This window comes from Tsukamurella ocularis, assembly GCF_965138335.1.
GTDB lineage: Bacteria > Actinomycetota > Actinomycetes > Mycobacteriales > Mycobacteriaceae > Tsukamurella > Tsukamurella ocularis_A.
The window spans coordinates 55,077-109,021 of sequence record NZ_CBCSDV010000004.1; the positions used below are offsets into that span (position 1 = coordinate 55,077).

Sequence of the window (53,945 nt, forward strand, 5' to 3'; positions counted from 1 at the left end):
GTAGAGCACGAGGATGCCCAGGACGATCAGGATCTTCCGCCGCAACTCCGGGGTCCGGAAGATCGGGACTAGGGCCGAAAGCACACATCCTCCTGGCAGCCGGGNGGCCCGGACGGGCCGCCCCACGCTCGTGGACACGTGCTCCGCGCGCGGCGGAGCACGACGTCCTCATGGGTAATCCTGCAAACGTATGAACTCTAACAGCCGCAGTCATAGCGGCTGTTCACGGCGGGTACCGACCGGCAGGAGACAGGCGGGAAGCCGTGGGGGCGGCGAAACGAGAGCCGCGGTAGGCNCCGGTGACCGGCGCCTACCGCGGCGTCCACGTTGCGCAGCGCGAGGACTAGGCCTCGGCCGACGGCTTCAGCTCGGTGGTCGAACCACCGGCGGCCTCGATCTTCGCCTTGGCGGCGCCGGTGACCTTGGTCGCCGTCACGTCCACCTTGACGTTGATCTCGCCGTCGCCCAGCACCTTGACGACCCGGTTCTTGCGAACCGCACCGGCGGCGACGAGCTCGTCGATGCCGATGGTGCCGCCCTGCGGGAACAGGCGGGCGATGTCGCCCACGTTCACCACCTGGTACTCGACGCGGTTGCGGTTCTTGAAGCCCTTGAGCTTCGGCAGCCGCATGTGCAGCGGCATCTGACCGCCCTCGAACGCCACGGGAACGTTCTTGCGCGCCTTGGTGCCCTTGGTGCCGCGACCGGCGGTCTTACCCTTCGAGCCCTCGCCGCGACCCACACGGGTCTTGGCCGTCTTCGCGCCCTTGGCGGGACGGAGATCGTGCAGCTTGATAGCCATTGCTTACACCTCCTCCACTTCCACGAGATGCGAAACGACCTGGATCAGGCCGCGATTGACGGGGGTGTCCTCACGGACGACCGACTTGCGGATGCCCTTGAGGCCCAGGGTGCGCAGGCTGTCGCGCTGGTTCTGCTTGAGCCCGACGAGGCCCCGCACCTGGGTGATCTTCAGCTCTGCCATGACTTACGCTCCCTGACCTGCACGGGCGCGGAGCATGCCGGCCGGGGCCACGTCCTCGATGGGCAGGCCGCGACGAGCCGCGACCTCCTCGGGACGCTGCAGCTCCTTGAGAGCGGCCACGGTCGCGTGCACCACGTTGATGGCGTTGTCCGAGCCGAGGCTCTTGGCGATGACGTCGTGGACGCCGGCCGCCTCGAGCACGGGACGCACGGCGCCACCGGCGATGACACCGGTACCCGGGCTGGCGGGACGCAGCAGCACGACGCCGGCCGCGGCCTCACCCTGGACCGGGTGCACGATGGTGTTGCCGATCATGGGGACGCGGAAGAAGTTCTTCCGGGCCTCCTCGACACCCTTCTGGATGGCCGCAGGAACTTCCTTGGCCTTGCCGTAACCGACGCCGACCATGCCCTGGCCGTCGCCGACGATCACGAGGGCGGTGAAGCTGAAGCGACGACCACCCTTCACGACCTTCGAGACACGGTTGATGGTGACAACCTTCTCGATGTAGTTGCTCTTCTCGGCCTCGTTGCGGCCACCGCGCTGATCGCGGTCGCGGCCACCACGACCGCCGCGGCGGTCGTTCGAGTTCTCGTTGTTCCCGGCGGGGCCGTTGTTGCCGCCGTCACGACGCTGACGTCCGGGCATCAGGCTGCCTCTCCTTCGATGGAAAACATGGTGGTGTAGGTCATCAGAACGTCAACCCGCCTTCGCGAGCGGCGTCCGCGAGCGCGGCGATCCGGCCGTGGTACTTGTTGCCACCACGGTCGAAGACGACGGCCTCCACACCGGCTGCCTTGGCGCGGGCGGCGATGAGCTCGCCGACCTTCTTGGCCTGGGCCGACTTGTCGCCGCCCGCGGCCTTGACGTCCGCCTCCAGCGTCGACGCCGCGGCCAGCGTGTGGCCCTTGAGGTCGTCGATCAGCTGGACGTGGATGTGCCGGCTCGAGCGCTTGACCGCGAGCCGCGGACGGACCGCGGTGCCCTCGATCTTCTTGCGCAGGCGGAAGTGACGACGAGCCTTCGACGTGCGACGACGAGTCGAGACGTCCTTGCCCGCCGGGATGCGCTTCTTGTTCTCAGTCTGAGTTGCCATGAGTTACTTACCCGTCTTTCCGACCTTGCGACGGATCTGCTCACCCTCGTACCGCACGCCCTTGCCCTTGTAGGGATCGGGGCGACGGAGCTTGCGGATGACCGCCGAGACCTGGCCGACCTGCTGCTTGTCGATGCCGGACACGGAGAACTTGGTGGGGCTCTCCACCGCGAAGGTGATGCCCTCGGGCGCCTCGATCGGGACCGGGTGGCTGAAGCCCAGGGAGAACTCGAGGTCCTTGCCCTTGAGCGCCACGCGGTAGCCCACGCCGTAGATCTCCATCTTCTTGGTGTAACCCTCGGTCACACCCGTCACCATGTTGGCGACCAGCGTCCGCGACAGACCGTGCAGCGCCTTGTTGCGCCGCTCGTCGTCGGGACGGGCGACCACGATGGCGCCCTCATCGTTCTTCGACACCGAGATCGGCTCGGAGACGGTCAGCGCCAGCTGGCCCTTGGGGCCCTTGACGGTGACGTCCTGGCCGGCGATCTGCACGTCGACGCCCGCGGGAACGACCACGGGGTGCTTACCAATTCGCGACATAAGTTTCTGTCCCCTTACCAGACGTAAGCGAGGACTTCGCCGCCCACGCCCTGCTTGGCTGCCTGGCGATCCGTGAGGAGGCCCGAGGACGTGGAGATGATCGCCACGCCCAGGCCACCGAGGACCTTCGGCAGGTTGGTGGACTTCGCGTACACGCGCAGACCGGGCTTCGACACGCGGCGCAGGCCGGCGATCGAGCGCTCACGGCTGGGGCCGTACTTCAGCGACACGACGAGGTTCTTGCCCACCTCGGCGTCCTCGGTACGGAAGTCGGTGATGTAGCCCTCGGCCTTGAGGATCTCGGCGATGTTCGCCTTGATCTTCGAGTGCGGGAGCGTCACCTCGTCGTGGTACGCCGAGTTGGCGTTGCGCAGACGGGTCAAGAAGTCTGCGATCGGATCAGTCATGGTCATGACAGATTCGTCTACCTTTCTCGCAGCGGTTCCCATGCATCGCCGGCGGTCTGGTGCCCTGACGAATCAGGGCCTGGAACGTCCGACGGTGGGCCTACTACGAAGCAAACCGTCCTGCAATACCGTTGCACTGCAGGGATTCCGGACCGGCGAACCGGTTCGGGGAAGTGCGCCGGCCGTGCTCGAAGCACGACAGGCAACCTCACTAGTGTAGAGAAAGTGCCGGTCAGAGTCGAATCGGCGGCTCTTGTCCCCCGGCGCCGGGCGGCCTAGCGTGAGGATCATGTCCTCGGTGAACGATCTCGTCCGCGATCCCCGGCTCTATCAGGCGGCCGCCGCCGGGCAGGCGACGGACGCCGCGCTGTGCATCCGACCCATCCCCTACATCGCCGCATGCCTCGACGACGTCGGCTGGCCCGACGGTGGCCGTTGGTTCTTCCCCGTGGTCAAGGGCGCGTCGGCGCTCGGGCTGGCGGCGGCGCCGCGGTGGCCCGGCCTGGCCCGGTTCACCGCGATCATGCTCACACTGTACTTCTGCACGGCGGTCGGGATGCACGTGCGGGCCCGCGACCTGCGGCTGAACTTCGCCGCGGCCTCGTCGCTGCTGCTGTTCTACGGCGCGCTCGCCGCGACCGGCCCCCGGGTCAGTTCACCCGCAGCGTCGTCGTGACCGGCGTGGGGTTCTGCGTCAGGTCCAGGACCGGGCAGTGCGCGTCGACCGTCTCGGTGAGCTCGCGGTAGCGCTCCTCGGTGTCCGGCCCGGTGATGTCGACGGTGACCCGCACCGCGGTGAAGCCGGGGCGCACGGTCTCGTCGAGGCCGAAGAAGCCGCGCACGTCGAGGTCGCCCTCGGCGCTGAGCTTCAGCTCGTCGATCGTGACGCCCAGCTTGTCGGCGTAGAAGCGGTAGGTCACCACCTGGCACGACAGCAGCGCCCCGAGGTAGGCCTCGACGGGATTGATCGCGGTGTCGTCGCCGCCGAGCGTCGGCGGCTCGTCGACGACGAGGGTGTGCCGGCGCGNGNGACGGACATATGTTCCGCGAAGGAATCGACCGCCCGAGCCAGGAGTGACCCATGACCGCATCCGCCACCGGANNCGTCGCCGCGAACACCACGTGCGCGTTGGCGGTGTTGCGGGTGACGGCCTGGTCGGTCGCGTCGATGATGGCGGCGAGGGTTCCGGTGGCGGATGCGGTCATGGGTCACTCCTGGCTCGGGCGGTCGATTCCTTCGCGGAACATATGTCCGTTCCCGCGGCGGCACAGCGGTTGCGTTCAGCGTGATTCGCTGCCGATACGCTGACCGCTGTGTCCACCTTCCTCACGGTCGCCCTGCTCGGGGTGCTCACCACGGTCGGCCTGGTCGGGGCCGTCGTCTCCGACGGTGCCGTCGCCCTCGTCTGGGCGATCGGGACCGTCGTCGTCGCGGCGGTGCTCGCCCGACGGCTGCGGACCGCGCCGCCGGGGATGGGCCTGGTCGCCGCGTTCGTGACCGGCATCCTCGTCGTCTCCGCCGGCCTACCCGCCGCGCTCGCGCTCACGGAGACCGGCGGGCGCGGGCAGGCACCGTCGAACCGGGCCGGAGCGGGCGTCGCGCCCGGCTCCGCGAGCCCGGTGGCGGACCCGTCCACCGAGCTCCGCCGCGCCGTCGCCAAGGCCGGCGAGATCCAGCCCGGCGGGGCCGACTCCCTCCTCGAGATCGACATCGACGAGAACACCACGCGGGTGACGACGCTGGACCTGTCCGCCGGCCAGCGCGTCTCCGCGTACTACTCCCACAGCAGCGAGGAGTGGTACGAGCCGACCCGGAATTCCACGAACGACCGCGCCGACGCCGCCTTCCGCGCGTCCGACATCGCGGCGCTCGACCTCACCGCGACGGCCGAGAGAGTGACGGCGGCCGCCGACCGGATCGGCATCGACCGGAGCTCGCCCCATGCATCCGACGGCATCGAGATCGAGCGGCGGAGCGGCGACAAACGCCTGGTCGCGACCTTCGGGCTGTCGGGCGTGGACGTCGAGACGGACGCCGCGGGGAACCTGCCCGACAACCTCGCGCTCGCGAAGGTCGACGGGCTCCTTCCCATCGCCGAGCGGTTGCTGCGCGCCAACGGCCTCGATCCCGCGCAGCCGGTGATCGACGAGCTGCAGTACCGCGTCTTCGCCTCGAACGTCGGCTCGGTGGGCAGCGGGAAGGGCACCGTCGAGATGCGGATCTCGGGCGGGGGTCGCTCCGGCACCCTCAAGGAGACCGTCGGCAGGTTCCCCGAGGTGAGCCTCACCCCGTCGCGGTCGACGAGCAGTTCGGCGTTCGCTCTGCGCGCCGTGTCGCCCGCCGGGATCGAGCGGGCGCGGGCCGACCTCGTCCAGCGGTTCTCCGTGCTCCCGATCGACGCGCACGCCCTCGGCATCGAGGTCGACGAGGACAGCCGGGCCCGCGCGTCCGACCGGACCGCGCCGCCCGTGATGGAGGTCGGCCTCGGTCCGGGCTCGAAGGCGAGCGCCTACTACCGCCTCGACGGCACCTTCCTGCGCACCGAGTAGGCGCCCGTCGGCTAGGTCCGCGCGGCGGTGAGGCGGCGGACCGTCGCGACCTCGGCGTCCCGATAGGGGCGGCCGTCGGGCCAGAGCAGGTCGTGGAACCACTGCTGCGGTTGCCGCGCCCCGACGTAGGGCTGCTTCCACGAGTCCCACGGGTAGTAGGTCTGGCTGCGGCCGGCGACGAAGCCCCACTGGTAGGCGTCGATGCCGAGTTCCTTGCAGATCGGCAGGATCGTCTCGATGGTGCTGCCCTGCGGCCGGGCCATGTACTCGGTGAGGAGCATCGGGCGGCCCTGCTTGGCGAGGTCGGCGGCCATGGCGCGGAACTTCTCCGGCGGGTCGTAGCTGTGGAAGCTGATGACGTCGGACTGCTCCAGCTGGATCGCGCGGATCTCCGGGCGGGTGTCGGCCCACACGCCCGAGGTCAGCGGCTGCGTCGGGTTGCCGGCGCGGGCCCACGCGAAGGCCTGGGGCAGCAGCTTCGCGACGCGGGCGACCTTGTCGGGCGGGTTCAGCGGGTACGAGTCGGCGAGGTTCTCCGGCTCGTTCCAGACGTCCCACGCGACCACGCGGGGGTCGTTGGCGAACGCCTTGACCACGCCGGTCGCGTAGGCCTGCAGGGCCGCGGTGTCGGCGCCGGTGAGGCCCGCGGCGCCGGGGCTCTGCACCCACGTCGAGTTGTGCACGCCGGGCGTGGGCTCGCGCTGCACGCCGGGCTTCGGGTTCGGATCCCAGCACGAATCGAACAGCACGAACATGATCTTGATGCCGTTGTTGTGCGCGATCGTGAGGAACTGGTCGAGGCGCTGCACGAGGCCGGTCGGATCGGCGGTCCACAGCTGGTCCTGCAGGAAGACCCGCATGGTGGTCATGCCGAGGCCGCGGGCCCAGCCGAGCTCGAGGTTCATCCGGTTCGGGTCGAAGGTCTGCGCCTGGAACATCTCGAACTGGTTCCCGGCGTTGGCGTTGATGTAGTTGGCGCCGACCATCCAGGGGTTCTGGGTGCGCCACTGCTGCGCACGCTCGGGCGTCCACCGCGCGGCCGGCCCGACCGGTGTCGTCGCGCCGGGGGTCGTCGCGCCGGGGGTCGTCGCGCCGGGGGTCGTCGGCCCTACGGTGCCACCCGCCCCCGTCCCGGAGCCGGGGTCGGCGGCAGCGCGGGCCGCCACCATCACGGCCGGCAGCGCGGCGGCAGTCCCCAGCAGAACCCGTCGAGTCACAACAGTCACATCATCACCATACGCAACAATGGTCACAGGACGGTGAAGGCGGGGTGAGGGCGCGCGTCGCGAAACCCGCCGTCTCCGAGCGCGCGACGACGTATTCGCGGCGTCACGCAGAATTCGGTCGGTTTCTGAACGGGTCTCAGCTCTCGATGGCCTTGCGGGCCTCGGCCTCCAGCTCGGCGCGGAAGCGGGGCGGCGCGGGGAGCACCCCGCGGTCGACGAGCTTGTCGACGGTGCTCACCACCTGGTTGAGGTACGCCGCCCGCTCGGCCGCGACGCTCGACGACGCATGCCGGTACAGCTTGAGGCCGCGGTCGAGGTCGCGCACGTCCTCGTCGGCGAGCCCGGCGGAACCGGTGCTGCGGGCGTGCCGGTCGGCGGCGTACCAGCTGGTCCGCAGATCGGTGACGGCGTCGACGTACTCGGCGCCGGCCGGCTCGCCGGGGTACTCGTCCGTGCGCAGGGCGCTCGCGTGCTCCAGCGCGTCGTGGAAGGCGATCACCTTCGGTGAGCTGAGGTCCCACATCGCCGGGAAGCGCAGCAGCATCTCCGGATCGAGTTCGTACGCCGCGTATTCGCCGAGCACGGTGTCGTGCCGGCCGGCGGCGCGCTCCCATAGCGCGCGGCCCGACGGCGCCGCCGGCTTCGCCCGCGGGCGCTCTGCGCGGGGCCGCTCGGGGGCGGGCTGCACGTCGACGAATCGCAGCGGATCGTCCCGCCGCACCGCCGACGGGTCGCCGTGGCCCGCGAGCAGCACGACCATGCCGACGATGAGCGCACCGGCCAGGAACAACAGCCCGATCGGGCCGACGAACCGGGTGCCGATCAGAGCGACCGCGGCGACGCCGAGCGCACCCGCGATGACCGTATTACGCATCGGAATCACCCACGCCCTCAGCGTAGCCGTCAGGCCGCGAGCGCCCGCTCCCCCACCGGCGGGACGGCGACGACACCGCCGGGCGACGGGGGCCGCGCGATCCGCGCGTAGGCGGCGGCCATCACCGCCACGGTGCCGAGGAGCGCGACGGCGGCGAAGTAGCCGCTCTGCGCCATCGACACACTGAGGTAGCGGATGGCGAGGAGGATCGCGACGAAGGCGAGAGACCCGCCCACGACGGTCGCGATGCGGCGCGGGTGCCAGCCGTCCTCGGGGCGGACCAGCGCGGCCTCGAGGGTCAGCGCGAAGACCAGGCCGGCGACCAGGTCGACCCCGTAGTGGGCGCCGAGGCCCAGCGTCGCGGAGATCGTGAACACCCACCAGAGGACGCCGAACGCCTTGAGCAGCCGCGGCCCCCGCAGCGCGTGCAGCAGGATCGCGGTGGCCCAGGCCGTGTGCAGGCTGGGCATGCAGTTGCGGGGCGCCGCCTGGCTGAAGTAGGCGGAGACCGGCTCGAGCGAGGTCGGCACGACGTGCGGCCAGATGTTCATCCAGCCCGCGCCGGCGACCTCGTTGCCGAAGGCGTACGCCGGGCCGACGACGGGGAACAGGAAGTAGACGACGGGGCCGATCGCGCCGATGAGGATGAAGGACCGCACGATGTGGTGCCGCGGGAAGCCCTCGGTGGAGCTGCGGCGCAGCTGGAAGAACGCCACGACGGCCGCGCCCACCGGCAGGTACGTGTAGACCTTGGTGATCAGCCACAGGTACCAGCCGTGCTCGTGCACGAACCGGCCCATCACCCACGACGGGCTGCCGAGCGCGCGGTCCGCGACCTCGACGAAGTGATCGGCGACGTACGGCAGCGCCTCCATCGTGAGGCCGAGCCACACGGCCGAGCACGCATTGGCGACGATGAGGATCCCGGCGACGCCGGCGGCCTTGTACGCGGCGACCCGCTCGCGGCCGGTGAGCCGCAGGCCCGCGTAGGCGGCGAGGGCGACGAGTCCCCACATGACGCCGTTGCCGAAGTGCAGGGACGTGCCGGCGGCGAACCGCTCCGCGTTGAACAGGATCTCCGTGCCGACGACCACGCCGATGAAGGGCAGCCGCAGCCGGGCGGGCATGCACATCAGCGCGAGCGCGAGGGCCGCGACCTTGACCTCGCCGGTGACGGGGCGGCCGACGAAATCCTTGGCCAGGCCCTCGACGGGGCCGGCCAGGCCGTAGACGGTCGCTGCCGCCTGGATCGCGGCGACGAAGACGACGACGGCCAGGACCGCCCACATCCACGGGCTGTTCCGGAACCCGCTGCGGGTGTGCTCACCGCGCGGACCTCGCGGGAGCGCGAAGTCTGCACGCACCAACATGAGATGACAGCATAGTTAACGAGCGGGTAACTCTGTGAATCCGTTGGGCGTTTCGTGACGAGAATCGCCCGCGCACAGCGCCGCGGGGCGGCGCCGCCCGCCGGGACGGCCGGGCCGCACCACGCCGCGGGGCCGCCGTGGCCGCCCCGCGGAGACGGCGAAGGGCGCGCACCCCGTCGAGACGGGATGCGCGCCCTCGCGCGACATCTGCTCCCGGGTCAGGCCCGGGATTCACTCACCAGCTGCTCTTGTGCACACCGGGGAGCTCGCCGGCGTGCGCCATGTTGCGCAGGCACACGCGGCAGAGGCCGAACTTGCGGAACACCGAGTGCGGGCGACCGCACTTGTTGCAGCGGGTGTACGCGCGGACGGCGAACTTCGGCTTCTTGTTGGCCTTGTTGACCAGCGCCTTCTTTGCCATGGCTCAATTCTCCTTGAAGGGGAAGCCGAGGTGCTTGAGCAGCGCGCGGCCTTCCTCATTGTTGGTGGCAGTGGTGACGACGGTGATGTCCATACCGCGCGGGCGGTCGATGGAGTCCACATCGATCTCGTGGAACATCGACTGCTCGTTCAGGCCGAACGTGTAGTTGCCGTTGCCATCGAACTGGTTGCCGTTCAGGCCGCGGAAGTCGCGGATACGGGGCAGCGCGATCGAGGTGAGGCGATCGAGGAACTCCCACATGCGGTCGCCGCGCAGCGTGACGCGCGCGCCGATCGGCATGCCCTCACGCAGCTTGAACTGCGCGATGGACTTGCGGGCCTTGCGGATCTCCGGCTTCTGGCCGGTGATCAGCTCGAGGTCCTTGACGGCGCCGTTGATGAGCTTGGCGTCGCGGGCGGCGTCGCCGACACCCATGTTGACGACCACCTTGACGACGCCGGGGATCTGCATCACGTTGGCGTAGTCGAACTCGCTGTTCAGCGCGTCCTTGATCTCGGCGCGGTAGCGCGCCTTCAGGCGCGGCTGGGTCTTCTCAGAGGTGGTCATCTCAGATGTCCTTCCCGTTCTTGCGGGAGATCCGCACGCGCTTGCCGGTCTCCTCGTCGGTCCGGTACCCCACGCGGGTGGGGTTGCCGTCCGAGTCGACGACCATCACGTTGGAGACGTGGATCGGGGCCTCGCGGACCTCGATCCCGCCCTGCGCGGTGGCGGACGTGCTGGTGTGCTTCTTGATCCGGTTGACGCCCTCGACGAGGACCTTGTCAGCCTTCGGGAAGGACTCGACGACCTTGCCCTTGGCACCCTTGTCGGGGCCCGAGATCACGATGACGGTGTCGCCCTTGTGCACCTTCATGTCAGAGCACCTCCGGAGCCAGCGAAACGATCTTCATGAACTTCTTGTCGCGCAGCTCACGGCCGACCGGGCCGAAGATGCGGGTGCCACGAGGGTCGTTGTCGTTCTTGATGATGACAGCGGCGTTCTCGTCGAACTTGATGTACGAACCGTCCGGACGGCGGCGCTCCTTGGCGGTCCGCACGATGACGGCCTTGACGACCTCGCCGCGCTTGACGTTGCCGCCGGGGATGGCGTCCTTGACGGTGGCGACGATGATGTCACCGATGCCGGCATAGCGGCGCGAGCTTCCACCGAGCACGCGGATGCAGAGGATTTCCTTAGCACCCGTGTTGTCGGCGACCCGCACTCGCGATTCCTGCTGAATCACTAGAGAGTCTCCTCAGACCTGGATCTTCATGCGCGCCGGATTACCGACCCGGACACGCGCGGTCCGTCACATGCGGCACAGGGCCGCAGGCAACCCGTCCATGATAGGGGAAGCCGCAGGTCGCTGTCGAATCGTGCCCGGTCAGCCCCTCGGCCGCCGCTCGCGGTGGCCCGACGGTGCCGCCCGACCGGCCGGTAGCTACACGGCGCGTTCGCGATGCCGTAACTTCATTCTGTGCAGCTCTCCGATCTGCCCGTGGGCGGCGTCGCGCGACTGCGGGGGACCTCCGCCCTCGCGCTCGCGTCCGCCGCGGAGCGCCGCGGCCCACAGGACCCGGTGGTGCTCTTCCCCGGCCTCACGCAGCCGCTGCCCTCCTCCCCCGGCGCGATCATCGACGACGTGCTGACCCGCGAGGTCGCCGTCGCCTTCGAGGTCTTCCCCGCCTGGCTGCCCGAACCCGCGCACGCCCCCGAATCCGCCGGGATCCTCGACCGGTGCGCCGCCCGCGAGCTCGCGCACCGGCACGACGGCGGGCCCGGGATCGGCACGGCGCTGGGCGCGCTCGCCACCGCGGCGCTGCGGCCCGAATCGTCCCGCGGCTTCGCCGACCTCCCCGCCGCCGACCGGCGCGACGCCCTCGAGTACGCCCTCACCCGCAGCTATCACGCCCCGTCGTTGGCGCTCGCGATCGACGTCGACCGGCCGGTGGCACCGCACTCCGGCGAGGCCCTGTCCGCGGCGGCGCAGTGGCTCGCGCGGGGCGAGAGCACCGTCTGGCTGCTCGGGCCGGGCGCGGCGCCCCTGGACCGGTTCCCCGTCGTCGACGGTCCGCCCGTCGCCGACGAGCCGTGCCGCGGGCCGTCGGAGTTCACCGCCGGCCTCGAACCGCTCCCCGCGTTCCCACCGGTCGCGGGCCGGCCCCACCCGGCCAGCGCCGCGGAGCAGCGACTCGAGCGCGGGCTCGCGGACCAGGCGTGGGCGGCCGCGCGGCACTGGAACTACGCGGTCGACCTGGGGCCGCTCGCCCGGCCGGTCCGCGTGGACCTGCTGTTCCCGCAGCCCCGCCTCGTGGTGGAGGTCGACGGCCCGGACCACCGCGGACACGAGAAGTACGAGGCCGACCGGCGCCGCGACGCGGATCTCATGCTGGCCGGCTTCCGGGTGCTGCGGCTCACCAACGCGCGGATCCTGGGCGACCTCGCGGAATCCGTGTCGATCATCCGTACATTGGTGACTGCAACGGGATCGGGCCACGGGAGGGGTGCGGTATGAGCGAGTCGATCGCGGGCCTCACGGGCACGGAATCCGCTGTGCTGCTGGTGCTCGCGTCCGCCGTCGAGCCCGTGCGCAACCCGGACCTCCGGCTGCTCGGCCCCGCCCTGGAGGCGCCGTCGCGGCGCAAGCTCGTCGCCCGGGGCCTGCTCGACGTGGAGGTCGGGGAGCGCCGCGCGCTGCTGCTCTCGCTCACCGATCGCGGCTGGGCAGCCGCCGCCGAGCTCCTCGAATCGCCGCCCCCGCCCCGCGCGACGCCGCAGTTGCGCGCCCTGTTCACCTTCGCCGCCGGGATCGGCCGGTACCTGCGCCGCGAGTCGCTCGCGCTGGGCGAGGTGGTCACGCCCGCCGAGGCTCCGGCACCGTCGGCCCCCGTCGCCCCGACCGACGGTCCGCCCGTCGCCCCGACCGACGGTCCGCCGTCCGCGCGGGTCCGCGCCGCGTACCGCGCGGTCGCGGCGCTCGGCGCCTGGGTGGCCCTGCGCGACCTGCGCGCCGCGCTGCCCGGCGTGCCGCGCGCCGTCGTCGACGAGGGCCTGCGGGCCCTCTACCCCGAACCCGGCGTGCACATCGTCGCCGAGGACAACCTCAAGGCCCTCACCCCGGACGACCACGCCGCCGCGCTGCAGCTGGGCGGCCGTCCCCTGCACGCGATACGGATCACCCGATGACCCTCTCCGATGTGCAGCGCGCCGCGCTGCGTTCCGTCCGCCTGAGCTGGGCGCCCACGTACGAGGAGGTGTGGGACTCGGCGGTCGAGACGCAGAACACGCACGTCGACGGCCTGCACACCGACGTGTGGGAGGACCTCGAGGACGCCCTCGGCGACGCCGTCGCGTCGACCGGCGCCTCCCCCACCGGCCTGGTGATCACCGGCAACGCCGGCACCGGCAAGACGCACCTGCTCACCCGGTTCCGCTCCGAGGTGCAGGCCGCGGGCCACTACTTCGTACTGCTGGAGCTGTTGGACGCCTCCGACTTCTGGCGGGCGGCACTGACCTCGCTGCGCAGCTCCCTGCTGCGCCCCGCCCGCGACCACGAGACCCAGCTGGCGCAGCTGCTGTGGCTGCTCTCCGACGAGGCCGGGCTGTCGCGGGCCCACCGTCGCGAGTTCTCGGGCGACGCGGTGCCGACGCCGGAGGGCCTCGACGCGCTGGTCGCGGCCATGAGCAAGCGCCGCCCGCAGGTGCGGCAGTACCACGGCGTGCTCCGCGCACTGGTGCTGCTGGCCTCCCCCGACACCCGCCTCGCCGACCTCGGCTCCGCCTTCCTCGACGACATCGAGGTCGAGGAGACGGCGGCCGAGCGGCTGCACTGGGGCCTGCCCGCGCACGGATTCCCCGCGGTCGAGACCGTGCGCGCGGTCTCGGCGTTCATGGCGGAGACCGCCGCGACGGTCTTCGCGGTCGACCAGATCGACACGCTGCTCGCGCAGTCCGCGGCCACCCTCACGGCCCCCGACGCCGCCGAGAGCGAGGTCATCGAGCAGGTCGGCCACGGCCTCATGTCGCTGCGGCAGGGCCTGTACCGCACCGTGACCGTCGCCTGCATGCTGCCGACGGCGTGGGAGACGCTCTCGAGCCGGGCGACCGCCTCGGTCGCGGCCCGGTTCCGCGTGGTGGGCCCGCTCAAATCGCTGCCCGACGGTGCCATCGCCCGCGCCATCGTCGAGCGGCGGCTGAGCGCGGCGTACCGGTCGAAGGACTTCGCGCCGCCGCACCCCACCTGGCCGGTCGCGCCGGAGGCCTTCGCCTCCGCGGTGCACCACACCCCGCGCGACCTGCTCACCAAGGTCGACGCGCACATCCGGGCGTGCGTCACCACCCGCACGGACTTCGAGCTCGCCTCCTTCGACGACGGTGCGCCGCGCACCGTCGCGACGCCCCCGGCGACGCCCGCGGCGGTCCGGGACGCGCCCGCGCAGCCCGCCCTCCCCGAGACCACGCCCGAGGAGCTGCTGGCCCGCCTCGACGAGCAGTTCGACGCGCTGCGGATCCGGGCCCGCGTCGGCGACGTGGCGACCGACCAGGCCGTCGCCGACAAGCGGATGGGCGGCCTCATCGAGGCCGGCCTGCGGGCCTGGACCCGCGAGGACGGGGGCGACGGCTTCCAGATCGAGCGCGGCAACAAGCAGCTCGACGGCCGGCTGCGGCGGCGCCTCCCCGGCCGCGTCGAGGACGAGCAGCACTGGGCCTTCCGCGCGATCCCCGCGGCCAACGCCGTCGCGACCACCAACCGGGTGCAGAGCGCCGCGACGGCGGCGGGCGTCGCCGCCGGAATGGACCGGCGCAAGCTCTTCCTGCTCCGGTCCACGCCCTGGCCCACCAGCCCGAAGGCCTCGTCGGTGATCGCGGACGCCGTGGAGCGCGGGGCCGAGCTGCTGCCCCTCGACGAGGCCGACCTCGCGACCCTGGACGCGCTGGGCCGGATCATCGCGAACGCGCCCGAGGGCCTCGACGAGTGGCTGGCGGCGCGCCGTCCCGCGCACGGGCTGCGGATGTTCGCGGGCCTGGACCGGAAGCCGGCCGCCGAGCGCCCCGCCGCCCGCCGCGCTCGCGGCCTGATCCCGGGCGACGCGGTGGGCCGCGTCGGCGGGCTGTCGAGTTCCGTCGCCGACGTCATGTTCGGCGGCCCGCCCGCGCCGCGCCCCGAACCGGCGCCCGAACCGGCGCCGGAGCCCGCTGCCCGAGCCACTGCCCGGCCCGCGGCGGCGGCACCGTCGGACCCCGCGGGCATCGCGGTCGGCCTCGGCCCGGACCACGGGCCCGTCGCCCTGGACCCCGCCGACCTGCGCAAGCACACCGCGATCTTCGCGGGCTCCGGCTCGGGCAAGACGGTGCTGATCCGCCGGCTCATCGAGGAGTGCGCGCTGCGCGGGGTCTCGGCGATCGTGCTCGACCCGAACAACGACCTCTCGCGGCTCGGCGAGGCGTGGCCGCAGGAGCCGTCGGGCTGGTGGGAGGGCGACGCCGAGCGGGCGCGCACCTACCTCGCCGATACCGACGTGGTGGTGTGGACGCCGAACCGGCCGTCCGCGCGACCGCTCGTGCTGCAGCCGATCCCGGACTTCACGGCCCTGCGCGCCGGGATGGACGGGGACGACGGCCCGGGCGGCACGGAGGCGCAGGAGGCCCGCGAGGGCTTCGCGATGGCGGTCGAGGCGTGCGCGAGCGCGCTGGAGCAGCACGTCGGCGTGGGCGGGGCGCGCCGCGAGCAGCAGCGCGCGATCCTGCGCGAGGCCCTCGACGCCTACGGCCGCGAGATCGGCCGCGCCGACATCCGGGCGTTCGCCGAGTACCTCGGCGCGTGGGACTCGACCCGCAGCACGCTCGGCAGCGCCGACAAGCTGGCGCCCGAGCTCGCCGCGAACCTGCAGGCGGCGCTCATCAACAACCCGCTGCTCGGCGGCCGCGGCGAGGCCGTCGACCCGGCGACGCTGCTCACCCCGCCGGACGGCAAACGCGCCCGGGTCTCGGTGATCAGCCTCATCGGCCTGCCCGACGAGACGCAGCGGCAGACCTTCGTCGCGCAGCTGCAGCTGGCGCTGTTCTCCTGGATCAAGCGCCACCCCGCGGGCGAGAAGCCGCTCGGGTGGCTGCTGGTGATGGACGAGGCGCAGCAGATCGCGCCGTCGGGGGCCGTGAAGCCGTCCACGGAGTCGACGCTGCTGCTCGCCTCGCAGGCCCGCAAGTACGGGCTCGGGCTGGTGTTCGCGACGCAGGCGCCGAAGGGCCTGCACGACAAGATCGTCGGCAACAGCGCGACCCACTTCTACGGCAAGCTCAACGCGCCGGTGCAGATCCAGGCCGCCAAGGACGTGGCGGCGGCCCGCGGCGGGCGGCTCGACGGCATCGGCGCCCTGGGCGCGGGCGACTTCTACCTCGGCGCCGCGGCCACGACGGTGCGCCTGCACGCGCCGATGTGCCTGAGCCATCACGCCGCGAGCCCGCCCACCGAGGACGAGGTGCTGCGCATCGCGCGGGGCTCGTGACGGTGGGCTCCTAACCGGCTCGGCTCCCCGCCGGCCGCTGCACGTGCGTCCACGACGGCAGGCCCACCAGCGCCCACAGGTCGGCCGCGGGCTCGGCGCCGAGTTCGCGGCGCGTCACCTGCGCGTACCGCTGCACCGCGGCGCGCGCCTGGCACAGGTCCCCGGCGGCGAGGTGCGCCCGCGCCAGCGCGCGGTGCGCGTCCGCACAGAGCGGGTCGCGCCGCACCGCGGCGGTCGCCGCCGCGACGGCACCGCGCCCGTCGTCCGTTCCGTCCATCGCGCACCTCCGATTCCCCGGATCCATTGGACCCCGGTGCGCGGCGCGGCGAACGAGTAGCCGACTACGTGTTTTCGCGGCGTGGCCGCACCCGCCGAGGCGTCAGCCCGCGGGGCGGGTGGCGCGGCGGCGCGGCTGCTGGGCGCGACCCTGCCCCTGCGGACGCCCCTGGCCGGACGGGGCCTGGCGCGCGCCGGAGCGCTGCTGGCCGCCCTGGCCCTGGCGACGCTGCTGGCCGGCCTGGCCGCCCTGGCCGCGGCCCGCACCGTCGGACCGCTGACCGGTGCCCTTGCCGCGCCCGGCGCGACCGCGGCCCGGGGCGTGACCGCCACCGGCACGGCGCTGCTGCTGCGGCGGAGCGACGGGCTCGGGCTTGACGTACGGGGCGACGTCGCCGACCAGGTCGACGACGACCGGCGACGTGGCCGTCACCGCGACGGGCCGGGCGGTGATCGCGGCCTTCTTGAGCAGGGTCTGGGTGTCCTTGCGCTGCTCGGGCGTCATCACGGTGACGACGGTGCCCTCGTTGCCGGCGCGGGCGGTGCGGCCGCTGCGGTGCAGGTAGGCCTTGTGCTCGGCGGGCGGATCGACGTGCACGACGAGCTCGATGTCGTCGACGTGCACGCCGCGCGCCGCGATGTCGGTCGCGACCAGCACGCGGGCCGTGCCCGTGCTGAACGCCTCGAGGTTGCGGTCGCGCTGCGGCTGGCTGAGGTTGCCGTGCAGATCGCGCGCGGGGATCCCCTGCTCGGTGAGCTGCTTGGCCAGCTTCTTGGCCTGGTGCTTGGTGCGGGTGAACAGGATCCGGCGGCCGGTGCCCGACGCGAGGGTGCGCACCAGCGCGGACTTGTCGTCCTTGCCGCTGACCTCGAAGACGTGGTGGGTCATGGCGACGACCGGCGAGTTCTCGGGATCGACCGAGTGCGAGACCGGATCGGTCAGGAACCTGCGCACCAGCTTGTCGACGCCGTTGTCGAGCGTCGCGGAGAACAGCATGCGCTGGCCACCGGCCGGGGTGGCGGCCAGGATCCGGGTGACGACGGGCAGGAAGCCGAGGTCGGCCATGTGATCGGCCTCGTCGAGCACGGTGACCTCGACTCGGGACAGGTCGACGAGGCGCTGCCGCATGAGGTCCTCGAGGCGGCCGGGGCAGGCCACCACGATGTCGACGCCCTGGCTGAGCGCCTGCTCCTGGCGGCCCTGCTTGACGCCGCCGAAGATGGTGGTCACCCGGAGGCCGGCGGCGCGGGCCAGCGGCTCGACGGTGGCCGTGATCTGGGTGGCCAGCTCACGGGTCGGCGCGAGGACGAGGCCGGACGGCTTGCCCGCGGGGGCGCGGTGCCCGGCGATGCGCGCGACCAGCGGGATCGCGAACGCCAGGGTCTTGCCCGAGCCCGTCTTGCCGCGGCCCAGCACGTCGCGGCCGGCGAGCGTGTCGGGCAGGGTGTCGGCCTGGATGGGGAACGGCGTGCTGCGGTCCATGTCGTGGAGGGCGGCGACGAGGTTCGAGGGGACGCCGAGGTCGGCGAAGGAACGAGTGGACACAGGGGTGCTCACGGTGTGGCGATACCTAACGGTGGTGGGTGGCGAAGGCGGCGGTGGCCGCATCCGTTCGCCGCAAGAAAAGAACCGGGAAGTGGTCTCGAGCCGAAGTCGGCGAGTCGGGGCCCGGGTGCCCTACGACGGCGCGGGACGTGATCGTCCCGCATACTGCACAGCATAGCAAACCTGTTCGCACCGGGGCGCATACTCGATGGTGGACGTGCCGACGCTCACATGCTGTGCGTTGACACCCTCGTGGACCACGGAGGCCGTTCATGAGCGACAATGCAGTCATACGGCGTGCACGTCGACGCACGCCACGGGGAGGCAGAGACATGACCGCACGTACGACGATCCATCCGTTCCGCGGCCGCGCGGGCGCGACCCTGGCCGTGGGAGCCTCGCTCCTCGCCCTCGCGGGGTGCGGCTCGGTCGCGGGGACCGGTACCGCCGATTCGCAGGACGTGGCGGCCTACCAGAGCACGATCGCGTCCTCCCGGGCGGCGGCCGCCNCCGCGGCCGGCAAGTCGGCCTGCGCCTCCTGGCAGTCGGGGTACGACACCCGCGTCGTCGCCACGCGCGCGACCGCCGCGTTCACCAAGGACCCCAAGTGGAACTGGGACTCCATCAGCGGGGTGCTCAACGCCGAGTTCGCGGCGCTCGAGACGGAGACGGGCAAGCTGCCCTCGATCATCTCGACCGCGCAGCCGTCGGCGACCGTCCACACCGCGATCGTCGAGTACAAGTCCAAGCTGGACGCCTACACCGCCGCCATGCGCTCGGATCAGGCGGCGCGCGCCACCGGCGAGGCGACGTGGGAGAAGACCAACCCCGCCGCCAAGGTCCTCGACACCGCGGTCAGCGGCGTGCGCCGGGCCTGCGTCTGACGGAAGTCCGCACCAGACGCCGGCGGCCGGCGTCGGACGGCAGCCCCGGACGGCCCCGCCGGACGACGAGAAGGCCCCCGTCCCTCCTCGCGGAGTGGACGGGGGCCTTCGTCGTCTGTGCGGTGCGGGGGGCCTACTTGGCCTTCTCCAGCACCTCCACCAGGCGCCAGTGCTTGCTGGCGCTCAGCGGACGGGTCTCCATGATCCGGACGCGGTCGCCGACACCGGCGACGCCCTCTTCGTCATGCGCCTTCACCTTGGAGGTGGTGCGAATGATCTTGCCGTACAGGGAGTGCTTCACGCGGTCCTCGAGCTCGACGACGATGGTCTTCTCCATCTTGTCGGACACGACGTACCCGATCCGGACCTTGCGGCTGTTCCGCTCCTCGGTGCTCACATTGCTTCCGTTCTCACTCATGCGGCGTCACCCTCCGGGCCCGAGGCCAGGCCGAGCTCCCGCTCGCGCAGGATCGTGTAGATCCGGGCGATGTCGGTACGCACGGTGCGCAGGCGACGGTTGTTGCTCATCTGCCCGGTGGCCATCTGGAACCGCAGGTTGAACAGCTCCTCCTTGGCCTCGCGCAGCTTCTCCACCAGCTCGTCCGCGGTGAGACCGCGGAGATCAGCGGCGACGGTGTTCGACATCAGAACTGCTCCTCTCGGGTCACGATGCGGGTCTTGCAGGGGAGCTTGTGCTGGGCGCGGCGCAGGGCCTCGCGAGCGGTCTCCTCATTGGGGTAGGTCATCTCGAACAGCACGCGACCGGGCTTGACGTTCGCGACCCACCACTCGACCGAACCCTTACCGGAACCCATGCGGGTCTCGGCCGGCTTCTTCGTGAGGGGGCGGTCCGGGAAGATGTTGATCCAGACCTTGCCGCCACGCTTGATGTGCCGGTTGATGGCGATACGAGCGGACTCGATCTGACGGTTGGTGATGTAGGCGGGCTCGAGAGCCTGGATGCCGTAATCACCGAACGTCACCTGGTTGCCGCCCTTGGACTGGCCGGAACGGCCGGGGTGGTGCTGCTTACGGTGCTTGACGCGACGGGGGATCAACATGGCGTCAGCCCTCCTGGTTCGTTGCAGCCGGAGCAGCCGCCACCGGAGTCTCCTCCGTTGCGGCGCGACCGGCCTCGGTGCTGGTGGCGGTCGTGCCCGACGCGCCGCTGCGACGCGGGCGCTGCGGGCGCTCACGACGCGGGCCGCGACGGTCGTCGTTCGACGGTGCCGCCAGCTCGCGCCGGCCGCCCACGACGTCGCCCTTGTAGATCCACACCTTGACGCCGATCCGCCCGAAGGTGGTCTTCGCCTCGTGCAGGCCGTAGTCGATGTCGGCGCGCAGCGTGTGCAGGGGCACGCGGCCCTCGCGGTAGAACTCGCTGCGGCTCATCTCCGCGCCGCCCAGACGACCCGAGCACTGGACCCGGATCCCCTTGACGTTCGGCTGACGCATCGCCGACTGGATCGCCTTGCGCATCGCGCGGCGGAACGCCACGCGGTTGCTCAGCTGCTCCGCGATGCCCTGTGCGACGAGCTGGGCGTCGGCCTCGGAGTTCTTCACCTCGAGGATGTTGAGCTGCACCTGCTTCTTGGTGAGCTTCTCCAGCTCCGAGCGGATGCGATCGGCCTCGGCGCCGCGGCGGCCGATGACGATGCCCGGACGCGCGGTGTGGATGTCCACCCGCACGCGGTCCCGGGTGCGCTCGATCTCGATCTTGCTGATGCCGGCACGCTCGAGGCTGTCGGTCAGACGCTTACGGATCTGGACGTCTTCCTTGACGTACTCCGAGTACTGCTTATCGGCGTACCAGCGGGACTTCCAGTCCGTGGTGATGCCGAGGCGGAAGCCGTGGGGATTGATCTTCTGACCCATGCTTACGCTCCCTTCCGGTTCCGGCTGGCGGCGGGCTTCTTCGACTCGACCGACTCGACCACCACGGTGATGTGGCTGGTGCGCTTGCGGATCCGGTACGCGCGGCCCTGGGCCCGCGGCTGGATGCGCTTCATGGTCGGGCCCTCGTTCGCGTACGCCTCCGAGACGACCAGGGTGCGCGGGTCGAGGCCCAGGTTGTTCTGCGCGTTGGCGATCGCCGACGCGAGGACCTTGGCGACGGGCTCGCTCGCGGCCTGCGGCGCGAACCGCAGGATGGCGAGCGCCTGCTCGGCGTCCTTACCGCGGACCAGGTCGATGACGCGACGGGCCTTCATCGGGGTGACGCGCACGAAACGCGCGGTCGCCGATGCGGTCGGATTGGCGGTGGTGGCTGCTTCGTTGCTCATTAGCGGCGCTTACCCTTCCGGTCGTCCTTGATGTGGCCCTTGAACGTCCGCGTCGGGGCGAACTCGCCCAGCTTGTGGCCCACCATGTTCTCCGAGACGAACACCGGCACGTGCTTGCGACCGTCGTGGACGGCGAAGGTGTGACCGATGAAGTCGGGGATGATGGTGGAGCGACGCGACCAGGTCTTGATGACCTGCTTGGTGCCCTTCTCGTTCTGGACGTCGACCTTCGCGAGGAGGTGGTCGTCGACGAACGGGCCCTTCTTGAGGCTGCGTGGCATTCTCTAACTCCCTCCTAGCGCTTGTTCTTACCGGACTTGCGGCGACGGACGATCATCTTGTCGCTCGCCTTGTTCTTGCGGGTGCGGCCCTCGGGCTTGCCCCACGGGCTCACCGGGTGGCGGCCACCGGAGGTCTTACCCTCACCACCGCCGTGCGGGTGGTCGACCGGGTTCATGACGACACCACGGACGGTCGGGCGCTTGCCCTTCCAGCGCATGCGGCCGGCCTTGCCCCAGTTGATGTTGCTCTGCTCGGCGTTGCCCACCTCGCCGACGGTGGCGCGGCAGCGCACGTCGACGCGACGGATCTCGCCGGAGGGCATACGCAGGGTCGCGTACGCGCCCTCCTTGCCCAGCAGCTGGATGCTGGCACCGGCCGAGCGGGCCATCTTGGCGCCGCCACCGGGACGCAGCTCCACGTTGTGGATCACCGTGCCGGCGGGGATGTTCCGCAGCGGCAGGCAGTTGCCCGGCTTGATGTCGGCGTTGGGGCCCGACTCCACGATGTCGCCCTGCTTCAGGTCCTTGGGCGCGAGGATGTAACGCTTCTCGCCGTCCAGGTAGTGCAGCAGCGCGATGCGCGAGGTGCGGTTGGGGTCGTACTCGATGTGCGCGACCTTGGCGTTGATGCCGTCCTTGTCGTGGCGACGGAAGTCGATCAGACGGTAGGCACGCTTGTGGCCGCCACCCTTGTGCCGGGTGGTGATGCGGCCGTGCGCGTTACGGCCACCACGGCCGTGCAGCGGGCGGACCAGCGACTTCTCCGGGGTCGAACGCGTGACCTCGTCGAACGTCGAGCCCGACGAGCCGCGGCGACCCGGAGTGGTCGGCTTGTACTTGCGGATAGCCATTTAGCTCGCGCCTCCGAAGATGTCGATGGGCTTGCTATCGGCACTCAGGGTCACGATGGCGCGCTTGGTGCTCTTGCGCTGACCGTAACCGGCACGGGTGCGCTTGCGCTTGCCCTGGCGGTTCAAGGTGTTGACGCTGTCGACCTTGACGCCGAAGACCTTCTCCACGGCGATCTTGATCTGCGTCTTGTTCGCGTCCGGGTGCACCACGAAGGTGTACGTGTTCTCCTCGATGAGGCCGTAGGCCTTCTCGGAGATCACCGGCGCGAGCAGGATGTCCCGCGGGTCGGCGGGGATGGTTGCGGTAGCCATCAGGCGTTCGCCTCCTCGGTCTTCGTGGCGCTCGCGATGAACGAACCCAGAGCCTCGCGGCTGAACACCAGATCATCGGCGTCCAGGACGTCGTAGGTGTTGAGCTGGTCGGCGTAGATCCACTTCGCGTTCGGCAGGTTCTGGACGCTGCGCTGCGCGGTCAGGTCCTCGCGGCCGACGACCACGAGGAACTTCTTGCGCTCCGACAGCGCGGCCAGGAACAGGCGGGCGGTCTTGGTCGACGCCTCCTGGCCGGCCACCAGCTCGGTGACGACGTGGATACGGTCCTCGCGAACCCGGTCGGTGAGGGCACCGCGCAGGGCGGCGGCCTTCATCTTCTTCGGGGTGCGCTGGCTGTAGTCACGCGGCTGCGGGCCGTGGACCGTGCCACCGCCGTTGAACTGCGGCGCGCGGGTCGAGCCCTGACGGGCGCGGCCGGTGCCCTTCTGGCGGTACGGCTTGCGGCCACCGCCGCGGACCTCGCCGCGGGTCTTGGTGGCGTGCGTGCCGGCGCGCGCAGCGGCGAGCTGCGCGACGACCACCTGGTGCATCAGCGCGATGTTGGGCTCGACGTCGAAGATCTCGGCGGGGAGCTCGACGGTGCCGTCGACCTTGCCGTCGGCGGTCTTCACATCAAGAGTCAGCTTGCTCATGCGCGAGCACCACCCTTCACTGCGGTACGGACCATCACGAGGCCGCCCTTGCGGCCGGGGATGGCGCCCTTGATCAGCAGGACGCCGGCCTCGGCGTCCACCTTGAACACGGACAGGTTCTGCGTGGTGACGTTGTCCGAGCCCATGCGGCCGGCCATCCGGACGCCCTTGAAGACGCGACCCGGGGTGGCGCAGCCACCGATGGAGCCCGGCGCACGGTGCACGGCCTGCACACCGTGGCTGGCGCCCAGGCCCGAGAAGCCGTGGCGCTTCATGACGCCCGCGTAGCCCTTGCCCTTGCTGACGCCGGTGACGTCGACGAAGTTGCCGGCCTCGAACACGTCGGCGCCCAGCTCCTGGCCCACCTCGTAGTCGGCGGCGGCATCGGCGTCGGCGAGCCGCAGCTCGGCGATGTGGCGACGCGGGGTGACACCGGCCTTGGCGAACTGGCCCGAGACGGGCTTGTTCACCTTGCGGGGGTCGATCGCGCCGAAGGCGAGCTGGACGGCGTCGTAGCCGTCGGTGGCCTGGGTACGGATCTGGGTGACCACGTTCGGCCCAGCCTTGACGACGGTGACCGGGACGACCCGGTTGTTCTCGTCGAAGACCTGGGTCATGCCGAGCTTGGTGCCCAGGATTCCCTTGATCTTGTTCTCAGTCATATCGTTTCTCCGCAGCCGCTTACTGGATGTTCACGTCGACGCTGGCCGGCAGGTCGATGCGCATCAGCGCGTCGACCGTCTTCGGCGTCGGGTCCAGGATGTCGATCAGCCGCTTGTGCGTACGCATCTCGAAGTGCTCGCGCGAGTCCTTGTACTTGTGCGGCGAGCGGATGACGCAGTACACGTTCTTCTCCGTCGGCAGCGGCACGGGACCGACGACACGGGCGCCGGTGCGAGTCACGGTCTCGACGATCTTCCGAGCAGACGCGTCGATCGCCTCATGGTCATAGGCCTTGAGCCTGATGCGGATCTTCTGTCCCGCCACGCTGTGTCCTCTTCCGTCAAGTGTTCAAACGTATTGCCAGACACACGGACAGCTGAATCACCTGCGGGAACGTATCCCGCTTGAAGTCGATCGACGCTGTTCATGTGTCAAATTGCTCCGGTCCACGCGGTCGGGCGTGTCGCGCTGGCGCTCATGCTCCGCCGGGTGTTCCGGTGGCTCCCTCGAGGGGTGCCGGGGCGATACCAGTCGGATGGACGACCCACACGGGGGACCGCGCCGCCCGACAAGGCAACCCGACCAGTATGCACTGCTCGGGCCGCATCTTCAAATCGAACCGGTCGATCCCGTCGCTGCGATTCGCGTCACACCCGCCCCCGGGCCGCGCTCTGGAAGAATATCGGCATGACCGAACGGAGCGTCGCCCCGAGGCCGGGCGCGCTGCTCCTGGCCGTGCTGCTGTGCGCCGCCGTCGTGCTGAGCGCCGGCTGCGCCGTCGTCCCGTCCGGCGACTCCGCGGCCTCCTCGTCCGCGGCGGCCTCGAAGCCCCGGGTCGTGCAGCGCCCCGTCGCAGCGGTGCGCGACGACGCGATCCGGTACCGCTACCCCGCCCCGAACGCGGACCCGCGGCAGAACTACGGCAACCTCTACCTCCCCCGCGGCTTCCACGCTCCGCGCAGCCTGCCGGTCGTGGTGCTGATCCACGGCGGCGGGTGGAAGAACCGCTCGAGCGCCGGGTACATGGCCGACGTGGCGCGGGCGCTGCAGGCGCAGGGCCTCGCGGTGTGGAACGTCGAGTACCGACGGGTCGGCTCGGGCGGGGGCTGGCCGACGACCTTCACCGACGTGGGCCACGCCGTGGACTTCGTGCCCACCCTGGCGGAGACCGCGCCCGCCCTGGACCCGGCGAACGTGATCCTCGTGGGGCACAGCGCGGGCGGCCAGCTCGCCGCGTGGGCGGCCGCCCGCCGCACGCTCCCCGCGGGTTCGCCGGGAGTGACCTGGCCCGCGGGCGGCGGCCCGACGGTGACCCCGCGCGTGTTCGTCTCCATGGCCGGAGTGCTCGACATGCGCACCAGCTCGCGCCTCAACGACCACGTGCGCAAGGCGCTCGGCGGCATGCCCGACCAGGTGCCGGACCGGTACGCGCTGGCGAACCCGATCCAGCGGATCGACCCGCTGATGCCGTCCGTCGCGATCCACGGCTCGGAGGATTCGATCGTGCCCGCCGGGGAGTCGAAGGACTTCGTCGCGGCGGCGCGGGCCCTGGGCGCCCCGTCGCTGTTCGTCGAGCTCGACGGGGCGAGCCACGGCGCCCCCGTCAACGTGCGCTCGCCGTACTGGCCCCGGATCCGGGAGACCATCGTGCGGCTGGCCGTGGAGGGCTTCGACCCCCTCGCCGCGAACCCACCGCGCTGACCCGCGCCCGCCCCGGGAGGAGCGCGGACCGTCGACCTTACTGTGGAGTAAGATAACGGCCATGACCGACACCTCCACGTTCAAGATGTGGCGCACGCTCAGCGACAAGCCGCTCGGCAAGCTGGCCTTCTCCGCCGCCGCCTCGCTCAAGGCGCCGTACTTCGCCTCCGTCACCCCGTACATCTCCGAGATCGAGTACGGGCGCGCCGTCGTCCACGGGCCGAAGTGGTGGTTCGTGCAGAACCACATCGGCACCTTCCACGCCATCGCGGCCTGCAACCTGGCCGAGGTCGGCATGGGCATGGTGATGGAGGCGTCCACGCCCGGCACCCACCGGTGGCTGCCGAAGTCGATGAAGGTCGACTACCTCGCCAAGGCCGAGTCCTCCCTCATCGCGACCGCGACACTGGGCGAGGAGGTCGACTGGGACGCCATCACCACCGGCCGCGAGGTGCCCGTGGACATCGCGATCCGCGACAAGAAGGGCACCGAGGTGGTGCACGCGAAGATCACGACCTGGGTCACACCCAAGCCCGCGAAGTGAGCCAATTCATCACCTCTGGTCACTTGAGTTAACCTGCGCATCATCGATCACTCGGTTTACAGGCGGTGTGGCGTGTGGCACGCTACCGTCGCACAGTCTTGCGCCGACCCGAGGAGGATCATGCGCCGCACCATCACGTCGATCGTGAGGACCACCGCCGCATCCGCGGCCGTCCTCGGCGGCGTCGTCGCGCTGCTCCCCGCCGCCGCGCAGGCGGAGCCGGTCGCGACCGTCTCGCCCGGCAGCTCGGTCCTGACCGTCACCAAGCTGGTCGGCAACGTCGCCGACGGCCGCGGCTGCACCGTCGGTTTCGTCGGGCAGCGGCCCGACGGCACCCGCGTGGGCCTGTACGCCGGGCACTGCGGCGCACAGGGACAGCAGGTCGTCGTGAACGGGCGGATCGTCGGCGTGAACACCGGCTCGTCGGCCCCCGCGCTGACCAAGTCCGACACCTTCGTCGTGCCCGACGCCCCCGACTGGGGCGTCTTCACGCTGGACCCCAAGCTCGCGAAGGCCGCCCCCGGCGNCCGCGTCCGGCCCACCTCGGTGGGCACCGCCCGCGCCGGCGACCAGGTGTGCAGCCAGGGCGTCTCGTCGGGCTGGCGCTGCGGTTCCGTGGTGAGCGTGGACGGCGGCTACATCGCCACCACCATCCCCGTGCAGGTCGGCGACAGCGGCGGCCCGCTGATCCGGTCCTCCGACAACGCCGCGCTCGGCATCGCCAGCCGCGCCGCCACCTTCGACGGCCCCCTCGCCCGCAACGGCTCGCTGTTCTACGACCTGGGCTCGACGCTGCGCGCGACCGGCACCTCGCTCGTCGTCGGCTAGCGGCCCGCACCGGACGGACGGGCCACCCGCTCGGCTCGACTCTCGGATTCCGTCCGATTCGGACTCGCTGTGCGTACCGGACGGAATCCGAGAGTCCGCTGTGCGCTACTCGCTGAACCAGAGTCGCGACGACTGCGGCGCCCAGATCAGTAGCAGCACCGGCACCGTGACGACGACACCTATACAGCTCGCGATCATCAGGAGCGCCCCGACGGTCGCCGCCCACAGCGCGCCCTTCGTGCGCTTCGTCAGCAGCATCGCGGCCGCGACACCCGCGCCGACGACGCCGGCGATGAACCCCACCATCAACGCGACGTCACCGCCGTCGACGTGCCCTTCGAGGCCGCCGATGATCCCCAACAGCGCGAGCGGCGCGAAGACCAGGCACAGCACGCCGGCCACGAGGACCTGCCACGGCCGCTTCGCCGGGACGGGCGCGGCCGCGACAGCGGGGAACGACGGCTGCGAGCCGTAGGGCGCCACCGGGGCCGACGGCCTGATGTACGTCGCCTGCCCGTACTGCGCGGGCGGCGTCGCCTGCCCGTACGGCGGCGGGGTCGGCANCGTCGGGGCCTGGGGCGACGGGGTCTGGGCGCGCAGCGGCGGCGGCGTGGTGCGCGGCAGCGGACCCGACCCGAGGTGCGCGGCCTCGGCCTCGAGCGCGCGGACGAAGTCGGCGCAGGTGCGGAACCGGCGGGCCGGGTCGGCCGCCATGCCGGTGGCGAGCGCGCGGTCGAGTGGGGCGAGGCGCGGGTCGGTGTCGGCGGCGCGCGGCACCTCGCCGCGCATCTTCCGGCTGATCACGGCGCCGGGCGTGGTGCCGGCGAAGGGGCTGCGGCCGGTGAGCAGGGTCAGGGCCGTGGCGGCGAGCGCGTACTGGTCGGTGCGGCCGTCGACGGCCTCGTCCGCCAACTGCTCCGGCGCCGCGTACGTCACGGTGCCCACCGCGGTGTTCGTGGCGGTGAGGCCGGCGTCGTCGTCCATGCGCCGGGCGATGCCGAAGTCGGCGAGGAGCACGCGGCCGCCCGCGTCGGCGCCCGACTCCGCGAGGAGGATGTTCGCGGGCTTCACGTCGCGGTGGATCAGGCCCTTGGCGTGGGCGTGGTCGAGCGCGGACGCGACCTGGGTGATCACGGAGACCACGTCGGCGACGGGCAGTCCGCGCGGGTGCCGGTCCCGGATCAGCTGGTCGAGGTCGACGCCGGCGACGTAGTCCATCGAGAGCCACAGTTTGCCGTCGGCCTCGCCGCGGTCGTGCACCCCCACGATGTTCGGGTGGAACAGCGTGGCAGCGAGGTCCGCCTCGCGGTTGAACCGCACGCGGTAGGACTCGTCCGTGGAGAGGTCCTGCGGGAGGATCTTCAGCGCCTCCTCGCGCGGGAGCCGCGGGTGCGCGACCAGGTAGACCTCGCCCATCCCGCCCGCACCCAACCGGCGGACCACCCGGAACCCGGCGAATTCCGCACCGGCCTGCATCGACATGCGCGAATCCTAGCGGCCGCCGCGGGCGCCTCCGGGCATACCTCCCGAAACCGGCCGGATTTGCGATCGCGCCGCGAATACTGCGGCGCGACCGCGATTTCCGCCGGTTTCGGGAAGCGCTACCGGGCGATCAGTCGCGCCAGAGCGTCGCCGGGTCGACGGCCGCGGGGTTCGGCGCCTCGGGAGTACCCGCGGGGGTACGGGAGAAGCGCGGCGCGGGCATCGGCGCCATCGCTCCCCCGACCTCCTGCAGGTTCTGCCGGGCCGCCATGTGCGGATGCTCCGACGCCTCCTCGAAGGTGAGGATCGGGGCGACGCAGGCGTCCGAGTCGAAGAAGATCTCGGCCCACTCGTCGCGGGTCCTCGTCTTGATCGCGGTCTCCAGCGCGGCGCGCAGCTCCGGCCACCGGGCCTGATCGAGCTGGTAGGGCAGGTCCTCCTGCTTCAAGCCCAGCTTGCTCAGCAGCTCGGCGAAGAACTGCGGCTCGATCGCGCCGACGGAGACGTACTTGCCGTCGGCGGTCTCGTAGGTGTCGTAGAAGGGCGCGCCGCCGTCGAGGGTGTTCACGCCGCGCTCGTCGCTCCAGATGCCCTGGCCCCGGAAGTCCCACTGCATCTGCCCGATGAGCGAGGCACCGTCGACCATGGCGACGTCGATGACCTGCCCCCTGCCCGACGTGTTCCGCTCGTAGAGCGCCGCGAGCACGCCGAACACGAGGAACATCGAACCGCCGGCGAAGTCGCCCACGAGGTTGAGCGGCGGCACCGGGCGCTCGCCCCGGCGGCCGATGGCGTGCAGCAGGCCGGTGATCGAGATGTAGTTCATGTCGTGGCCGGCGCGCTGGGCGAACGGGCCGTCCTGGCCCCAGCCGGTCATCCGGGCGAAGACGATGCGCGGGTTGCGCTCGAGCACGACGTCCGGCCCGAGACCGAGGCGCTCCATGACGCCGGGGCGGAAGCCCTCGACGATCACGTCGGCGCGGTCGATCAGCTCGAGGATGGTGGCGATGTCGTCGGGGTTCTTCAGGTCGGCCTCGACGATGGTGCGGCCGCGCTTGACGCCCGACGGCTTGCCGGTCAGGCCGGCCACGCCGACCCCGGGACGCTGCACCGAGACGACGTCGGCGCCCTGGTCGGCGAGGAGCATCGCGGCGTGCGGCGCAGGTCCGAGACCTGCGAATTCGACGACCTTCAGCCCGACGAGGGGCCCCTGGTGAGAAACAGTCATGGGTGCAGGTTATCGGGATCGTAGGCTGGGCGGGTGACCTGGCTCTCCATTCACGATCCCGACGACGCCGCTCGCGCCACGCTGATCCTCGCGCACGGCGCGGGCGGCAACCGCGACCAGGCGATGCTCACGGCGCTCGGCGCGGAGCTCGCGCAGCGCGGCGTACGCACCGTCCGCATCGACCTGCCGTTCCGGCGCAACCGGCCGAAGGGGCCGCCGTCCCCCGCGGGCCAGCCGGCGGACCGCGCCGCCTTCGCGGAGACCGCGCGCATCCTCGAGATCGACGGCCCCGTGCTGTGGGGCGGGCACAGCTACGGCGGGCGGATGGCGTCGATGGCCGTCGCCGAGGGCCCGGACCGTCCCGACGGGCTCGTGCTCCTCTCCTACCCGCTGCACCCGCCCGGCCGGCCGGAGAAGGCGCGCACGGCGCACCTGCCGGACATCGCGATCCCGACGGTGCTGGTGCACGGCCGGCGCGATCCGTTCGCCTCGCCCGAGGAACTGGCCGACGCCGCGGCCCTCATCGCCGGCCCGACGACGATCGTCGAGGTCGCAGCCGCGCACGACCTGGCGCCCGCGAAGTCCGGCGCGCCCGCGAAGGCCGCCGACGCGGTGATCGCTCTGCTCGACGCGTAACACTCGCAAACACTCCGACGATCCCTGAGCGAAGGCAATTATCTGAGCAAAGGAGATCACATGATTCACACCCGCTCCGCCCTCGCCCTCGCCGCCGGTGCAGCACTCGCCGGCGGCCTCGCCCTTCCCGCGGCCGCGCAGGCCGCACCGGGGGCACAGCTCCCGATCTGCACCGCGCCGGACGGCGGCGCGAGTGTCTCCGTCGGTCACAGCCTCGGCAGCGACGGCTACCTCCACCCCGTTCCCGGCAAGATCGACGTCTCCGTCGGCCCCGGGGGCCGCGCGTTCCCTACGGACACCCGCACCGACCTCCGCGTCGCGTGGACGAACCGCGCGACCGGCGCCACCGGCGTGGTGAACGGCACCAAGATCCTCACCCCGCAGGACCGCGCGATGTGGTTCCCGCACGTGGCGACCGGCGCCGGCGTCATCGAGTTCACCGGCACCGTCACGCCGCGCGTGCCCGGCGGCGCACCGTCGGCCTGCACCGGCGTCTTCGAGGTGAAATAGGGCCCGGCCCGACCCGATCGGCGGCTACGCGAAGGCGTAGTCGTCGATCGGGAAGGTGCGCGCGTCGCGGCGCGCGCCGAGCACGGAACTGGGCCGCAGCAGCGTGGCCTCGCCGTGCGGATCGAAGTAGTAGCTGCGGCTGCCCTCGCACGCGCCGAGCTGGAAGACGGACCGCTCCAGCCGGCCACTCATCCGCTCCAGGAAGCGGGCGTTCGCCTGCTCCGTCACCTCGACGGTGCGCGCGCCGGTCCGGTCGATCTCGTCGAAGACGCGGCGCAGGTGCACCATCTGCGCCTCGATGGTCCAGAAGTAGCTCAGGCCCGTGTAGCTGTAGGGGCTGTGCAGGCTGAAGAAGTTGGGGAACTTCGGCACGGCCATGCCCTCGTAGGCCTGGAACCGGCCCTCGCGCCAGAATTCGCCGAGGTTGCGGCCGTCGCGGCCGGTCACGTCGATCGCGGGGAAGTTCTTCTCCCACAGCGAGAACCCCGTCGCAAGCACGAGCGCGTCGAGCTCGTGGACCGTGCCGTCGGTCATCTCGATGCCGTGCGGCAGCACCTGGCGGATCGACGAGGCCTCCAGCGTCACGTTGTCGCGGTTGAAGGTCGGGAAGTAGGCGTTGGAGAAGGTGGGCCGCTTGCAGCCGAACGAGTACGACGGGGTGAGCGCCGCGCGGGTCTGCGGGTCGCGCACCTGCGCGCGCAGGTGGGCCTTGGCGAGCACGGCCGCGATGTCGTTGAACCGGTGGCCGTACTTGTAGTTGAGCACGCCCACCGTGCTCAGCACCTCGAGTGCCGTCGAATTCGCCAGCCGCGCAGCGCGTTGCGTGATCGGCAGCCGCCCGAACAGCGCCTGCACCGGCGCCGGGACCTCGAAATCGACCTTCGGCACCACCCAGATCGGGGTGCGCTGGAACACGGTGAGGTGCCCGGCGACCTTCGCCAGCTCCGGCACCAGCTGCACGCCGGTGGCGCCGGTCCCGATGACCCCGATCCGCTGCCCGGTGAGGTCGGCGTCGTCGTCCCACTTCGCGCTGTGGATGACGGTGCCGGCGAAGTCGTCGATGCCCTCGATGTCCGGCAGCTTGGGCTGGCTGAGGAAGCCGGTGGCGGTGATGAGGTAGCGGGTGCGGAGCTTCTGCTCGAGGCCGCCGTCGCGCACGACGGTGACCTCCCACTCGGCGGCCCGCGGGTCCCACGCGGCGGCCGTGACGTCGACGCCGAAGCGCATCAGCCGCCGCAGGCCGTACTTGTCGGCCACGTGGCTCGCGTAGCCCTTGAGCTCGGAGCCGGGGGCGTACAGGCGCGACCAGTTCGGGTTGGGCTCGAAGGAGTACGAGTAGGTCACCGACGCGATGTCCACGGACAGGCCCGGGTAGTGGTTGACGTGCCACGTGCCACCCAGGTCGTCCTCGCGCTCGAGGATGAGGATGTCGCTGCGGCCGCGGCCGAGGAGTTCGATCGCGGCGCCCATGCCGCCGAACCCCGCGCCGACGATGATCACGTCGTGAGCCATGTCCACTCCCTTTCGGCGAACGGGACGTCAGTTCCCACCACGAAATCTACACCACTGTAGGACCGAGGCCCGGCCCCGTCGCTCGGCGCTGAGAGCGGGCTCAGAACGGGAGGCCCCCGGCCCGCGCGACCAGTAGGAGCGCGCCCACCACGGCTCCCCCGCCGGTCAGCGTCGCGAACAGCACCACCCACAGGCCGCCGGGGATCCGGGTCAGCCGCGCCAGCTGGTCGGCGTCGCTCTCGTGGCCCCGGCCGCGGCGTCGCACCTGCTGCAGCTCGACGACGGCGCGCGGCGCCCCGACCAGGAGGAACCAGGTGCCCAGGTGGGCCAGCGCGACCTTGGCCTCCGGCGGCGCCCACCAGGAGACGGCGACGACGACGGCTGCGGCGAGGAGCACCACGTACAGGCCGAAGAAGTTGCGGATCTGCACCAGCAACAGCGCCAGCAGGAGCACGGCGGCCCAGAGCGCGGCCAGCGCGTAGCCGCGGGCGAGGAACACGGCCGCGACCAGGCCGATGACCGTCGGCGCCGGGTAGCCGGCCGCGAACGTGGCGACCGTTCCGGGCCCCCGCGGCCGTCCGCGCGAGACGGTGAGCCCGGACGAGTCGGAGTGCAGCCGCACCCCGCTCAGCCGGCGTCCGCACAGCATCGCGACCACGGCGTGCCCGCCCTCGTGCGCGATGGTCACCACGTGCCTGGCCCGGCGCCACGCCGGCCGCCACAGGACCAGCACGAGCGCGGCGACGGCCGTGCCCAGCAGCACCGCGGGCCCGGGGACGGGCTGGCGATCGGCCACGTCGGCGACGACGCGGTCCCAGGCGTGGGCGAGGGCGTCGGGAAGGGCGGAATCCACCCGGTGCACGGTAGTCATGGCCGCTGAGTGCTCGCTGAACGCGGGAGTCAGGGCGGGCCGCGGGCCGCTCCGTGTGAGGAATCGGTCGCTGGGCGGGCACAATCGCACACACGCCCGGCCGATAACCTGGACCCATGAGCCTCACCCCCCATTCGAGCCGCAGTCAGATCGTCACCGTCACCGAGGTGATCGACGAGACGGCGCTCGCGAAGTCCTTCGTCTTCGACGCGGAGTGGGATTACCGGCCCGGACAGTTCGTCACCGTCCGCGTCCCGTCGGAGCGGACGGGATCCGTCGCCCGCTCGTACTCGCTGTACACCTCCCCCTTCGACGACGCCAAGCCCGGCGTGACCGTCAAGCGGACCGTCGACGGGTACGCCTCGAACTGGCTCTGCGACAACATCGCCGCCGGCGACGAGCTCGAGGTCCTACCGCCGTCCGGCGTCTTCGTGCCCGAGAGCCTCGACGTGCCGCTGCTGCTCCTCGCCGCGGGCAGCGGCATCACGCCGATCATGTCCATCCTGTCGGCGGCGCTGACGGCGGGGACGCAGCCCATCACGCTGCTGTACGCCAACGCCGACCCCGAGGCCACGATCTTCCGCGCCGAGATCGCGCGACTCGAGGCGGAGCACGAGCGGCTCACCGTGATCTGGTGGATGGAGTCCGAGCGTGGCATCCCCGACGCCGACATGCTGTCCGCGCTGCTCACGCCCTACCACTCACGCGCGACGTACCTGTGCGGCCGCGACGAGTTCATGGCCGCCTGCAAGGAGGCCGCGAAGGTCATCGGCACCCCGCGCGAGCTGGTGCACCAGGAGATCTACGCCTCCCTCACCGGCGACGCCTTCGCCGACATCGTCCCGCACGAGGTGGAGGTCACGGCCGACTCGCCCCAGGTCACCGTCCACAACCTGGGCGCGAGCTTCACGGTGCCGTGGCCCGCGGGCGAGTCGCTCGTGGACGTGCTCATCAACAACGGCCACGACGTGCCGTACTCGTGCCAGTCGGGCGAGTGCGCCACGTGCCTGTGCAAGCTGACGAAGGGCACCGTCGCGATGGCGGTGACCGACGGACTCGACCCCGACGACGCCGACGACGGCTACATTCTGGGGTGCCAGGCGAAGCCGACGTCGCCGGAGTTGGAGGTCGAGTACTGATGCGGATCCGCGGAGCGGTGCTGGAGGAGATCGGGCGCGCGCGTCCGTATGCGCAGTCGACGCCGATCTCGGTGGGCGAGCTCGAGCTCGCGCCGCCGGGCCCCGGCGAGCTGCTGGTCCGCATCGAGGCCGCGGGCCTGTGCCATTCGGACCTGTCCGTGGTCGACGGCAACCGCGTCCGGCCCGTGCCGATGCTGCTGGGCCACGAGGCCGCGGGCATCGTCGAGGCGCTCGGACCGGGGACCGAGGGGGTCGCGGTCGGCGACCGCGTCGTCATGGCCTTCCTCCCCCGCTGCGGCGAGTGCGCGAATTGCCGTACCGACGGCCAGCTTCCGTGCACGCCGGGCAGCGTCGCCAACAACGCCGGCGAGCTGCTCGGCGGCGGCCGCCGCCTCTCGCGCTCCGGGGAGGACGTCCATCATCACCTCGGGGTCTCCGGCTTCGCGACGCACGCCGTGGTGGACACCCGCTCCGTCACGCGCGTGGATTCCGATGTGCCGCCGGAGATCGCGGCCGTCCTGGGCTGCGCGGTGCTCACCGGCGGCGGCGCGGTGCTCAACGCCGGCGCACCGTCGGGCGGCGACGACGTGATCGTCATCGGCCTGGGCGGGGTCGGCATGGCCGCCGTGCTCACCGCGCTGTCCCTGCAGGCCGACGGTGCCGTCGGCCGCGTGATCGGCGTCGACGCGCAGCCCGCGAAGCTCGACGCCGTGCGCGCGCTCGGTGCCGACGCCGCCTACACGCCCGAGGAACTCGCCGCCGAGGGCGTCCGCGCGCCCGTCGTCATCGAGGCCGCCGGGCATCCCCGCGCGTTCGAGTCCGCGGTTGCCGCGACCGCTGTCGGCGGCCGGACGGTGACCGTCGGGTTGCCGAACCCCGCTGCACGGTCGGAGATCAGCCCGCTGGTGCTCACCGCGGAGGCCCGCACCATCATCGGCAGTTACCTCGGCTCCGCCGTGCCGCAGCGCGACATCCCGCGCTACGTCGAGCTGTGGCGCGCCGGTCGCCTGCCGGTGGAGAAGCTCATCTCCGGCGTCATCACGCTCGACCAGATCAACGAGGGCATGGACTCCCTGGCCGACGGTGCCGCCGTCCGCCAGGTGATCCGCTTCTGACACCTACTCCGGCGGGGATGCGGGACGCGGCCAGTCCGTCGGGCGCTGCTGGGCGTCGAGGCCACCGTCGGCGAAGACGACGGAACCGACGCAGTACCCGGACTCCGGGCCGAGCAGGAACTGCGCCAGCGCGGCGATCTCCTCCGGCCGCCCGGCGCGGCCGGCGGGGATCAGCTCGAGGAAGGCGTCCATCGCTGCGCCGAGCTGCGGGTCGGCGCGACCGGCCTGCGTCATCGGGGTGTCGATGAGCCCCGGCGCGATGGCGTTGAGGCGGATGCCCTGCCGCACGTACTCGGCGGCGTGCGTGCGGACGAAGTACGCCAGCGCCGCCTTCGTGGCCGGATAGGCCAGGATCGAGGCGTACTCGCCGTACGAATCCGCGAGGTCGGCGGCGGCGTGCTCGTCGCCCGCGAGGCACGTCTCGGCCAGCTCCAGGGGCCACCCCGGTTGGGTGGTGGTGGAGTTCGAGCTCACCAGCAGCGCCGACGACGGCCCGCGCGCCAGCAGCGGCCGCAGCCCCACCAGTAGGTCGACGGCCCCGAAGTAGTTCACCGCGACGACCGACGCGCCGGACCGCCCCGCCGCCGGGCCGAGCCCGGCGAAGGCCGCGAAGCCCCCGAGCGGTGCGGAACCCACGAGCTCCCCGATCCGCGCGACCGCCTCGAACCGGCCGCCGGGCGTCCCGAGATCGGCCTCGACGTCGGTCCCGCGCAGATCGACGCCGATCACCCCGTGCCCCGCGGCGTGCAGCCGCTCCGCGGTCGCCGCGCCCAACCCCGACGCCGCCCCCGTCACCACGTACATGCTCATGACTGTAGATCCTTCCCCCAGCGAACGGCCTTCCGGCAAATCGGGTGACATCCGCCCCTGTCCGGTTTAGCGTGAACCCACGCCGACGAGAGGAGACGACACCATGACCGCCGACGGTATCGCCGACAAGTTCAAGGAAGCACTCGAACGCAAGAACGCGTCGAATCGCAAGGGATCCGCCCACCTCGATGGTGCTGCCAAGCCGCAGACCCCGCACGGGTCGGAGAGCCACCAGCAGCAGTTCCGCCGCAAGAGCGGATAACCGCACGACGCCCGAGGCCCGGCGACCCCAAACGGAGGCGCCGGGCCTTCTGCGTACGGGGCGGCCGCGTGGTGACCGTCACCTCCTGCCATCGGCGGCGTATCGGGGCATCCGATAGACTTGCGATCGCACTACGACGGTCGCACGAGGAGGGTGTCATCGACCTTCCGCTGCTCATCCCCGTACCGATCGTGCGCCGCCCGGAGCCGATGGGCGCGCCACCGGAAGACCCTGCCGTCCATCAGGTCCGGGCCGTGATCGCGTCGATCCTCGGGTCGCTCCGCGGTGGTCCGCACCTCCCGGAATCGGGCCTGAACTGGGCCGCCGCCTACCTCACCCGCGGCCCCGAGCCGCTCCTCGTCGCCACCACCACCGACGCCGGCTGGCTGCCGCTCGGCACCATCGTCCCCGCCGGCGTGCGCGTGCTGTGGAACGTCCCCACCGCGGCCGCGTGGTCCACCGTCGACGACCCCGTGCGCCAGCTGGTGGAGTTCGCCGAGGCCGAGGGCTACACGATCCACGGGGTCGCCACCACGCATCCCAGCCGCGCGCATCACATCCCGAACGGCCCGTGGAAACTCGTGGGCGAGCGCCATCCCGGCCCGGTGCTGCCGCACCGGCTGACGCGGTTCGAGCTCGTCGCCTCCCCCGCGCGCGTCGCCCACATCCGCGCCCTGCATCCCGACGAGGCCGACCGGCAGTCCCGCGCCCTCCTGCGCGACCTGGAGCGGGTCACCGTCGAACCCGAGTACGCGATCGGCGTCGACGAGGCCCGTACCGAGGCCCGTCGGTACCTCGCGGCGGGGCACGACGTCCCGCCGGCCGTCCTCGACCAGTTGCTCCTCGACCAGGAGGCGCTCGGCGACGCCCTGAGCCTGACGCGGATCCCGCCGCGGTCGCTGACCGCGGGCAGCGGCCCGCCCGACGGGGCCGCGCTCCGGTCCCGGCTCGTCGAGCGGGCGCTGGTGGAGGTCGCGATCTCGGCGGCCCGGCACGACCTGGAGTCCGCGATCTACGGCTGGACCTTCGCCCGCTACCTGGCCCGCTGAGCGGTCCCGGCGCGCGTCACGGGTAGGTCTTGTACCGGTCCCAGTGGCGGACGCACAGGTACTGCGCGGCGTAGAGGACCAGCTGCTGCCGCTCCCACAGCGGGAAGGCCCGCTCGTCGTTGTAGAGGTCGCGCGTCGCGCCGGCGGTGCTCGCGGGGTTCCGGTCCAACGCGGCGCACGCCCGGTAGCCGAAGCGCACCATCTGGGCGTCGGTGGTGCGGTCGCCGAACGGCTTCGTGAAGTCGTGCAGGTTCTTCGAGGCCACGACGAACCGGCCCTCGTCGAGCCGGCCGTCCGCCTGCGCGGGCGCCTGCACCAGCGCGGCGCACCCCAGCGCAGCAAGGCCCGCCACCAGCACCCTCATCAGCTTCGGCATCCGTGTTCTCCTCGCCTCCGGTGGGTCGGGCCCCCACCTCTCGAAGGATTATCGCCGACGGCGACCCGCTCCGGCAGGGAATCCCCGAGCCCGCGGCGGGCGGCACCGTCGGCCCCGGAGAAGGAACCCGGAAACGCGGAACGGCGCCCCTCCCCGAAGGGAGGAGCGCCGTTCACGGCTGACTACCGAAGATCAGGCGATGATCTTGGTGACGCGGCCGGCACCCACGGTGCGGCCACCCTCGCGGATCGCGAAGCGCAGGCCCTCGTCCATGGCGACCGGCTGGATGAGCTTGACGCTCATCTCGGTGTTGTCGCCGGGCATGACCATCTCGGTGCCCTCGGGGAGGGTCACGACGCCGGTCACGTCCGTGGTACGGAAGTAGAACTGCGGGCGGTAGTTGTTGAAGAACGGGGTGTGGCGGCCACCCTCGTCCTTCGACAGGATGTACGCCTGGCCCTCGAACTCCGTGTGGGGAGTGGTGGTGCCGGGCTTCACGACGACCTGGCCGCGCTCGACGTCCTCACGCTTGAGGCCACGGACCAGCAGGCCGACGTTGTCGCCCGCCTGGCCCGAGTCCAGCAGCTTGCGGAACATCTCGATGCCGGTGACGGTGGTCTTCGTCGACTTCTCGCGGATGCCGACGATCTCGACCTCCTCGTTGACGTTGACGATGCCGCGCTCGACACGACCGGTGACGACGGTGCCACGACCGGTGATCGTGAAGACGTCCTCGACGGGCATGAGGAAGGGCTTGTCGGTCTCACGCTCGGGATCCGGGATCGACGAGTCGACCGCGTTCATGAGCTCGAGGATCGACTCGGTCCACTTCTCGTCGCCCTGCAGGGCCTGGTAGCCCGACACGCGGACGACGGGGGCGTCCTCGTCGAACTCCTGCGAACCCAGCAGCTCGCGGACCTCCATCTCGACGAGCTCGAGGATCTCCTCGTCGTCGACCATGTCGCACTTGTTCAGGGCGACCAGGATGTAGGGCACGCCGACCTGGCGGGCGAGCAGCACGTGCTCGCGGGTCTGCGGCATCGGGCCGTCGGTGGCGGCCACGACCAGGATCGCGCCGTCCATCTGAGCGGCACCGGTGATCATGTTCTTGATGTAGTCGGCGTGACCCGGCGCATCGACGTGAGCGTAGTGGCGCTTCTCGGTCTGGTACTCGACGTGCGAGATGTTGATCGTGATGCCACGAGCCTTCTCCTCGGGCGCCTTATCGATCTGATCGAACGCCGAGGCCTCGTTGAGGTCCGGGTACTTCTCGGCCAGAACCTTGGTGATGGCAGCCGTCAGGGTGGTCTTGCCGTGGTCGACGTGACCGATGGTGCCGATGTTCACGTGCGGCTTGGTCCGCTCGAACTTCGCCTTCGCCACTTTGTGTCCTCCTGGACGTAGTGCTTGCCGGGCCGGTTGCCCCGCAAGGGTGTATTTGTTACTGGTTGTTCGACGCCGAGGCGCCAGGCGCAAGTGCGCCACGCTCCGGAGAGCGGGGAGAATTACTCCCCGTTCACCTTCGCGATGATCTCCTTCGACACGTTCGCCGGAACCTCGGCGTACGAGTCGAAGACCATGGAGTAGTTCGCCCGGCCCTGGGTCTTCGACCGGAGGTCGCCGATGTAGCCGAACATCTCCGACAGCGGGACCTGAGCCTTCACGAGGCGGGCACCGCTGCGTTCCTCCATGGCCTGGATCTGGCCACGGCGGGAGTTGAGGTCGCCGATCACGTCACCCATGTAGTCCTCGGGGGTCGTGACCTCGACGGCCATGATGGGCTCGAGGATGACGGGACCGGCCATGCGCGCGGCCTCCTTGAAGGCCTGCGCGCCGGCGATCTTGAACGCCATCTCGGACGAGTCCACGTCGTGGTACGCGCCGTCGAGCAGCGTGACCTTGACGTTCACCAGCGGGTAGCCCGCGAGCACGCCGTACTGCATCGCGTCCTGCGCACCGGCGTCGACCGAAGGGATGTACTCCTTCGGGACGCGGCCACCGGTCACGGCGTTGACGAACTCGTAGGTGGCGCCGTCCTCGGCGTCCTCCAGCGGCTCCAGCTTGATGATGACGCGCGCGAACTGGCCCGAGCCACCCGTCTGCTTCTTGTGGGTGTACTCGTGCTTCTCGACGGGACGGCGGACCGTCTCGCGGTAGGCCACCTGCGGCTTGCCGACGTTGGCCTCGACCTTGAACTCGCGACGCATGCGGTCGACGAGGATGTCGAGGTGCAGCTCGCCCATGCCGCCGATGACGGTCTGGCCGGTCTGATCGTCGAGCTCGACGGAGAAGGTGGGATCCTCCTCGGCGAGCTTCTGGATCGCGACGCCGAGCTTCTCCTGGTCCGACTTGGTCTTCGGCTCGATCGAGACGTTGATGACCGGGTCCGGGAAGGACATGGACTCGAGCACGATCGGGTTCGCCGGATCGCAGAGGGTGTCACCGGTCGTGGTGTTCTTCAGACCGATCATCGCGTAGATGTGACCGGCGGTCGCATCCTCGACGGGCATCTCCTTGTTGGCGTGCATCTGGAAGAGCTTGCCGATGCGCTCCTTGTTGCCCTTCGTGGCGTTGAGCACGCCCGTGCCCGAGTCGATGTGACCCGAGTACACGCGGACGAAGGTCAGCTTGCCGAAGAACGGGTGCGCGGCGATCTTGAAGGCCAGGGCCGCGAACGGCTCGTCCTTGCTGGGCTTGCGCGTGAGGATCTTCTCCTCGTCGCCCACGGCGTGGCCCTCGATGGAGGGCACGTCGAGCGGGCTGGGGAGGTAGTCGATCACGGCGTCGAGCATGGGCTGCACGCCCTTGTTCTTGAACGCCGAGCCGCACAGCACGGGGTAGAGCTCGCGCGAGACGGTGAGCTTGCGGATCTGAGCCTTGATCTCGTCGATCGAGAGCTCCTCGCCGGCGAAGTACTTCTCCATCAGCGACTCGTCGGACTCGGCGACGGTCTCGAGCAGCTTCTCGCGGTACTCGGCGGCCTTGTCGGCAAGGTCGGCGGGGATCTCCTCGATGGTCGGCTCGGCGCCGATCTCGACGACACCGCGCCAGGTGATGGCCTTCATCTCGAGCAGGTCGACGACACCGTCGAACTCGTCCTCGGCGCCGATCGGCAGCTGCAGGACGAGCGGCTTCGCACCGAGGCGGTCCTCGATGGTGCGCACGGTGAAGTAGAAGTCGGCGCCCAGCTTGTCCATCTTGTTGACGAAGCAGATACGCGGGACGTCGTACTTCTCAGCCTGACGCCACACCTGCTCCGACTGGGGCTCGACGCCCTCCTTGCCGTCGAAGACGGCGACGGCGCCGTCGAGCACGCGGAGCGAACGCTCCACCTCGACCGTGAAGTCGACGTGCCCGGGGGTGTCGATGATGTTGATCTGGTTCTTCTTCCAGAAGCAGGTCACGGCTGCGGAGGTGATGGTGATACCCCGCTCCTTCTCCTGCTCCATCCAGTCGGTGGTCGAGGCACCGTCGTGGGTCTCACCGATCTTGTAGTTCACGCCGGTGTAGAAGAGGATGCGCTCGGTCGTGGTGGTCTTACCGGCATCGATATGCGCCATGATGCCGATGTTGCGGACCTTCGTGAGGTCGGTAAGCACTTCCTGTGCCACGGTGGTAAGCCTCGTTCTCGTTAAAGGATGGTGGGAACGCCGCCGCGAGAGCGGCATCCGGTGCTCCGGTGTCCCGCGGACCGGCCGGGCGGGCCGGCCCGCGGGATCAGATCACCAGCGGTAGTGCGCGAACGCCCGGTTGGCCTCGGCCATCTTGTGGGTGTCCTCGCGACGCTTCACGGAAGCGCCCAGGCCGTTGCTCGCGTCGAGGATCTCGTTGGCGAGCCGCTCGACCATGGTCTTCTCGCGACGCTGCCGCGTGAAGGTCACCAGCCAGCGCAGCGCGAGGGTGTTGGCACGACCGGCCTTCACCTCGATCGGCACCTGGTAGGTGGCGCCACCGACGCGACGGCTCTTCACCTCGAGCGACGGGCGGACGTTGTCGAGCGCCTTCTTGAGGGTGAGAACCGGATCGGTACCGGTCTTCTCCCGGGTCGCCTCGAGCGCGCCGTAGACGATGCGCTCGGCGGTGGACTTCTTGCCGTCCAGCAGCACCTTGTTCACCAGCTGCGTGACGACCTGCGAGCCGTAGACGGGGTCATTGACGACGGGGCGCTTGGGCGCCGGTCCCTTACGAGGCATCAGCCCTTCTCCTTCTTCGCGCCGTAGCGGCTCCGCGCCTGCTTGCGGTTCTTGACACCCTGGGTGTCGAGCGAACCGCGGATGATCTTGTAGCGAACACCCGGGAGGTCCTTCACACGACCGCCGCGGACGAGCACCATCGAGTGCTCCTGAAGGTTGTGGCCTTCGCCGGGGATGTACGCGGTGACCTCGACCGAGCTCGTCAGGCGGACACGGGCGACCTTACGGAGAGCCGAGTTCGGCTTCTTCGGGGTCGTGGTGTAGACGCGGGTGCACACGCCACGACGCTGCGGCGAGCCCTTGAGGGCGGCCACCTTCGTCTTGGACGCCTTGTCCCGGCGGCCCTTGCGGACCAGCTGGTTGATAGTTGGCATAGAAGCGCTGTTTCCTTCGTTTCGGCTGTCGCCGACCGCACGGCCGGCTTGTTCCTACTGCTGCGGTTGTAGCTCCGGGCAAGGCGCACGCCCCACGAATGGAGTGGACGACTTCCGCAGCGCGGCCCCACCGGCTTCGACGACTCGCGCCGTTTCCGCTGGTCAGTCCCGTTTCCGGGAAGTAGCTACCCGCCTCGCACGTACCCCGAGGTCGGGCGTGTCGCGTGTCTGTGGGCGGTTCCGGAGGTCCGGCCTAACCATGGACACGTGAGAATAGTCCTGGTTACCCAGGCACGGCGACCAAGCTTACCCGCCTGAACTCACACTGGTCAAAATGCATCGCCTACAGGCCACGATAGTCGCGGACCGACACCCGTGGGCCGCGGCGTTCGCGGTCGACGCCCGCCCGGACCAGCAGCCGGATCACCCGCCCGCGCTGGCCGCGGTAGGGCTCGAGCACATCGAGCATTCCAGGATCGTCCAACGCCTCGCCCGCGAGGGCTATTCCCACGATGCGCGGGAGGTGGTAATCGCCCACCGGAACGGCGTCCGGATCGCCGCACGCCCGCCCGAGCAGGTCCCCGACGGTCCACGGACCGATGCCGGGCAGAGCCCCGAGTCTCGCGGGGCGGTGCTCGACCTCGACGGCGCTCGCCCCGATGATCGTGCGCATCCGGACCGGCTCGACGCCGGCGCGGTGCCATTCCCACGCGGGGATCGCGGCCCACTCGGCCCGCGGGGGCGGAACCCGCAGGTCGGGCATCCCGGACGGCCCAGGCGCGACGGTGCCGAACCGTCGGACCAGGTACCGCCACGATCGCCACGCCTCGGCGCCGACCACCTTCTGTTCCAGGACGGTCGGGACGAGGGTCTCCCAGATCCGGTGGGAGCGGGTGAGGCGCAGCCCGGGTGAGGCGGCCACGGCCCGCTCGACGACGGCGTGCCGCGGGCGCAGGGCCGACGGGTCGTCGTCCGCGCCGGCCAGCGCGGGGGCGTGGTCGAGGAGCCAGTCCGCGCCGCTCCCCCACGCCTGCGCGGTCACCGCGCCATCGGCCAGGCGCAGCCGGACGGTCCCCGGGCCGTCCGGGGTGTGCACGGCGCGCCACAGCGCACCGTCGGGCGTGCGCGCGTAGGCCGGATCGCCCGCGCCGCGACGGAGCACGCCGACGGTGCCGTGCAGGTCGAGGGGGTGGGCCGGGACCCATGAGCGTTCTGCCGTCACCCGGCGAGGCTACGCCGCCCGGTGCCGGTACTTGTGCTCGTAGACCTGGGCGCGGCGACGGTGCTCCTCCAGCTGTTTCCCGCTCTCGATGGTCGGGTCGATGTCGTTGTCGGCGAGCAGCTCCTGCAGGTAGATCGACCGCAGGCCGCCGATGAAGACGATGGCCGGCAGGGCCATCATCGCGACGAGCGCGAACTTGACCCAGGCCGGCGAGGGCAGCGCCAGGGCGAACACGAGGAAGGGCACGAACATCAGCGCGCCCCGGATGAAGAAGCGGCGGTTGTGGCCGGGGCCGGTGGCGTCGTTGACCACCCAGTCGTGCATGGAATCGGGCAGGCGCATCCCCATGAGGTACTTCACCCGCTGGACGAGGTTCGGTGTGGTTCGAGGCGTGTGCGTGGACATACCTCGAGGCTACGCCGATGTGATACCGGTCACAATCGCCCGGAAGGCGCTCACCGCTCGGCGCTGCGCCGGTATGCGAGCGCGGCCGCCCCGGCGAAGACCGCGAACCAGACGACCACGTTGATCACGGCCCCGAGCAGCGGCGTGTGCGCCCCGGTGAGCGTCTCGCCCCCGGTCAGCGGGTACCGCGCGAGTGCCGTGATCCCGTACATCGGCGTGCACTGCGCGAAGGTGAGCATCCCGCCCGAGAGCGGGAAGAAGACGTTGCCGCCGAAGGCGAGCACCGTGAGCAGCAGCCCCGGGACGTGCATCACGATCTCCGGCCGCAGGGCGAGACCCAACGCGAGCCCGAGCGCCCCGAACAGCGCGGAACCGAGCCACGCGATCAGCAACGAGAACACCCAGACCTGCGGCTCCGCGTGCGCGCCCGTCACCGCGGAGAGCACCGCCAGCACCACGACGGGCAGCGCGGACATCGTCAGGGCGCTCACCACCTTCGAGGCGATGTACCCGGGCGGGCGGAGGGGCGTGAGCCGCAGCGTGCGCACCCACCCCGTCGATCGCTCGGCCGCGACCTGCGCCGCGGTCGTCGTGGCCGCGGCGGCGGCGCCGTACAGGGCGAGGCCGATCATCATCCAGGCGGCGAAGTCGCCGTGCGCGAACCGCGCGTCCGGCCCCGCCTGGGCGTGCAGCGCCAGGTACAGCACCACCGGCAGGACCGTGGTGATGATGAGGGTCTGCCGGTTGCGCAGCTGGCGCCGCACGTCGAGCAGCAGGAACCGGGGCGTGAGCCCCCAGAGCGTCGTGGTGGCGGTGGTGGTCATGCCTTCTCCTCGGTGAGCTGGAGGAACGCCTCTTCGAGACCGTGCGTGAGGGTCTCGACGTCGCGGGCGTCGGTGCGGGTGAGCAGGAATCGGAGCGCGTCGTCGGAGGCGCGCGGGTCGCCGTCGACGGCGAAGACGGTGCGCTCGCCCCGCACCTCCGCCACGCGCAGGCCGGGCACGGCATCGACGAGGGCGGCGGCGCCGTCGGAGCCGAGGACCGCGGAGACGCGGCGGCCGGTGGCGGCGGCTCGGACGTCGGCGGTGGCGCCATCGGCGACGATCCGCCCGCCCGCGATCATCACCACCCGGTCGGCGAACTGGTCCGCCTCCTCGAGGTAGTGGGTGGCGAACAGCACCGTCGCGCCCCGGCGGGCGTCGGCGCGGACGGCGGACCAGAACCGGCGCCGCGCGTCGACGTCCATGCCGGCGGTGGGCTCGTCGAGGATCAGCAGGTCGGGTTCGGCGAGCAGGGCGAGGGCGAACCGCAGGGCCTGCTGCTGCCCGCCGGAGCACTTCCCGACGGTGCGCCGCCGCAGGTCGTCGAGCCCGGCGCGCGCGATCGCGGCATCCGGGTCGGAACCGGGGTGCAGTGCCGCGATCAGGTCGACGGTGTCCTGCACGGTGAGGGTGGGCAGGAGGCCGCCCGACTGCTGCACGGCGGCGACGGTGCCTGTGTGCGAGGCGGTGCCGGAGTCCGGGGCGATGAGGCCGAGGATCATGTCGATGGTGGTGCTCTTCCCCGCGCCGTTGGGGCCGAGGAAGGCGACCACCTCGCCCTGCCGGACGGTGAGGTCGATGGCGTCGACGGCGGTGAACCGCTCCCCCGTCGCGGTCGGATAGGTCTTGGTCAGCGATCTGAGTTCCAGTGCCGGTGTCATGGCGTCGACGATGCCCGTGACCTGCGCCGATCGGATCCACCCGCGGGTGGAGTCACGGGTGGAGATCGCCCCTGTGACGCGACTCACAGGCGGAGTAGATTCACTGCCATGCGCAGACTGCTGTCCCTGCCCCTCGCGGCGGCGTTCGCGCTGTCCGCGGCCGTTCCCACCGTCGCCGCGACGCCCCCGCCGGGCGCGCTGCTCGGCGAGTTCGCGCAGAACCAGCTCGAGAACTGCGCCGCGATCTGCCCGTACGCGCTACAGGGCGCGGTCGGGGTACCCGCGGGCCTGCTCGCAGCGCCGGGCGCGGCGCTGGCCGCGGCCCCGGGCGGCCCGTTCCGGGCGTTCGGGGCGGGCGCGGCGGCGGTGACCGGGCCCGCGGACGCCGCGATGACGGGGATCATCGGCAACGACCTGAACCAGGTGGTGCCGCGGTTCCAGAACGGCGTGGTCATCGGGCTGCTCGACCTGATGCGGATCGGGGGCGGGACCGGCTCGGTCGGGGCGCTGCGCACGGACCTGTTCGCCGCGCTGCAGGAACCCCTGCCGCCGGTGGCCCCGACGCCGCCTCCGCTCACGACGCCGGCCCCCTTCCCCAGCGCGCCGGTGCCGCAGGGCCCGGTCGAGGCGGCGGCGGTGCGGGGGACGAACGTCTTCTTCGCGGCGGCCTTCTCCGTTCCGGAGCTGTCGCTCCTCGGGGCGACGCAGACCGCGAACGCCGCGGCGACGACGCTCGCGGGGACCGGCGACCCGGTCGCGGCGGTGCAGGCGGGACTCGACGCCGCCGGCGCCGTGGCGGCGGAGAACACGCGGATCCTGGAGCGGGCACTCTCGTCGCCGCCGACCAGCGAGTCCGGCACGAGCGCGCGGTCGACGAGCTCCGACGATGCCGCGGGCCCGGTTGGCGCCGGAGGCGCCGGGCAGAGCGCGGCGGCCGGCGTCGATCCCGCCGGCTCGGGATCCACCGGCGCCGACTCGTCCGGCACCTCCGATCCGTCCGGGGTGACGGGGCTCGCCGGCGACGCGGACTGAGCCCTCGCGAGCCCGCCATCGCCGGCCCGCCTTCGCCGCCCGCCATCGCCGGCTCGCTGTCACGGCNGGCGATGCCGCNCGCTCAGGCCGACGCGGCGGCGCGCGCCTCGATGCGCGCGCGGACCTCGGGGCGTCGCAGGGGCGGCACCGTCTTCGGCGGCTGCCGGCGCGCGGGCAGCGCGTCGAGCAGCTCCTCCGTCGCGGCGGTGACCGCGGCGACGGCCTTCTCGAAGGCGTCGCGGTTGGCGTCGCTCACCTTCTGCACGCCCGAGACCTTGCGCACGTACTGCCGCGCGGCGGCCTCGATCTCCTCGTCGGTGGCGGCGGGTTCGAGTCCCCGCAGTTCAGTGATGTTCCGGCACATACGACCGACGCTACGCCTGCGCGGGCGGCGCGACCATCCCCTCGACGACCCCGACGGGGCGCCGATCTCCTACCGGAAGTCGTAGTCGACCAGTGGAAAGCGGTCCTGGGTGCGGACGGCGTCCCGCACGGAGGTGGGCCGGAACAGGGGCGCCTCGCCGCGTCCGTTGATCCAGTAGGAGTTCGACGAGGCGCAGTTCCCCAGGCGGAACACGGAGTCCTCCAGCAGCCCCTCCATGCGGCCGAGGAATCGCGTGTTCGCGGCTTCCGTCACCTCGAAGACCCGGGCGTCGCGCCGGTGCAGCTCGCCGAACAACCGGCGGATGTGCCGCATCTGGTACTCGACGGTGTTGAACCACGACAGTCCGACCCAGGAGTAGGGGCTGGCCAGGGTGAGCAGGTTGGGGAACGCGGGGACGGAGACGCCCTCGTAGGCCTGGAACCGGGTGTCGCGCCACCACTGCCCGAGATCGACCCCGTGCCGCCCGATCACCTGCAGTGCGGGCAGGTTGGTCTTCCAGACGTCGAAGCCGGTCGCGAGTACGAGCGAATCCACCTCGGTCCGCGTGCCGTCGACCCCGACGATCGCGTCCTCCTCGATCCGGGCGATCCCCTCGGTGACGAGTCGCACGTTCGGTCGCGCGAGCGCCCGGTAGTAGGCGTTGGAGACGGTGGGCCGCTTGCACCCGTAGTCGTACGACGGGGTGAGGGCGGCCCGGAGTCGCTTGTCGCGCAGCAACAGGAACCGGTGCACCCCGGCCGCGTGCTCGGCCGAGACGTTGAGGCGGCGGAACCAGCGGTAGCGCCACATCGCCACCACCATCAGGAACTCCATGAAGGAGTCGGTCGCCCATCGCACCGCGCGCTGCGTGACCGGAAAGCGGGCGAACAGTCGCCGCACCGGCCGCGGGAAGGGGATGTCGAGCTTGGGCATCACCCAGATCGGCGTGCGCTGGTAGACGGACAGCTGCGCCACGGTCTTCGCGAGCTCCGGAATCACCTGCACCGCCGTCGATCCGGTACCGATGACCGCCGTCCGCTCGCCCGCGAACGCGTGCTCGGGATCCCATCGCGCGGTGTGGATCACCGATCCGCGGAAGCGATCGATGCCCTCGATGTCGGGGGTCGCGGGCTGGGAGAGGAATCCGGTGGCGCACACCAGGTATCGGGCGTGCACGACCGCACCGTCGGCGAACACGACGCCCCAGCGCCCGGCCTCCTCGTCCCACTCGGCGCGGCGCACCTCCACACCGAAGCGCATGTGCCGGCGCACGTCGTACTTGTCCGCGACGCGTGTCGCGTACGCCTTGAGCTCCGGTCCGCGCGCGTACATTCCCGACCAATCGGGATTGGGTTCGAACCAGTACGAGAACGTGGTCGACGGGACGTCCACGGTGAGCCCGGGGTACCGGTTGACGTGCCAGGTCCCGCCGAGATCGTCCTCCCGGTCCACGATGAGCAGACTCCCGTAGCCCAGTTCCTTGAGCGCGATCGCGGCCCCGATACCACCGAAGCCCGCGCCCACGACCAACACGTCGACGTGTTCCTCCTCCGGACCGCTCATCGGCGCGTACCGCCCTGTGCGACAACGCCGGTGCGGGTATTCTGGGGCGCATGGACCTGCGCTCCGCACACGTGCTCATCACCGGCGCCAGCGGCGGTCTCGGATCGGCACTCGCCGAGGCCTTCGCCCAGCGGGGCGCCCGGCTCACCCTGAGCGGGCGGCGCACCGACGAGTTGCAGCGGCTCGCCGCAGCGGTGGGAGGCCGCGCGGTCACGGTGGACCTCGAGGATCCGTCCGCTCCGGAATCCCTTCTCTCCCGGATCGAACCGGTCGACGTCCTGATCGCCGCCGCCGCCGTGCCCGCATCGGGACTGCTGTGGGAGTACTCCACCGAGGAGCTCGATCGCGCGTTGACGGTGAACCTGCGCGCGCCGGTGCTGCTGGCCAAGCTCGCTGCCGAAGGAATGCGCGAGCGCGGTGCGGGTGGGCATGTCGTCTTCCTCTCTTCGCTGTCCGGCAAGTCGGCGTCGGCGCGGATGGCGCTCTACAACGCCACCAAGTTCGGGCTGCGCGGCTTCGCACTCGCCCTGCGCGAGGACCTGCGCCCGGACGGCATCGGCGTCTCGTCGGTCCTGCCGGGACCGGTGCGGGACGCGGGCATGTTCGCGGACGCGGGGGTGCGGGTCCCGCGCGCCGCCACCCGGACCGCCGCCCAGGTGGCGAAAGCCACTGTGCGGGCGGTCGAGTCGAACCGCGGGGAGGTCGTGGTGGCACCGTTCGCCCTGCGCGCCGCGACGACGCTGGGCGCGCTGGCGCCCGGGCTCTCGGCGGCGCTGGCGCGACGCACCGGCAACGATGCGCGGATGGCCGCGGTCAGCGCCGGGCAGCGGCGCAAGCGCTGATCCGCACTCACTCCGCTCCGTCGCCACCCGCACCGGAGTCGTCGCTCGACGAGCCCGTACCGGCATCACCGCTGCCGGAGTCATCGGACGATCCGCCCGCGGAGCCCGTATCGCTCGAGTCCGCGCTGCCCGCGTCGTCGGCCTGCGCGTCGCCGGTGTCCGGCTCGTCGGCCTGCGTGTCGCCGCTGTCGGTGTCCGGCTCGTCGGCCTGCGCGTCGCCCGTGTCCGGCTCGTCGGCCTGCGCGGCCTGCTCCTGATCGCCGCCGGTATCGGACTGCGCTCCCCCGTCTTTCGCCTTGTCCTCGGCCAGCTTCGCCGAGAGCTCCTTCCACGAGACATGACCCGATGCGCTCGGCGCGGGATCCGGTTCGTCCGCTGCGGTATCCGTAGCGGCGTCGGATTCGCCCTCGTCGGCGGTGGCCGGCTCGTCGGCGGTGGCGGGCTCGTCGGCGGCCGCCTGCTCGNCGGCAGTAGCGGGCTTCTCCGCGGTCGCCGACTCGCCGGCCGGTTCGGTCTCATCGGCGGTCGCGGTCGGCGCGATGCCCACCATCTCGAGGAAGGACTTGTGCGCGCCGCTCGGGGTGCGCGCCGCCGGAGACTCCTGCACCTCGTCCTCACCCGCCGTTTCCGTGGAGCCCTTCGCCCCCTTGGTGTCCTTGACGTCCTTCGCGTCGGGGTCCACCGACGACGACTCCTCGACATCGGCTACCGCCGTGGCGCCGGCGAGCCGCGAGAGAGCCGAACCCGACGACGTCGGGCCGTACGAAGGGAGGTCGAACGAGGAGGCGATGCTGTCGATCAGCCCCTGGAAGTCCTTGCCGATGACGCCCGCGGCGCCGCCGAGATCCTCCGGCTTGGGAATGATGGTCTGGAAGCCGGTCGCGACCGTCTCGATCGACTTCCAGATCTCCTCGACGTCGATGAGGTCGCCGCGCAGCGCCTTCTGGATGGAGGCGTCGAGATCCTTCCACAGCCGCTGCTGTCCCTCCGCGCTCCACAGCGAGAGCGCATCGACGTCGTCCGCGTCCGGGATACCGGGCGGCCGCCCGACCCAGTTCTCGTCGGTGAACTCCTGCCCCAGGTCGGTGAGCGTGTACCAGTTCCCGAGCAGCGGGATCCGCGCGAGCGACCCCGGCGCACCCTTGACCACGAATTGGCAGGGCAGGCAATAGGTGCCTTCGACGAACGGGTTGAGGGAATTGAGCGTGGCCAGGCCGAGCCGCTGGTACGTGCTGGTGACCTGCTCCATCGAGGGCAGGCCCTCGAAGCCCTCGGGATCCTTGGTCAGGGTGTTCCACAGGGCGCGGGCCACACCGAAGACGTCGATCCGCTGGGTCGAGTTGGACCAGGGCATCGTGATCGACGGGTCGATCGTGTTGGCCACCGTGCCGTAGCTGACGCCCTGAATCAGCGTCCAGGGCATCACCTTGAAGTATTCGGTCCAGTACGTCGCATCGCCGCACGGGGCCGGCGCCCCGGTGCAGTCCGCCGTCATCGGGAAGTTGGCCTCGAAGGTGACGTTGATCGGGTCGGCGAAGGCCTGCGCGACCTCCGGGACCGGCATCAGCCATGCCATCAGTCCGTTGACCTTGGCGATGTCGGCCTGGTCGAACCCGAGGACGTTGTTCGGCGTGTACAGCCACCAGTTGCCGCTCATCTCGAGGGCGTCGGCGGTCTGCGCCGCGCCGGCGAGCTGTTTCGCGGGCATGTTGGCCAGCGTCTCGATGACGTTCAGAGGGATGTTGGCAACAGAGCCGGCCGAGGCCACGGGCACGGGCGCGGTCGATGCGAGAACTCCTGTTGCCGCCGCGGTCGCCATGACGATGGACGCGGCCGAAGACTTGGTCGATACCATGAAGGTAACCCACTTCGCTTCAGATTTGCATTGTCATTCCGCGGCCGACTATACCGCGGTGTGTGCGATCGCACACAGTGGTCGGCGAAGTGTCAGGAATCCGGTTCCAGCCAGTGCCTCCGGCCGAATCCGTCCAGATGGGTCGCCTCCCCGACCGGCCTGCGCGCCGACGGTCCGTACCTGCCCCGCGGCCAACCGAGCGGCATCACGCAGATCGGCGTCACGCCGGCGGGGAGTTCGAGGATCCTCCTGGCCGCCACCAGGTTCCACAGCGGCATGGTGGTCAGCGAGGCGCCCAGGCCCATCGCCCTCGCGGCGAGCAGCAGGTTCTGCACGCCGGGATAGATCGAACCCCAGTAGCCGCTCTCGGCCACATGCGGCATGCGCACCAGCGGCAGGCGCCCGTCACCGATACCGAGCCGCAGGCACGCTACGACGAGCACGGGGAGCTCGTCGAAGTGGTCGACCTGCCACTGCACCGCCTTCGCCATGCGCGCCTTGGCGTCGTCGGCGGCCGCCACCCGCCGGTAGACCAGGCGCCAGTACGCGGACCACGCGAGCCGGTACTGCCGACCCAGACGTCGTTTGCGCCCGATGTCCTTGACCACCACGAACTCCCACTGCTGCCCGTTCTGCCCGGTGGGTGCACGTTGCGCGGCCTCGATGCACCGCAGGACGAGGGCGTCGTCCACGGGGTCCGGCAGCAGCCTGCGGATCGCCCGCTGGGTCGCCATGGCGTCGACCAGCGGCATCGCCGCCAGTCGCGCCAGCGCCTCGTCGGTGGTCGGAATCGGTTCAGGCATGCGCGGTGATCCAGTCGTCGGTGAACCGCTGCAGTTCGGGCACGTGCGCGGCGAACCCCTTCGCGACCAGTCGCTCGACCGGCCCGCCGAGCACGGGCACCCGCACCCGGACCTCGCCGGCGATCCGCAGCAGACTGCCGGCGTCGGTGGCGCCGAGCCGGGCCGTCGCCGTACCCGCGCCGGGCGCCCCCTGCACGGTGACCGTGATCGTGCCGTCGGCCGCGCCTCCCCGAGGCACCCAGTGTTCGGTGGCGATCACCCTCAGCTCGCGCGGGTACAGGCGGGCGACGAGCGGGGGCATCGCCTCACGCCTCACGTCCTGCAGCGTCCGCACCGCGATCGTTCCGGCGTCATCGACGTCGAGCGCGGTCAGTTCGAGCCCGCCGCCGAACTCGGCGAAACGGTCCTCCCAGTACCGGGGGTCGCCGAAGGCGCCGAGCACGGCGGGCACGGGCACGGGAGAGGCCGCCTCGACCGCGAACCGCCGCGGCACGTCAGGCCTCCGCCGTCGCAGCGTCGGCCAGCTCCCCGGCGAGCAGTCGAGCCGAGTCCAGGTGTGCGGGCTGCACATTGGTCGCGGGGATCGCGACGCCGAGGTAACGCGCGCGTTGCTCCCCCGAGCCGAGATAGCTGGTCAGCGAGAGCATCGAGGTGAGCTGATTGCCCGGGTACGTCGCGTGCACCTCGCCGGCGTACCGGCCGCCCTGCCACTCGGCGAGCCTGCGCACCTCGGCGAGGTTGCCCCGCCAGCGGTCCCGGCAGGCGATGAAGACCGCGAACGGGCGGCCGGCCAACACCCGCCGCGCGTCGTCGGAGGCCAGGAACGACCGCATCGGGATACTCGCCCGGTCCCACCACGTCGGGGAGCCGAGGCAGATCAGGTCGTAGCGGCCCTCGTACACCTGCGCAGGGACCCGGACGGCGGCCTTCGCCCCGCGCGCCTGCGCCGGCACCAAGGAGAGCATGGTGGGCCACACCCGGCGCAGCGGAAAACGCGCGAGGCGGGGTGCGTACCGCGGGTCGGTCAGCTCGATCCGCGCTGCGACGACCTCCCAACCGCGCTCGGCGAACTCGGCGCCGGCGGCGTCGACCAGGCGCGCGGCCTGACCGGTGAAGCTGTAGGACAGCAGCAGCACCCGCGGGCGTCGCCGCTCATCGGACACCACTCCTCGCCTCCTCATCGCCGGCTACGGCCCGACCATAACTCACCCGCGGCACCGATGCGATGACAATGCAAAGACGATGACGTACCGTTGCGCCATGCCCCCCAAGGCCACCGTCGACCTCAGCGGCGCCGCGCAGACGATGCTCACCACGCTGTATCTCAAAGCGCTGGACGCGGATTCCGTTCGTCCGGTCCTGGGCGACCGGTTCGCCCGGGACGCCGTCGCCGGGATCGACTACGACTGGTCCTCGCTCGGGGTGTCGGCGCTCTGGTCGCCGCTGGCGACGGTGCGCACCGCCCAGTACGACCGGTGGACCCGCGAATTCCTTCGCCAGTACCCGGAATCGACCGTCGTGCACCTGGGGTGCGGGCTCGACAGCCGAGTCTTCCGCATCGACCCCGGCCCCGGCGTGCACTGGGTCGACGTCGACTTCCCCGCGGTGATCGACCTCCGCAGGCAGGTCTACCCCGACCGTCCCGGCTACCACCTGGTGGCCAGCTCCGCGACGGATCACGCCTGGCTGCACCGCATCCCCGCGAATCGGCCCACGCTGTTCCTGGCGGAGGGGATCAGCATGTACCTCACCGCCGCGGAGGGGACCGGGCTGTTGCGCGCCGCGCTGGACCGCTTCCCC

At 71.2% G+C, this 53,945-nt stretch carries 62 protein-coding genes and 2 pseudogenes (2 of these 64 cut by a window edge); 16 read left to right on the forward strand and 48 right to left on the reverse strand.

Features of this window, described 5'->3' with window-relative positions:
• The 7 genes from secY to rpsH all read right to left on the reverse strand — a co-directional run.
• Positions 1–84, reverse strand: partial view of a preprotein translocase subunit SecY gene (secY, locus tag ACNAYW_RS05720; protein WP_415848783.1) — the beginning only. It extends 1,230 nt beyond the left edge of the window; the window shows 84 of its 1,314 coding nt (coding positions 1–84); its start codon is at positions 82–84; its stop codon lies beyond the left edge, outside the window.
• Positions 85–343: 259 nt separating this feature from the next.
• Complete coding sequence (rplO, locus tag ACNAYW_RS05725; RefSeq protein WP_415848784.1) at positions 344–802, reverse strand: 50S ribosomal protein L15; 459 nt, start codon at positions 800–802, stop codon at positions 344–346.
• A gap of 3 nt (positions 803–805) precedes the next feature.
• A complete protein-coding gene (rpmD, locus tag ACNAYW_RS05730; protein ID WP_068522648.1) occupies positions 806–985 on the reverse strand; it encodes a 50S ribosomal protein L30 in 180 nt (59 codons plus the stop codon).
• 3 nt (positions 986–988) lie between these two features.
• Positions 989–1,633, reverse strand: coding sequence for a 30S ribosomal protein S5 (gene rpsE / locus ACNAYW_RS05735; RefSeq protein WP_068522649.1), 645 nt, complete (start codon positions 1,631–1,633; stop codon positions 989–991).
• Between the two features lie 43 nt (positions 1,634–1,676).
• Complete coding sequence (gene rplR / locus ACNAYW_RS05740) at positions 1,677–2,081, reverse strand: 50S ribosomal protein L18 (protein WP_415678658.1); 405 nt, start codon at positions 2,079–2,081, stop codon at positions 1,677–1,679.
• A 3-nt stretch (positions 2,082–2,084) separates the two neighbouring features.
• Complete coding sequence (gene rplF, locus ACNAYW_RS05745) at positions 2,085–2,624, reverse strand: 50S ribosomal protein L6 (protein WP_415848785.1); 540 nt, start codon at positions 2,622–2,624, stop codon at positions 2,085–2,087.
• Positions 2,625–2,638: 14 nt separating this feature from the next.
• Positions 2,639–3,037 carry a 30S ribosomal protein S8 gene (rpsH, locus tag ACNAYW_RS05750; RefSeq protein ID WP_126196458.1) on the reverse strand — a complete coding sequence of 133 codons (399 nt, stop codon included), beginning with the start codon at positions 3,035–3,037 and terminating at the stop codon, positions 2,639–2,641.
• A gap of 283 nt (positions 3,038–3,320) precedes the next feature.
• On the opposite strand from rpsH, the gene ACNAYW_RS05755 reads away from it, so the two are divergent.
• A complete protein-coding gene (locus ACNAYW_RS05755; protein ID WP_415848786.1) occupies positions 3,321–3,707 on the forward strand; it encodes a hypothetical protein in 387 nt (128 codons plus the stop codon).
• Here ACNAYW_RS05755 and ACNAYW_RS05760 read toward each other — a convergent pair.
• Both ACNAYW_RS05760 and ACNAYW_RS05765 read right to left on the reverse strand, forming a co-directional pair.
• Positions 3,682–4,058, reverse strand: a 377-nt coding sequence (locus tag ACNAYW_RS05760) for an OsmC family protein (protein WP_415848787.1), incomplete at its 5' end; no start/stop codon positions are given. The genes ACNAYW_RS05755 and ACNAYW_RS05760 overlap by 26 nt on opposite strands.
• Before the next feature lie 77 nt (positions 4,059–4,135).
• Positions 4,136–4,237, reverse strand: a pseudogene (locus ACNAYW_RS05765) (OsmC family protein); the annotation flags it as partial.
• A 108-nt stretch (positions 4,238–4,345) separates the two neighbouring features.
• Between ACNAYW_RS05765 and ACNAYW_RS05770 the strand changes: the two are divergent.
• The gene (locus ACNAYW_RS05770) at positions 4,346–5,581 is read left to right on the forward strand and encodes a hypothetical protein (RefSeq protein ID WP_415848788.1); all 1,236 of its coding nucleotides are present in this window, start codon (positions 4,346–4,348) and stop codon (positions 5,579–5,581) included.
• An 11-nt stretch (positions 5,582–5,592) separates the two neighbouring features.
• On the opposite strand, the gene ACNAYW_RS05775 is transcribed toward ACNAYW_RS05770, so the two are convergent.
• The 7 genes from ACNAYW_RS05775 to rplN all read right to left on the reverse strand — a co-directional run bounded on the left by ACNAYW_RS05775 (position 5,593) and on the right by rplN (position 10,716).
• The gene (locus ACNAYW_RS05775; protein ID WP_415848914.1) at positions 5,593–6,750 is read right to left on the reverse strand and encodes a cellulase family glycosylhydrolase; all 1,158 of its coding nucleotides are present in this window, start codon (positions 6,748–6,750) and stop codon (positions 5,593–5,595) included.
• Between the two features lie 193 nt (positions 6,751–6,943).
• A complete protein-coding gene (locus tag ACNAYW_RS05780) occupies positions 6,944–7,681 on the reverse strand; it encodes a hypothetical protein (RefSeq protein ID WP_415848789.1) in 738 nt (245 codons plus the stop codon).
• Positions 7,682–7,710: 29 nt separating this feature from the next.
• Positions 7,711–9,051 carry a phosphatase PAP2 family protein gene (locus ACNAYW_RS05785; protein WP_415848790.1) on the reverse strand — a complete coding sequence of 447 codons (1,341 nt, stop codon included), beginning with the start codon at positions 9,049–9,051 and terminating at the stop codon, positions 7,711–7,713.
• A 235-nt stretch (positions 9,052–9,286) separates the two neighbouring features.
• The gene (locus ACNAYW_RS05790; RefSeq protein WP_415848791.1) at positions 9,287–9,472 is read right to left on the reverse strand and encodes a type Z 30S ribosomal protein S14; all 186 of its coding nucleotides are present in this window, start codon (positions 9,470–9,472) and stop codon (positions 9,287–9,289) included.
• Positions 9,473–9,475: 3 nt separating this feature from the next.
• The gene (rplE, locus tag ACNAYW_RS05795) at positions 9,476–10,039 is read right to left on the reverse strand and encodes a 50S ribosomal protein L5 (RefSeq protein ID WP_013128002.1); all 564 of its coding nucleotides are present in this window, start codon (positions 10,037–10,039) and stop codon (positions 9,476–9,478) included.
• A 1-nt stretch (position 10,040) separates the two neighbouring features.
• Positions 10,041–10,346: a 50S ribosomal protein L24 gene (gene rplX / locus ACNAYW_RS05800; protein ID WP_068522658.1), complete on the reverse strand. Its 306-nt coding sequence runs from the start codon at positions 10,344–10,346 to the stop codon at positions 10,041–10,043.
• A gap of 1 nt (position 10,347) precedes the next feature.
• Positions 10,348–10,716: a 50S ribosomal protein L14 gene (rplN, locus tag ACNAYW_RS05805; protein WP_013128004.1), complete on the reverse strand. Its 369-nt coding sequence runs from the start codon at positions 10,714–10,716 to the stop codon at positions 10,348–10,350.
• 234 nt (positions 10,717–10,950) lie between these two features.
• Between rplN and ACNAYW_RS05810 the strand changes: the two genes are divergently transcribed.
• Genes ACNAYW_RS05810 through ACNAYW_RS05820 form a run of 3 tightly spaced genes read left to right on the forward strand, consistent with a single transcriptional unit; the run spans position 10,951 to position 15,979 of the window.
• The gene (locus ACNAYW_RS05810) at positions 10,951–11,988 is read left to right on the forward strand and encodes an endonuclease domain-containing protein (RefSeq protein WP_415848792.1); all 1,038 of its coding nucleotides are present in this window, start codon (positions 10,951–10,953) and stop codon (positions 11,986–11,988) included.
• Positions 11,985–12,659, forward strand: a complete 675-nt coding sequence (locus ACNAYW_RS05815) for a hypothetical protein (protein ID WP_415848793.1) — start codon at positions 11,985–11,987, stop codon at positions 12,657–12,659. Before ACNAYW_RS05810 ends, ACNAYW_RS05815 begins: the two co-directional genes overlap by 4 nt.
• Complete coding sequence (locus tag ACNAYW_RS05820; protein WP_415848794.1) at positions 12,656–15,979, forward strand: helicase HerA domain-containing protein; 3,324 nt, start codon at positions 12,656–12,658, stop codon at positions 15,977–15,979. Before ACNAYW_RS05815 ends, ACNAYW_RS05820 begins: the two co-directional genes overlap by 4 nt.
• A gap of 10 nt (positions 15,980–15,989) precedes the next feature.
• Here ACNAYW_RS05820 and ACNAYW_RS05825 read toward each other — a convergent pair whose 3' ends face one another.
• The 13 genes from ACNAYW_RS05825 to rpsJ all read right to left on the reverse strand — a co-directional run bounded on the left by ACNAYW_RS05825 (position 15,990) and on the right by rpsJ (position 24,051).
• Positions 15,990–16,256, reverse strand: a complete 267-nt coding sequence (locus tag ACNAYW_RS05825; RefSeq protein WP_415848795.1) for a BTAD domain-containing putative transcriptional regulator — start codon at positions 16,254–16,256, stop codon at positions 15,990–15,992.
• Positions 16,257–16,358: 102 nt separating this feature from the next.
• Positions 16,359–17,738, reverse strand: coding sequence for a DEAD/DEAH box helicase (locus tag ACNAYW_RS05830; RefSeq protein WP_415848915.1), 1,380 nt, complete (start codon positions 17,736–17,738; stop codon positions 16,359–16,361).
• Positions 17,739–18,818: 1,080 nt separating this feature from the next.
• Entirely contained in the window at positions 18,819–19,103 is a 285-nt protein-coding gene (gene rpsQ / locus ACNAYW_RS05835; RefSeq protein WP_415848796.1) for a 30S ribosomal protein S17, read from the reverse strand.
• Positions 19,100–19,330, reverse strand: a complete 231-nt coding sequence (rpmC, locus tag ACNAYW_RS05840; protein ID WP_013128010.1) for a 50S ribosomal protein L29 — start codon at positions 19,328–19,330, stop codon at positions 19,100–19,102. Before rpmC ends, rpsQ begins: the two co-directional genes overlap by 4 nt.
• Positions 19,330–19,746 (reverse strand): 50S ribosomal protein L16, encoded by a 417-nt coding sequence (gene rplP, locus ACNAYW_RS05845; protein WP_259143979.1) that lies wholly within the window; start codon positions 19,744–19,746, stop codon positions 19,330–19,332. The genes rpmC and rplP overlap by 1 nt, the downstream gene beginning before the upstream one ends.
• Before the next feature lie 4 nt (positions 19,747–19,750).
• Positions 19,751–20,560 (reverse strand): 30S ribosomal protein S3, encoded by an 810-nt coding sequence (gene rpsC / locus ACNAYW_RS05850; protein WP_068522668.1) that lies wholly within the window; start codon positions 20,558–20,560, stop codon positions 19,751–19,753.
• 2 nt (positions 20,561–20,562) lie between these two features.
• Positions 20,563–20,967, reverse strand: coding sequence for a 50S ribosomal protein L22 (gene rplV / locus ACNAYW_RS05855; RefSeq protein ID WP_415848797.1), 405 nt, complete (start codon positions 20,965–20,967; stop codon positions 20,563–20,565).
• The gene (rpsS, locus tag ACNAYW_RS05860) at positions 20,967–21,248 is read right to left on the reverse strand and encodes a 30S ribosomal protein S19 (protein ID WP_019202328.1); all 282 of its coding nucleotides are present in this window, start codon (positions 21,246–21,248) and stop codon (positions 20,967–20,969) included. The genes rplV and rpsS overlap by 1 nt, the downstream gene beginning before the upstream one ends.
• A 14-nt stretch (positions 21,249–21,262) precedes the next feature.
• Positions 21,263–22,099 (reverse strand): 50S ribosomal protein L2, encoded by an 837-nt coding sequence (gene rplB, locus ACNAYW_RS05865; RefSeq protein WP_415848798.1) that lies wholly within the window; start codon positions 22,097–22,099, stop codon positions 21,263–21,265.
• Entirely contained in the window at positions 22,100–22,411 is a 312-nt protein-coding gene (gene rplW, locus ACNAYW_RS05870) for a 50S ribosomal protein L23 (protein WP_068522672.1), read from the reverse strand.
• Entirely contained in the window at positions 22,411–23,064 is a 654-nt protein-coding gene (gene rplD / locus ACNAYW_RS05875; protein ID WP_415675607.1) for a 50S ribosomal protein L4, read from the reverse strand. Before rplD ends, rplW begins: the two co-directional genes overlap by 1 nt.
• Entirely contained in the window at positions 23,061–23,726 is a 666-nt protein-coding gene (gene rplC, locus ACNAYW_RS05880) for a 50S ribosomal protein L3 (protein WP_415848799.1), read from the reverse strand. Before rplC ends, rplD begins: the two co-directional genes overlap by 4 nt.
• Before the next feature lie 19 nt (positions 23,727–23,745).
• Positions 23,746–24,051 (reverse strand): 30S ribosomal protein S10, encoded by a 306-nt coding sequence (gene rpsJ, locus ACNAYW_RS05885; protein WP_003938093.1) that lies wholly within the window; start codon positions 24,049–24,051, stop codon positions 23,746–23,748.
• Between the two features lie 363 nt (positions 24,052–24,414).
• On the opposite strand from rpsJ, the gene ACNAYW_RS05890 reads away from it, so the two are divergent.
• Together ACNAYW_RS05890 and ACNAYW_RS05895 are read left to right on the forward strand one after the other, a co-directional pair.
• Complete coding sequence (locus ACNAYW_RS05890) at positions 24,415–25,428, forward strand: alpha/beta hydrolase family protein (RefSeq protein WP_415848800.1); 1,014 nt, start codon at positions 24,415–24,417, stop codon at positions 25,426–25,428.
• A gap of 61 nt (positions 25,429–25,489) precedes the next feature.
• Positions 25,490–25,972, forward strand: coding sequence for a hotdog fold domain-containing protein (locus tag ACNAYW_RS05895; protein ID WP_415848801.1), 483 nt, complete (start codon positions 25,490–25,492; stop codon positions 25,970–25,972).
• A gap of 1,392 nt (positions 25,973–27,364) precedes the next feature.
• Here ACNAYW_RS05895 and ACNAYW_RS05900 read toward each other — a convergent pair.
• A pseudogene (locus tag ACNAYW_RS05900) lies at positions 27,365–28,282 on the reverse strand (serine/threonine-protein kinase); the annotation flags it as partial.
• Between the two features lie 130 nt (positions 28,283–28,412).
• Positions 28,413–29,510 carry a CaiB/BaiF CoA transferase family protein gene (locus tag ACNAYW_RS05905; RefSeq protein ID WP_415848802.1) on the reverse strand — a complete coding sequence of 366 codons (1,098 nt, stop codon included), beginning with the start codon at positions 29,508–29,510 and terminating at the stop codon, positions 28,413–28,415.
• A gap of 33 nt (positions 29,511–29,543) precedes the next feature.
• Between ACNAYW_RS05905 and ACNAYW_RS05910 the strand changes: the two genes are divergently transcribed.
• Both ACNAYW_RS05910 and ACNAYW_RS05915 read left to right on the forward strand, forming a co-directional pair.
• Positions 29,544–30,146 carry an alpha/beta hydrolase family protein gene (locus ACNAYW_RS05910; protein WP_415848803.1) on the forward strand — a complete coding sequence of 201 codons (603 nt, stop codon included), beginning with the start codon at positions 29,544–29,546 and terminating at the stop codon, positions 30,144–30,146.
• Positions 30,147–30,206: 60 nt separating this feature from the next.
• The gene (locus tag ACNAYW_RS05915) at positions 30,207–30,656 is read left to right on the forward strand and encodes a hypothetical protein (RefSeq protein ID WP_415848804.1); all 450 of its coding nucleotides are present in this window, start codon (positions 30,207–30,209) and stop codon (positions 30,654–30,656) included.
• 24 nt (positions 30,657–30,680) lie between these two features.
• Here ACNAYW_RS05915 and ACNAYW_RS05920 read toward each other — a convergent pair whose 3' ends face one another.
• Together ACNAYW_RS05920 and ACNAYW_RS05925 are read right to left on the reverse strand one after the other, a co-directional pair.
• Positions 30,681–32,168: a flavin-containing monooxygenase gene (locus tag ACNAYW_RS05920; RefSeq protein WP_415848805.1), complete on the reverse strand. Its 1,488-nt coding sequence runs from the start codon at positions 32,166–32,168 to the stop codon at positions 30,681–30,683.
• 100 nt (positions 32,169–32,268) lie between these two features.
• Positions 32,269–33,039: a M50 family metallopeptidase gene (locus tag ACNAYW_RS05925; RefSeq protein WP_415848806.1), complete on the reverse strand. Its 771-nt coding sequence runs from the start codon at positions 33,037–33,039 to the stop codon at positions 32,269–32,271.
• Positions 33,040–33,155: 116 nt separating this feature from the next.
• On the opposite strand from ACNAYW_RS05925, the gene ACNAYW_RS05930 reads away from it, so the two are divergent.
• Positions 33,156–34,178: a 2Fe-2S iron-sulfur cluster-binding protein gene (locus tag ACNAYW_RS05930; protein ID WP_415848807.1), complete on the forward strand. Its 1,023-nt coding sequence runs from the start codon at positions 33,156–33,158 to the stop codon at positions 34,176–34,178.
• A complete protein-coding gene (locus ACNAYW_RS05935; RefSeq protein WP_415848808.1) occupies positions 34,178–35,293 on the forward strand; it encodes an alcohol dehydrogenase catalytic domain-containing protein in 1,116 nt (371 codons plus the stop codon). The genes ACNAYW_RS05930 and ACNAYW_RS05935 overlap by 1 nt, the downstream gene beginning before the upstream one ends.
• 3 nt (positions 35,294–35,296) lie before the next feature.
• Here ACNAYW_RS05935 and ACNAYW_RS05940 read toward each other — a convergent pair whose 3' ends face one another.
• Entirely contained in the window at positions 35,297–36,103 is an 807-nt protein-coding gene (locus tag ACNAYW_RS05940; RefSeq protein ID WP_415848809.1) for an SDR family oxidoreductase, read from the reverse strand.
• A gap of 103 nt (positions 36,104–36,206) precedes the next feature.
• Between ACNAYW_RS05940 and ACNAYW_RS05945 the strand changes: the two genes are divergently transcribed.
• Both ACNAYW_RS05945 and ACNAYW_RS05950 read left to right on the forward strand, forming a co-directional pair.
• Positions 36,207–36,365, forward strand: a complete 159-nt coding sequence (locus ACNAYW_RS05945) for a DUF5302 domain-containing protein (protein ID WP_415675620.1) — start codon at positions 36,207–36,209, stop codon at positions 36,363–36,365.
• A gap of 254 nt (positions 36,366–36,619) precedes the next feature.
• Positions 36,620–37,414 carry a hypothetical protein gene (locus tag ACNAYW_RS05950; protein ID WP_415848810.1) on the forward strand — a complete coding sequence of 265 codons (795 nt, stop codon included), beginning with the start codon at positions 36,620–36,622 and terminating at the stop codon, positions 37,412–37,414.
• A gap of 16 nt (positions 37,415–37,430) precedes the next feature.
• Here ACNAYW_RS05950 and ACNAYW_RS05955 read toward each other — a convergent pair whose 3' ends face one another.
• The 9 genes from ACNAYW_RS05955 to ACNAYW_RS05995 form a co-directional block, all read right to left on the reverse strand.
• The gene (locus ACNAYW_RS05955) at positions 37,431–37,790 is read right to left on the reverse strand and encodes a DUF732 domain-containing protein (RefSeq protein ID WP_415848811.1); all 360 of its coding nucleotides are present in this window, start codon (positions 37,788–37,790) and stop codon (positions 37,431–37,433) included.
• A 192-nt stretch (positions 37,791–37,982) separates the two neighbouring features.
• On the reverse strand, positions 37,983–39,173 hold the full coding sequence (gene tuf / locus ACNAYW_RS05960; protein ID WP_415848812.1) for an elongation factor Tu: 1,191 nt from the start codon (positions 39,171–39,173) through the stop codon (positions 37,983–37,985).
• A 122-nt stretch (positions 39,174–39,295) separates the two neighbouring features.
• Positions 39,296–41,401 (reverse strand): elongation factor G, encoded by a 2,106-nt coding sequence (gene fusA, locus ACNAYW_RS05965; protein ID WP_415848813.1) that lies wholly within the window; start codon positions 41,399–41,401, stop codon positions 39,296–39,298.
• A gap of 111 nt (positions 41,402–41,512) precedes the next feature.
• Positions 41,513–41,983, reverse strand: coding sequence for a 30S ribosomal protein S7 (gene rpsG / locus ACNAYW_RS05970; protein ID WP_068522691.1), 471 nt, complete (start codon positions 41,981–41,983; stop codon positions 41,513–41,515).
• The gene (gene rpsL / locus ACNAYW_RS05975; RefSeq protein WP_068522692.1) at positions 41,983–42,357 is read right to left on the reverse strand and encodes a 30S ribosomal protein S12; all 375 of its coding nucleotides are present in this window, start codon (positions 42,355–42,357) and stop codon (positions 41,983–41,985) included. Before rpsL ends, rpsG begins: the two co-directional genes overlap by 1 nt.
• A 343-nt stretch (positions 42,358–42,700) precedes the next feature.
• On the reverse strand, positions 42,701–43,579 hold the full coding sequence (locus ACNAYW_RS05980) for a DNA-3-methyladenine glycosylase family protein (protein ID WP_415848814.1): 879 nt from the start codon (positions 43,577–43,579) through the stop codon (positions 42,701–42,703).
• A 9-nt stretch (positions 43,580–43,588) separates the two neighbouring features.
• Entirely contained in the window at positions 43,589–43,984 is a 396-nt protein-coding gene (locus ACNAYW_RS05985; RefSeq protein ID WP_415848815.1) for a DUF5313 family protein, read from the reverse strand.
• Positions 43,985–44,034: 50 nt separating this feature from the next.
• A complete protein-coding gene (locus tag ACNAYW_RS05990) occupies positions 44,035–44,808 on the reverse strand; it encodes an ABC transporter permease (protein ID WP_415848816.1) in 774 nt (257 codons plus the stop codon).
• Positions 44,805–45,686 carry an ABC transporter ATP-binding protein gene (locus ACNAYW_RS05995; protein WP_415848916.1) on the reverse strand — a complete coding sequence of 294 codons (882 nt, stop codon included), beginning with the start codon at positions 45,684–45,686 and terminating at the stop codon, positions 44,805–44,807. Before ACNAYW_RS05995 ends, ACNAYW_RS05990 begins: the two co-directional genes overlap by 4 nt.
• Positions 45,687–45,794: 108 nt before the next feature.
• Here ACNAYW_RS05995 and ACNAYW_RS06000 point away from each other — a divergent pair, with 108 nt between their 5' ends.
• A complete protein-coding gene (locus ACNAYW_RS06000; protein ID WP_415848817.1) occupies positions 45,795–46,718 on the forward strand; it encodes a hypothetical protein in 924 nt (307 codons plus the stop codon).
• Between the two features lie 82 nt (positions 46,719–46,800).
• Here ACNAYW_RS06000 and ACNAYW_RS06005 read toward each other — a convergent pair whose 3' ends face one another.
• Complete coding sequence (locus tag ACNAYW_RS06005) at positions 46,801–47,082, reverse strand: DUF2277 domain-containing protein (protein WP_415848818.1); 282 nt, start codon at positions 47,080–47,082, stop codon at positions 46,801–46,803.
• Positions 47,083–47,151: 69 nt separating this feature from the next.
• Positions 47,152–48,645 (reverse strand): flavin-containing monooxygenase, encoded by a 1,494-nt coding sequence (locus ACNAYW_RS06010; protein ID WP_415848819.1) that lies wholly within the window; start codon positions 48,643–48,645, stop codon positions 47,152–47,154.
• A gap of 50 nt (positions 48,646–48,695) precedes the next feature.
• On the opposite strand from ACNAYW_RS06010, the gene ACNAYW_RS06015 reads away from it, so the two are divergent.
• Positions 48,696–49,487: an SDR family NAD(P)-dependent oxidoreductase gene (locus ACNAYW_RS06015; protein ID WP_415848820.1), complete on the forward strand. Its 792-nt coding sequence runs from the start codon at positions 48,696–48,698 to the stop codon at positions 49,485–49,487.
• Positions 49,488–51,434: 1,947 nt separating this feature from the next.
• Here ACNAYW_RS06015 and ACNAYW_RS06020 read toward each other — a convergent pair.
• From ACNAYW_RS06020 to ACNAYW_RS06030, 3 genes are read right to left on the reverse strand one after another with little or no spacing between them, the layout of a single operon-like run.
• Positions 51,435–52,145 carry a nitroreductase family protein gene (locus tag ACNAYW_RS06020; protein WP_415848821.1) on the reverse strand — a complete coding sequence of 237 codons (711 nt, stop codon included), beginning with the start codon at positions 52,143–52,145 and terminating at the stop codon, positions 51,435–51,437.
• Positions 52,138–52,638 (reverse strand): DUF2505 domain-containing protein, encoded by a 501-nt coding sequence (locus tag ACNAYW_RS06025; protein WP_415848822.1) that lies wholly within the window; start codon positions 52,636–52,638, stop codon positions 52,138–52,140. The genes ACNAYW_RS06020 and ACNAYW_RS06025 overlap by 8 nt, the downstream gene beginning before the upstream one ends.
• A gap of 1 nt (position 52,639) precedes the next feature.
• Positions 52,640–53,326 (reverse strand): flavodoxin family protein, encoded by a 687-nt coding sequence (locus ACNAYW_RS06030; protein ID WP_415848823.1) that lies wholly within the window; start codon positions 53,324–53,326, stop codon positions 52,640–52,642.
• 79 nt (positions 53,327–53,405) lie between these two features.
• Between ACNAYW_RS06030 and ACNAYW_RS06035 the strand changes: the two genes are divergently transcribed.
• Positions 53,406–53,945: the 5' portion of a class I SAM-dependent methyltransferase gene (locus tag ACNAYW_RS06035; protein ID WP_415848824.1), read on the forward strand. 291 nt of this gene lie beyond the right edge of the window; only the first 540 of its 831 coding nucleotides appear in the window; its start codon is at positions 53,406–53,408; its stop codon lies off the right edge, out of view.

Coding starts and splice junctions, on each gene's coding strand:
- rplO (WP_415848784.1), bottom strand. CDS start 802: ATGGCTATCAAGCTGCACGATCTCCGTCCCGCCAAGGGCGCGAAGACG.
- rpmD (WP_068522648.1), bottom strand. CDS start 985: ATGGCAGAGCTGAAGATCACCCAGGTGCGGGGCCTCGTCGGGCTCAAG.
- rpsE (WP_068522649.1), bottom strand. CDS start 1,633: ATGCCCGGACGTCAGCGTCGTGACGGCGGCAACAACGGCCCCGCCGGG.
- rplR (WP_415678658.1), bottom strand. CDS start 2,081: ATGGCAACTCAGACTGAGAACAAGAAGCGCATCCCGGCGGGCAAGGAC.
- rplF (WP_415848785.1), bottom strand. CDS start 2,624: ATGTCGCGAATTGGTAAGCACCCCGTGGTCGTTCCCGCGGGCGTCGAC.
- rpsH (WP_126196458.1), bottom strand. CDS start 3,037: ATGACCATGACTGATCCGATCGCAGACTTCTTGACCCGTCTGCGCAAC.
- ACNAYW_RS05755 (WP_415848786.1), top strand. CDS start 3,321: ATGTCCTCGGTGAACGATCTCGTCCGCGATCCCCGGCTCTATCAGGCG.
- ACNAYW_RS05775 (WP_415848914.1), bottom strand. CDS start 6,750: ATGGTGGCGGCCCGCGCTGCCGCCGACCCCGGCTCCGGGACGGGGGCG.
- ACNAYW_RS05780 (WP_415848789.1), bottom strand. CDS start 7,681: ATGCGTAATACGGTCATCGCGGGTGCGCTCGGCGTCGCCGCGGTCGCT.
- ACNAYW_RS05785 (WP_415848790.1), bottom strand. CDS start 9,051: ATGTTGGTGCGTGCAGACTTCGCGCTCCCGCGAGGTCCGCGCGGTGAG.
- ACNAYW_RS05790 (WP_415848791.1), bottom strand. CDS start 9,472: ATGGCAAAGAAGGCGCTGGTCAACAAGGCCAACAAGAAGCCGAAGTTC.
- rplE (WP_013128002.1), bottom strand. CDS start 10,039: ATGACCACCTCTGAGAAGACCCAGCCGCGCCTGAAGGCGCGCTACCGC.
- rplX (WP_068522658.1), bottom strand. CDS start 10,346: ATGAAGGTGCACAAGGGCGACACCGTCATCGTGATCTCGGGCCCCGAC.
- ACNAYW_RS05815 (WP_415848793.1), top strand. CDS start 11,985: ATGAGCGAGTCGATCGCGGGCCTCACGGGCACGGAATCCGCTGTGCTG.
- ACNAYW_RS05820 (WP_415848794.1), top strand. CDS start 12,656: ATGACCCTCTCCGATGTGCAGCGCGCCGCGCTGCGTTCCGTCCGCCTG.
- ACNAYW_RS05825 (WP_415848795.1), bottom strand. CDS start 16,256: ATGGACGGAACGGACGACGGGCGCGGTGCCGTCGCGGCGGCGACCGCC.
- ACNAYW_RS05830 (WP_415848915.1), bottom strand. CDS start 17,738: ATGGACCGCAGCACGCCGTTCCCCATCCAGGCCGACACCCTGCCCGAC.
- rpsQ (WP_415848796.1), bottom strand. CDS start 19,103: ATGAGTGAGAACGGAAGCAATGTGAGCACCGAGGAGCGGAACAGCCGC.
- rpmC (WP_013128010.1), bottom strand. CDS start 19,330: ATGTCGAACACCGTCGCCGCTGATCTCCGCGGTCTCACCGCGGACGAG.
- rplP (WP_259143979.1), bottom strand. CDS start 19,746: ATGTTGATCCCCCGTCGCGTCAAGCACCGTAAGCAGCACCACCCCGGC.
- rpsC (WP_068522668.1), bottom strand. CDS start 20,560: ATGGGTCAGAAGATCAATCCCCACGGCTTCCGCCTCGGCATCACCACG.
- rplV (WP_415848797.1), bottom strand. CDS start 20,967: ATGAGCAACGAAGCAGCCACCACCGCCAATCCGACCGCATCGGCGACC.
- rpsS (WP_019202328.1), bottom strand. CDS start 21,248: ATGCCACGCAGCCTCAAGAAGGGCCCGTTCGTCGACGACCACCTCCTC.
- rplB (WP_415848798.1), bottom strand. CDS start 22,099: ATGGCTATCCGCAAGTACAAGCCGACCACTCCGGGTCGCCGCGGCTCG.
- rplW (WP_068522672.1), bottom strand. CDS start 22,411: ATGGCTACCGCAACCATCCCCGCCGACCCGCGGGACATCCTGCTCGCG.
- rplD (WP_415675607.1), bottom strand. CDS start 23,064: ATGAGCAAGCTGACTCTTGATGTGAAGACCGCCGACGGCAAGGTCGAC.
- rplC (WP_415848799.1), bottom strand. CDS start 23,726: ATGACTGAGAACAAGATCAAGGGAATCCTGGGCACCAAGCTCGGCATG.
- ACNAYW_RS05890 (WP_415848800.1), top strand. CDS start 24,415: ATGACCGAACGGAGCGTCGCCCCGAGGCCGGGCGCGCTGCTCCTGGCC.
- ACNAYW_RS05895 (WP_415848801.1), top strand. CDS start 25,490: ATGACCGACACCTCCACGTTCAAGATGTGGCGCACGCTCAGCGACAAG.
- ACNAYW_RS05905 (WP_415848802.1), bottom strand. CDS start 29,510: ATGACTGTTTCTCACCAGGGGCCCCTCGTCGGGCTGAAGGTCGTCGAA.
- ACNAYW_RS05915 (WP_415848804.1), top strand. CDS start 30,207: ATGATTCACACCCGCTCCGCCCTCGCCCTCGCCGCCGGTGCAGCACTC.
- ACNAYW_RS05920 (WP_415848805.1), bottom strand. CDS start 32,168: ATGGCTCACGACGTGATCATCGTCGGCGCGGGGTTCGGCGGCATGGGC.
- ACNAYW_RS05925 (WP_415848806.1), bottom strand. CDS start 33,039: ATGACTACCGTGCACCGGGTGGATTCCGCCCTTCCCGACGCCCTCGCC.
- ACNAYW_RS05930 (WP_415848807.1), top strand. CDS start 33,156: ATGAGCCTCACCCCCCATTCGAGCCGCAGTCAGATCGTCACCGTCACC.
- ACNAYW_RS05935 (WP_415848808.1), top strand. CDS start 34,178: ATGCGGATCCGCGGAGCGGTGCTGGAGGAGATCGGGCGCGCGCGTCCG.
- ACNAYW_RS05940 (WP_415848809.1), bottom strand. CDS start 36,103: ATGAGCATGTACGTGGTGACGGGGGCGGCGTCGGGGTTGGGCGCGGCG.
- ACNAYW_RS05945 (WP_415675620.1), top strand. CDS start 36,207: ATGACCGCCGACGGTATCGCCGACAAGTTCAAGGAAGCACTCGAACGC.
- ACNAYW_RS05955 (WP_415848811.1), bottom strand. CDS start 37,790: ATGCCGAAGCTGATGAGGGTGCTGGTGGCGGGCCTTGCTGCGCTGGGG.
- rpsG (WP_068522691.1), bottom strand. CDS start 41,983: ATGCCTCGTAAGGGACCGGCGCCCAAGCGCCCCGTCGTCAATGACCCC.
- rpsL (WP_068522692.1), bottom strand. CDS start 42,357: ATGCCAACTATCAACCAGCTGGTCCGCAAGGGCCGCCGGGACAAGGCG.
- ACNAYW_RS05985 (WP_415848815.1), bottom strand. CDS start 43,984: ATGTCCACGCACACGCCTCGAACCACACCGAACCTCGTCCAGCGGGTG.
- ACNAYW_RS05990 (WP_415848816.1), bottom strand. CDS start 44,808: ATGACCACCACCGCCACCACGACGCTCTGGGGGCTCACGCCCCGGTTC.
- ACNAYW_RS05995 (WP_415848916.1), bottom strand. CDS start 45,686: ATGACACCGGCACTGGAACTCAGATCGCTGACCAAGACCTATCCGACC.
- ACNAYW_RS06000 (WP_415848817.1), top strand. CDS start 45,795: ATGCGCAGACTGCTGTCCCTGCCCCTCGCGGCGGCGTTCGCGCTGTCC.
- ACNAYW_RS06005 (WP_415848818.1), bottom strand. CDS start 47,082: ATGTGCCGGAACATCACTGAACTGCGGGGACTCGAACCCGCCGCCACC.
- ACNAYW_RS06010 (WP_415848819.1), bottom strand. CDS start 48,645: ATGAGCGGTCCGGAGGAGGAACACGTCGACGTGTTGGTCGTGGGCGCG.
- ACNAYW_RS06015 (WP_415848820.1), top strand. CDS start 48,696: ATGGACCTGCGCTCCGCACACGTGCTCATCACCGGCGCCAGCGGCGGT.
- ACNAYW_RS06020 (WP_415848821.1), bottom strand. CDS start 52,145: ATGCCTGAACCGATTCCGACCACCGACGAGGCGCTGGCGCGACTGGCG.
- ACNAYW_RS06030 (WP_415848823.1), bottom strand. CDS start 53,326: ATGAGGAGGCGAGGAGTGGTGTCCGATGAGCGGCGACGCCCGCGGGTG.